The organism is Bdellovibrio sp. GT3 (assembly GCF_037996765.1).
GTDB lineage: Bacteria > Bdellovibrionota > Bdellovibrionia > Bdellovibrionales > Bdellovibrionaceae > Bdellovibrio.
Map to the genome: position 1 here is coordinate 1 of NZ_JBBNAD010000001.1, position 57,671 is coordinate 57,671.

Here is a 57,671-nt window from a genome sequence, read left to right on the forward strand (position 1 = left end):
ACGGCAAGATTTTTCTGTCATTGTAGTCACCCAAACCGAGAGTCCCGAGACCATTCGCTCCCGTACACTTAACGGAGTTGTCATTGAAAATTGCACATGTTGTAAACGGGCCAGTGTAAATAGATTTTGCACCTTGAAAACCTGATACGGTCACTGGAGTTGCACGATCTGTGGTGTCTCCTAAACCCAATTGACCATAATTATTTCGACCGCCACATTTAACGCTATTATCAGACATAATTGCGCACATGTGAGCACCTAGTGCGATATCTTTTGCACCTTGGAAGACAGTTACTTCAGTGGGAACTGAAAATGCTGAAGATGTTCCGCTACCAAAATACCCTGTTCCAAAACACTTAACTTTGTCCTCTAAGGTGATCACGCATGTGCCAGAACCACCAGTATTTCGTAGAAGCTTGGCTTTTAGAATGGCAACTTCGCAGGTTGAACCAGTCTTTTCATAAGCGGTATCGCAAACTAGAGCAGCTGCAATTTTATTTTGACCAGCTTGAGTACCAGTATCGAAGTGCTCACCCAACGCGACGCCAACAGTGGCTTTGCCGCCTACAGCACCCGTAATGGCAATGTCAATTGAGCCAGCTGGTGACTGATAAGAGCGCTTGGGAGCAGAAGATGCGGGTGGGCATAGAGCATTGGATACAGAATTTCCGGTTGTTGTTTCAATACAACTTAGGATGGCGGTCGCCGCTACTTCTACAGTCCCGTCTCCGATGGCTAGAGAGGGTGTAGTATAGCTATACGTTCCTTGGTAGTTAGAGATCGCATCATTGCTTGGCGAAGAGAAACCGCCACCACCAGATCCCGAAAGACATCCAGTCAATATCTGTGTACTAGTTGCAATCAGCAATAGCGAAAACTTATTGGTCATCATCTTATACTCCATTCCCGAATCAACGTGAGTTGGGTAATGTCCTGAGTATTTTTCGACAACCAAGTAAACTATGTTTAGGATATTCCGGAATCCCGGATTGGAGCGTATCACTTAGGAGAGTTACGAAGTTGAACCTTTTTGATGCTTACGCGCACTAATCCTTCAAACATTTCAGTTTCTTCAAACAACTCAGCAATAGAGCTGACTTCTCGATTAACCTGAACCTCTCCTAACAGTAGCCTAGAGAAGTCTACTCCAAGGGACTGAGAAAGACGGAAAACTGCATGAAGATCTCGGGGAGAGTTTCCCGCAGTCCAGTCCGAAACGACGGATACACTGACCCCTGCCATTTGCGCTACCATCTTAAAGGTAAGTTTTCTTTCCTTCATGATCCCGGATAGTATTTTTCCAAAGGGCACTTCCTTGCGCCCACGTGGTTTAATCGTCTTTTTCATAGTTCGCCATTATGGGACTCAACTTGAGTCAGTTTAAGCTTATTCCGTCTTGTCGTAACTGTCCGGATTGTCGTATTAGACGATTGAAATCGTCTTCACTTTAGGGTGTCGAGATGCGATTACCTCTTCACATTCCCGGTTCAGAAACTCCAAGTTGGGACCGTAAAAATTTAGAACCTTGAAGCAGATATCCGCGATGTCTGCGCCTGTAAGTTCGTGCTTTGCAAGCTCCGTAATATCGTCTGTGCGTAAGGTTGGTGCATAGTCTTTCCATAGCTTTTCCCTGACAATAAAGGATGGTGAAGTGAACTCGAGGTGAAATAAGAACCGTCTTTTAAATGCCGGGTCCAATAGATCATACCTATTGGTTGCAGCAATCACGATACCGGGATACGCATCGAACCTTGTGAGCAGTTCGTTTGCCAAACTTAACTCATGTGTCCGTTTTGCGAAGTCCCGAGAAATGAAAAGGCTTTCGGCTTCGTCCACAAAAATCATCTCCGGTCTGTTTTCGTTGTACTTAAAATGTTCGCGGACATTTTTCTCGCTCTGACCAACATACATGCCGAGAATGTCTGATGGCGTGATTACCTTAAGGCTCATGTTGAGGTCTTCAGCAAATGCGTTGGCTAGGGCTGTTTTCCCGAGGCCAGGAGGCCCTGAGAATAGTAGCTTAATTCCTTTGGGAAATTGCTTTGGGTTTTGCTGAAACTTCAGTAAACCATAGTTAATAGGTTTGAGTCGTTCTTGAAAGTCCTGCTCAAAATTTAAGCGAGGAGATTTGATGTCTTTCTTCCGAAGCTTCTTAACGTCTTCAGGAGGAAGGAAGTAAGAGACTCTTTGGATAAAACTTTCTTTCAAGTTCTCAAATGTTTTAAACTCCGATTGGACGGATGCCAGATGAAAAATACTGTCGTAATACCCAGGAGCGAGATCAAATTTACTCAGTTCCCAGACTTCTCTATCCGAAAGTTCAAAGGCGTATTTTCTAGCCAACTTGGCTATGATCGATGATTTTTGATTGCAGCTCAGTTCTTGAATATCCAATGCATAGGTCATGCGTCTATCCAAACCGTAAGGTAATTCGTAGTTACTTGTGAATATTGCAATACCTTGGAATTCCTGGAATAGAATTCGCGCCCATCCAGCAGTTTTTTCTTCCTCTAGTGAGGACCAAAATAGTTGGTCAGCCTCGTCAAAGAACAGAATATAGTCTTGAGACTTGGCTTGTTCGCAGTAAAACTTCATGTATGTTTCTATCGTATTTTCATTGTACTTCAGTGAAATCCTCAGAAGCTTCTTGCCAAGGTACCTAGCGATACCGTGAGCCAACGTCGTTTTCCCAACGCCAGATGGTCCTTTGAAGAGAAATGTAAGGGACTTTGACTTATCTTCTCGTAAATGCGAGTCACATAGCTTGATAATGTCCTCACGAGTTTTACTTTCTAAAACCAACTCATCGATGGAATGCTCTGGAGTAATTTCATCAGATGCTCTACTTCCTCCACTCTTTACCTTGTTAAAGGTTCGGCTTGTATAGTCTGAGGTCAACAAATTCATATCATCCCAATTACCTCCCACTTGAGAGAGGTTGACAGTGATCACTCTTCTAGAAAAAAGATAAGAAGAACTAGAAAGCTCTCGCTCTAACTCATCCGTTGAGTACAAAGACGATAGACGTTCTTTTAGTTTATATATTAAGTGTGCGTCGCGTTGGCGGGCACCCCTTCTTAGTGTGGCCTTAGGGAATCCGAATCCACTAAGACTAAGATGCAAAATATAGATATCCCAATGTAGTTGATTCTGTAAAAGACCTTCAGGGTCAACACGAATCCGAATTTTTGAATAGTGGGGTTCTAGTTTGTCTTGAATAACTTTTAGAGTCGTATGGCAAAGGAAAACTGTTTTTTGAATCAACAGATTAACTAGATCAACATCTTCCTTGTCAAAGAAGTTGTCCTTCTCCAGGCAATCAGTCGAACGCAGAAAAGGTAGATTGCTACTTCCTGCAAATGCTGTCAGATATTTGAAGTTTCCGCCTTGCTTGATCTGTGTTAAAGCGGCTGTTAAAAGTATACGTAGGTGCTCCAGTCCTATCAAATGATGAATGTCATCCGTTTGCATAGATGGAATGCTTAAGAGCTCCTTCGCGGTTAGAAAATGTTTGAAGTCGCTATTTGATGCATTCGCGACGTCTTCAATATCATCAAAGCCGATATCGTCCCAGTACTCGTGATCATTTCTCATTTTGTAACTCCGTTGTGAACGTTTCGATTTTCATTGTTAGATTCTCTTTGAGCCCCTGGGAAAGCATGATTGCCTTTCCCAATGATTTTCTGCTGGAGTTTGTTGCTTTGATGATTTCATTTATTGTGTCGATTTCTGACCTTACCGCTTCGATAAATTCAGCGACTTCCTCGTGCTTTCCAACAGAAACAGTTTGTGGAATAAGCAGCCTGGCTACCGAGATTGCGATAGGCAGGTGTTCCAGCGTGCAGGTGATGTGCTTCTTACCTACGTGAAAATTTTTGAAATAGTCGGGAAGACAGGTTTGGTTACGAACTACGAAAATTCCTGCCGAAGCCCCACGGTTTTGAAGGCTTTCAACCATGATTTCTTCAATTTTTGCAGGGGAGATCTTTCCCGTCAGATCTTTAGCCTCAATCGCAATGAGTCCGCGCGATAGTTCGTCTCTATAGATGAAATCACCCTTTTTACCTCCTGTTAAGCCAGGGACAAGTCCTACGGATTCTACTTCTCCGTTGCGAAGAGACGCGAGATTTGACAGAACTGCGAGAGTTTCTTCCTCAAAAGTTCCCCCTTTCAAAGTGGTCATTCCAGCTATTGCCGCAGCAGCGTCCTTTGCAGTTTCGGTCTGTTGTACTTTGTTTTTGAACTCTAAGATATTTAGAGTGATATCTTCTTTAAAGTCGCGAAGGAGCTCTTCATTGGAACCGATAAGGTTCGTTGATAAGCCTTCGATCCATTCTTTGGTTAAACGTTCCCAATAATCAAAATCTCCACGATTTTGACCTACCTTTATGGAAACCCATCCCACTTCGATTAGACTAGACAGTGCTGCGTCACGCTCTGCGTAATCTAAAGTTGCAAAGTGTGATGTGATTTCAGAGCTGTAGCTGGACTTTAAAGTGAACTTTTCGGCTTGGAGTTCGCCATTGGTTGCGTGAATCATAAACGCTCCGCAACTTTTTGGATCGTTCTTAGTACCATGGATTTGTCGGGTGAACCGATAATGGTGTGCATTTCGTATTCACCACAATAGAAGTTAAAGGTCGGAACCTTTTCAATTCCGAAGCTCTCGACCACTTCTCTGGTAACGATTACGACCTGATCGCAGACGTCTTCAAGCCAAGGGTTCTGGTTCCAATAGTTGTTACATAAATCTGAAGTATCTAAAAAGCAGATTACCTTTTGAGGATTACCTTCAAGTAAGCTGCAGAAAATGTCGACCGGGTCTTTCAGGTACGCGGCAATAGGGTGCTCTTTCGAGCAGAACTGTACAACTTTCATAATACCTCCGTTGATCGGACGTAATGAAAATCTCGTGCCGGATTTTTCTTGATTGCGCGACGAGCACCGGATAGTTTGCGCATGTCGGGTGGAGTGCCCGAAATGCCTCATCACTAACTATTTGAATTCACTGGAGTTTAAATTGTGTCGATATTGATGGGTGGGGCACCATTTCCAACAGTACTCGAACCCACACGGGTCGGGTTCTTGGAGGAGAATGGTAGCACGGCAGCACCTTCATTATTTTCTCTTAAAATTGAGTTTTCTGATCTGGGCGATGGGTTTCCGTCGGTTCCTGTGGCCTTGAGTGGCTCTTTTGTTGGGGCGTAGATGCCCATTTTGATCTTCGTTGGGTGGATTTCGATGAATTTCACCAGGTTTGTGAAGATCGGTCTTTGTTTTTCTTTCGGGGCCTTCTCTAGGTTCTTTAAAACATTTTCTATTTTAGCTTTAAGGCCATCTTGGTCAACTTCCTGACCACGTAAATCCATCTCTTTTGTTTTTAGATTTTCTTTCGCTAACTTTAACTCGTTCATTCTCTGAGTCATTTGCTTGATCTGCTCATAAAATGCTTCAGCTGGAACTTCCGTAGGAAGTTCTGCGATTCTTTGCACAAGGTTCGTGATCCGTTTGGAGGTCGTTTGGATTTCAAGTTCCAACTTCTTTGCCTGCATTTGCACTTCTGGAAGCTCACTCGTGGTCTTTGACTGATATATTTCAATCCACTTGGAGATAAGACTTGGGTCATTGAGCAAGGCTCTTAATGACCTTGTGACAATCTCCTCAAGCCTTGGCGCTCTGACGTTTTTCACTTGGCACTGATGCGCGTGATCTTTCGCCAAAGGATTCTTTAGCTGGGGATGTCCGTAGTAAAAGTGCTTTTCTATTCTTCCTGTTCCAGATTTACCACCTAGAGACTTTCCACACTCACCACATTGAACAAGTTCGGTGAGAGGAAATGGATATTTCTTCCAGGTCTCCGGCTTGTATCGGTTTTTGTTTTTACTAAGGCGCTCTTGGACTTTGTTAAATATCTCTTCGCTGACAATAGCAGGCCATACCGCTTTAATGAACTCTGCCGATCCATCCTTGTGCTTTACTTCTCGAAGTCCCAAATATGCTTTGTTGGTGAGTAGTGAATTTAGCGTATCAACCGAGAAGACTTTGCCGCCCTTTTCAATACCATTCTTATTCGTGAATTTTTTATTGAAGGCACCAGCTTCGATCAAAGCTACCTGGGTTTTACGAAGTGATTCTTTCTCAAGGAATAAATTAAAGACTTTCTGAACTATACAAGCCTCTTCTTTGTTAATGACTAACTCACCTTTGTTCTTGGGATTACGATCGTAGCCTAAAGGAATTGTTCCACCATTAAAAAGTCCTCGTTTAGACCTCGATAGCCAATTAGCCGCTATCCGTTCAGACGTTTGCATTCTTTCGTACTGGGCATAGTTAATAAGATTAAAGACCATCATCTCGCCGCTTGCGGTGGTCGTATCAAAGTTTTCTCTAAGGGTTACAAAGCTTGCTTTGTGGTGTTTGAGAAGATCCCAGACTTCGCAGAAATCTTTAATGCTTCTATTGAGACGAGAGAGTTCAGTGGCGATGATAAGATCAATTCGGCCAAGTTTCACGTCATTAAGTAAACGTAAAAACTCCGGACGGCCGTTCATGTTCTTGGCCGACTTTCCTTCATCACAATAAATATCAACCAGGGTGCCCCAGTTGGGTTCTCTTTTGTTTTGAAACTCAATGTATTCTAGTAAGCGATTTCTTTGTGAGACAAGTGAGCCATCTTGGATTCTGGCTTGTTCTTCCGTGGACACACGGAGATAGATTCCGATTCTTTTCATTAGCTAGCCTCCTTCATTTCTGAAGCTGTGCTTTGGTCACTCGCTTGATCCTGCTGCTGTTTTAAGGCACGGTCAATTTCGAGTAAGGCTTTTACCAGTTGCACAACTTTGGTTTCGTATTCAGTTCGTTTTAAATGCACCTCGATCATTTCAAGTTCGTAGTTTTCTATTCCTACTACTCGCATCAATTATTGTTATCCTTCATAATTACACCTCCAGTTTTTTTGATTGATTGTTTTTTGCCGTTTTCCTCCTGTCTTTTGTTCCCCTCTCTCATACTTCATTTTTTTATAAATTTCCTATTAATATTTCTTATCCTGTCCATCCCATTTTCCCGTTTCGTGACCACTTTCGCTCGTAGAGGGGGAGTGGTCACGAACGCTTGCGAGGGAAAATGGGATGGACAGGACTCCGGGTTCTTCAAATATTTTGAATGTTTACGGAGGCTTTTTCTTCTTCAAATCGAATTAAATAACCGCGGAAGCTTTCCGCATATTTTCCGTAGCCTTTGGAATTTACCAAAATAGTTCATTGAAATGCGCGGACTCCGTGTCGCCTAAAATCCGCGATCGAAGGAACTTTTTGGCTCAGATATTTTTCATTCATGTCGCATTGAATTGGGAATTAATCGTGTAAAAAAAGGTTTCAAATTTTTTGAAAGATTTTACTTTGGAGTTCTGAAAAGAAAAACCCGCTGATTTTCATTGAAGTCAGCGGGTTTCGATAATTACTTTTGCAAGTTCAACAGTGCCTGGCTTATTTCCAATTTATTCGGAACGGGCCTGTAATGCTGGGAAAAATCAGATCGCCTGACGGAGAAAGTTGGTTAATCATATAAGCTCCATTGCCGAAATTATCTTGCCCGAAGATTGTGCGGTGGACAGTTTCTCCCGTCATCCAATCCATTCCTGTCACTTCCCAGCCATCCTTCTTGCTGTAACCATTTACCAAGACAATATTAGAAGGAATGCTGACCGAAGGAACAGTGGTGAGTGACGAGACGTCGTTGCGCGCCCAAACCGAGCGCCATTTGTGTTCTTTCGGATCCCACTCGAATCGTTCCACTCCGTGTGCGGACCTAACCACAGGGCCCAATGCAATTGCATTCACGAGCGCGTCTTCCGGCATTTTTTCGTCACCGATATTATTCACGACGAAAGCACCATAGCCTTTTGAAACCACGGATTGCTCGCTCTGAATAAAGCGAGGAGGTTGTGCGAATCCTGCCTTCACCTCAATCTGATCGGCGATACGACGGGATTTGGTACCTTTCTTCTGCTTAAATTTTTTTGGAATTTCATCCCTCCAAAAAGCAACAAGCTTCATTCGATCCGACCCGTCGGTAATCACGACAAGTTTGTCGGCATCGTTCCCGAAGCCAACAAGAGTGGGAGTCGATCCTGTCCCTTGTTGAAGGCCCGATGCACCGTTGTGTGAATCTGTATCGTAAGGGGAAATCCATGCACCATTTTTGTCAGTGGCAAGTTGAGCGCCGTTCCAGACCAACTTGTGCATATTTTTATTGGTGGCAACATAGATACCGCCCTTTTCATCGACCGCGCCTCCATTGCGAACTTCTTCTCCCTTTCCCAATTTAACCCGGATCGGTTTGCTTTTAAGTTCGCGATCAATCACGGCCACCGCGTTTCGGCCGATAGCCACAAGCCAGCCATCATAGGTCAGTTGTAAAGCAAAGAGTCTTTCTCCTTCACCCAGTACATCCGTCACCTTTATGGAGTTTCGGATCTTGATGCCTTGCTCTGGCTTTGCAGGATTGATCAAGCTAAAGGCATAAATGTCTGTGCCGCCATAGGTAGAAAAAAGAGTGTTGTCATTGTCCACAAGACCATAGATGCCGCCCTCAATCCAATCTCGACCATGGTCAATGCCATAGATCTTGTGCACAACATTTTCTACCGCATCTATCGAAGTAAATTGCTGATCCAAAGCTTTTTCATGAACCTCGAGAGGAATGACGTGGGCTTTTTGGACCGGAAGCCGTGCCAACTCTTTCCAAGCTCCATTCCTGACATCAATGTAAACGACTCCTGCAGGTCCTGAAGTCCACATGTAATCTGCAGATGGGGATGCTAAAACCGCACCTGTTACCGGACCTCCGATCACGTGCGGCGTTTTTCGAAGATCCACTTTGAACGTACCGCGCGCTATGGGAAACGGCATCGAATCTGTTTGCGCCGGATCAAAATGAGTAGAGGCACCGTAATCAGCAGCAAGAAAGGTGTTTCGCGTGGGGCGGCTTACTTCGTTGGCAAAGACCATTTGACCGATTAAAGTGCTGAAAAGCCCAAGTATGACGGAATATCTCACGAAGCCTCCAAATATGATTCTAAATTTACCGATGTATGGAAACGGAATAACATCACTAAAAGTATAATTTGGAATCAATAATACGAAATAAGTATTTCAACACTTTCAGATGAACTCTAAGTAGAGGACAGCGGTTCTAATTTTTATTATTAAGTTCAGGAGAAGGCCGTTTAAAACACTTTTGCCGCACAAAGGCCTCGGAAGCCCCAATCACAGCTGCAGCCTTTGCATGCGTTCCATATTTATTAACAACTCGCAGCAGATCATCTAATAAGAGAGCCTTGGGCTCCGCGACTTCCTCAAACTCTATCTCAATCAAAGCCTGAAAACGCAGCCAAGCCGGTTCGTCTACTCCGGGGACTCGCGCACCAAATCTTTCCTTGAGAAAGAGATAAAATAAGCTGACTGAATAAGTCGGCTTTTTTTATGCCCAAAATCTGCCGCCAGGCCACGCGTTTCATCTCAAAATTCGATAGATAGCTTCGAATCATTATACTATTCAGAATCATCGCATTGCGGCATATTCCGTCCTGTTTCAACGTATCTAAACTTTTAAACCGGAGTGGTTATGAAAAATTTGTTCTTGTTCCTAGCGATGACATTGGGTTCTTTAAATGCTTTCTCTGCGGCTCGTGAATTCCGTATCAACGGATATTCGGCAGACGGTGGTTATGCTATCGGCTGGGGGATTCCTGGCAAGATGATCGACTTTGAAGAAGTTGAAAAGGACGAAGACAAAGTCAGCGAGCTTTGGGGGCAGATGTCTTTGATGCGCAATTATTTGGTGGATGTTCAAACAAATCAGATTTTGGCGACGATCCACACTGATCCGGATGAGTTTGTAGCAATCAGCTTGGGTGGCATGAGCAATAACCACTACAGCATGAAAACAAAAAATCTGGGTTCTTTCTATGCGAAGGATTCTATTGAGATAGTGGCGGTTTTCGAATCTTTCAAATGGAATACAAATCTTTCATCCGTTTTCGTTATTAACAAGAATACTCATCAGCCGGTTGTGGTAAACAGAATCAATAATCTTGAGGAGCGCATGCTGGCTGCGGCTAAAGCTACTTTGACTCCGGCGCAGGTTGAACAATTTGATAAAGGTGCACTTTACTTCAGTATGGAAGAGATGGGTTACGATGTGCAATTAAATAGAGTTTATAAAATCGTTTGGGAGTCAGCTATTCCTAAAAGTATCGATGACCCCTTGGTGACTGTAACAGCTCGTTTGAAATTGGATGTTACGGCGGATCGAGATGTTAAGTTTGAAGTGGATCAGGTTCAGTATACTGAAGAAAACTAAAAGATTAGGTGCTCGGGGGTGTCGAAATTTTGTACACTCCTGTAATTTGGAAAATACACATTTGTTAGCGGTCTGGGGCTCTGCACACTATGGTAATTTCTCTTTCGAAAATTATCAGGAGATAAAATCAATGAAAAAACTAATTTTGTTTTGTGCTTTGATGGGAATGTCTGCGGCTGCTTCCGCGAAAACTGTGAATTACGTTTCTTGCAGTGGACCTGACTGGAAAGTTGCTTCTCAATTGGATCTTGGTTCTAACAAGATCACTCAAAAAACAACGGATGGTCGCAAAAGTGTTATGGCTTCTGTGAAGCCTATCGTTGAGATCAGCATTGATGATATCGCGTTTCTTAATAGCGAAGGTGCGATTGCTGCTACAGATATCCAGTCTGGATATAAAGCGGTAATTGCCCCGGGTGCTGATGGTGGCCGCGTTTCGACGGTTTACTTCCTTGATTTGAAATCCGGGGGGCAGGCTTTGGCCTATGGAGCTATGGTTATTGCCGGTCCTTGCGCGAAGTAATAAATTTGCGATTTTTAATTGAAAAAAAAGCCGACTTTTCAGTCGGCTTTTTTTTTAGCCGCACAGGTTCCTTGTGGTGATTTGTTATTTAACTTTGCCGATGGAGTGACAAAATCGTGAATTAAAAATGGTTTTAACGTGATTTGGGGGGCGGGTTTACTTAACATTTAAGCTGAATGTACATTGAACTAGACCATGTTTGCTCACAGTGTGAGCGCTCAAAAGGGGCTCGATCATGCGTAATCAACGATCTATGTGGCTAATTGTTTTTGTATTTGGATTTCAGCTTTTAATTTGCCAGGCATTTGCCCAAAGTTTTGAACGTGACGAGGGCATTACCAAAGAAAGCCTGATCCGATCGATCAAGAAAAGCACCTCATTGGATGACCAGCAAATTGAAGCACTGATCAACACGCTGACTCTTCAGTATAAACTTCGTCCTGAACAAAGAATTCCGATCAAAGGTTACCTGTATGCCGCAGGCATGAACGGTGCAATGCTTTTGGATCATGATGTCTGGTATTTTGATGCGAACCTGATTGATCCCGCAACTCAAGAGATTGTGAAAATTCCAGAGCTGTTTTTGTGCGACTTTCATAATGGCGGGATTAAGTTTGAAGTCGCTTACAAATGGATGTTTACGTTTATTCCCAGCGGAGTGAATGTCGATGAATTGCATGGTGCTGTTTATGGACGAGGCGTGGGATTGGTGGCGGATGCATTCTTTGGTGCTGAAGGCTCCTGGATGCCAGCTAAGAACAGAGCGAATGACCTTTTGCATGTGGCATTGAAAATCGGTTTTGGCGGCGGCGTTGTTTTTCCAAAAATGGAATTCAAACTTCGTCAGATAAATGGTGTGACGGGAAGTGCGCAATAGGTGCACTTTTACTGGACCTAAGCAGTGCTGTCAGGGGTGACTCCTGCATCATGTTGCTGCATCGACCTTAATTCTTTTGTTGGGCTACATCTTCTTATTTAACCTTTTTGGGTAAAGAGGATGAAGCATGAATCTAAAGCCGTATATCGCATCTGTGGTGATCGCAACCAACGTGACATCCACAGCTTTTGCACAAGAAGCCGAAACAACATCAACACTTTTGCCATCTGTTATCGTGAGCACAACCTCCGACAGTGAAAAGTATATCGATACTCCAGTCAGAGTTGATTCCATTTCCGCTGAAGAGATCGAAAAAGACCACAATCGCTTTCTGGGCGATACTCTGCAAAAGGTTCCTGGTGTGGTGATTCGCGAGGTGGATCCCTTGGTTCCGGCGTTGGGTATTCGCATGCCAGCGAACTTCAATGCTCCCTACTACCTGGCGACTATCGATCAAATTCCTATGTCTTCCGCCATCAGTATCAATCACGCAACGGCGGCAAATCTTCCAATTTCCACAGCAACAGGGGGGCTTGAGGTTCTTCGTGGTGCCACGAGTGTGTTGTACGGAGCGGATGCGATCTCTGCAGTTATTGATTTAAAAACTCCTGAATTTGGCAATCGCAAGTCGATTGGGCTTGAAGGTGGTCAGCGTGGTTTTGGGAAAGTTCTTTTGACCGGAACGGGCAAGGTTTCTGAGAATCAAGAGTACTATGCCGTGGGTAATTACACTCATGATGATGGCTGGAGAGATATGCAAAGAATGGATCGTGGCGAAACGATCCTGAAGCATCGTAAGAATCTTTCTGAAACCAGTAAGCTGACAACGACCATTGTTGCCAATAAAAACGAAGGTCAGGGTGCAGGTTATTTGGATTACGACACCTATCAAAATGACCCGACAAACTCTGGGATCACGGCAACTGATGATACGAATTCTGATAGTTCCTATATACGTTTGACTTCAGAATGGCGTAAAAGCATCGATGCGAAAAACGAAGTTATCGTCACTCCGTATGTCCGTCACACTGACAGCGATTACATGGCATACTGGTATGCGGATACTTTACCGACAATCACAGCTAAAGATTCCACAGTGGGAGCGAACTTCATTTACAGTCATATTTGGACTGATTCGGAAACCAAGGCCGGTCTGGCCTTGGAGGCCACGAAGTATAATTATAAAGAAGTGCAGGAGTTACCAACGTACACGGGTGGCTTTCCGCCTTCCGAGAGCCCTCGCGGTACGCACTATGATTATGATGTGAACTACCTGAATATCTCTCCGTTCATCGCTCATACTTGGAGCATCAATGAAAAATGGCGTTGGGATTTGGGTCTTCGTGCCGACTTTTCCAATTATGACTATAAAAACAATACTTCCGACGGAGACTGTGACTCCCCAAACAATACCAACGGTTTGTGCGGAGCTTACCTTCGCGTGGGTGATCGCACAGATAAATTTGATGGCATCACCCCTAAAACGGGCGTGAACTACCTGCTATCAAATAATCAGGCGGTGTTCTTTAATGTGGGTATGGGTTACAAAATTCCGAATGCGGCAACTCTTTACAACCTGACAGATGGCCAAACGTCTCCGAACTTGAGTGGAGAAAAGTCATACACATCCGAGCTCGGGTATAAATCCGACAATGGCGTGCTGGGTATGGAGCTTTCAGTTTATAATATTGATATCCAGGATCGTGTCGTAAGAACTTATGGTTCAACCGTTTCCACTTACGAAAATGCCGGCAAATCCCGCTCAACAGGTATTGAGTTGGGTGCAGCCTGGAAAGCAACGCAAGAGTTGAAACTGCAAGTGGCAACTAACTATAATGAAAGCCGTTTTATAGACTATAAATCCGGTGGCACTGATTACAGTGGTAACAAAGAAGCCAAAGCACCGAGCGAAATCTATGACGTGGTTTTGACTTATCGTCCGACGGCACTTCGTGGTTTCGAAACTTCCTTGGAATGGAATCGCACTGGGTCTTATTGGGTGGAGGACGCAAATCAACACCTACAAGCCGGTCGCGATGTATTTAATTGGAGAGGTGAGTACCAGTATACGAAAGAGCTGAGCTTCAATGCTCGAGTCATGAATCTGACCAACACCAAGTATCCCATTGACGTTGCCAACTACGGTTCCCTGGTTTACAAACCAGCGACTCCTTTGACGGCATACATTGGCTTGGGTTACGCTCTTTAAATGAAAAAAGATCTGTATGCACGTATCTGGCGTTGGCATTTCTACGCAGGATTGTTCGTCATTCCGTTCGTGATTATCCTGGCAGTCACGGGCAGTATCTATCTGTTTAAGCCACAGTTAGACCCCGTGATTTATCCCAAGTTGTTAACGGTTTCTCCTCAGGAGAAATCGTTGCCTGCGGCAGAGCTTGTTAATGGTGTACGCAAAGAATTTCCTAATGCCGAAGTGTCTGCATATTTTCCTCCATCAAAATCAGATCAAAGTGTCGCTGTGGGTTTTGTTGAAGCGAATGTTAATAAAACGGCTTATTTGAATCCCTACTCGGGCGAGCTCCTTGGTTCTATGAACGACCAGGATCACTATCAGAACATCACCAAGAAAATTCATGGTGATTTGTTGATAGGGACCTGGGGGGACCGTCTGGTGGAGCTCGTGGCTTGCTGGTCGATCATTCTACTTATTTCGGGAATGTACCTTTGGTGGCCCAGAGGACGCAAGTTCGCCGGTGTCTGGTGGGTGAGGCTTAATGCGGGGAAACGCGTATTCTGGCGGGATTTTCATTCGGTCATCGCCATCTATAGTTTCGTTTTCATTCTTTTACTTCTGGTGACGGGGCTTCCTTGGACTGGATTCTGGGGAGAGAAATATGCCAAAGTTTGGAATCATTTTCCTCAGGCCACAGCAACCTCCAATGTACCCACGGCAGTATTGAATAATGCCAGTGTGCAGATGGTGCCATGGGCAGTCGAGACTGTGCCGATGCCGATTTCAAAAGTGGTTCAGTCAGAACAGGTAAGTCTGGATGAAGTTTTAAAATCTCTTCAAGGTCGTGATCTTCAAGGCAGCATTAAGGTGGCGTTTCCAAAAGAGCTTGATGGTGTCTTCACAATATCGCAGTTTGGCGCTGATCCACGCAAGTCCGTCACGCTTTATATTGATCAGTATAGCGGACAAGTATTGCAGGCAATTCCTTTTGCTGAGCACGGCACATTTGCCAAGGCAGTGGAGTTTGGAATCTCCCTACATCAAGGAGAACTATTTGGTTGGGTGAACCAACTGATTGCTTTTATGACCTGCCTTGCGTTGATTTTGATTTGCATCAGCGGACTCATGATGTGGTGGAAGCGTCGCCCCTCTGGCAAGTTTGGGGCCCCTCCGTCTCCGGAAAGTAAGAGTCCATATTGGTTCATCGGATTTTTTATCGTTATGAGTGTTTTGTTCCCTCTGGTGGGGGCGTCATTGGTTGCAGTTCTGGTCTTGGATCTGATCATTTCAAAGAAGTGAGTCGATCCGTAAAAAAAAGACTGGAGAGTCCGATCCCCAGTCTCTGTATTTTTTCAATTTTGATTGTCTGATAGATTTCGAATGTTTTGTACCTTTTCAATTCCCGGTGGCTTCCACGTGCCGTCAAGCACGGCTTGCTTTGGCCAGTACAGGCGCATAATCAAATTGAAATCCTGATCTGCGGGAGCCGGCAACCAGTTGGCTTCTTTATCTTTCCCAGGGCTGGATGCCTGCAGGTAAATATCCAGGGAGCCATCGCGATTAAGGCGAAGCTTGTCGCGGTCTCCGATGGCAAAGCGATTGATGGGATTTTTTACGAAGAACTGGTTGGAGTTATACATTGTTAACGACCAGAAGCCATTGACCGGTGGCAGGTTTCCTTTGGTGAAGCGGATAATGTAATTGTTTTTTCCATTCAATGGCGCTCCAGAGTTGTCGACGGAGGCCCAGGGATACATGGCATCTTGTTTTAGATTGGCGCCCAATCCTTTCTTTGCGATCACGGCACGGGCCATATAGTCATTGCCGTAAGTGCCGATAACTTTAGGAACGCCCCAGCCATTTATCATCGTAAAGTTATCCGGGCTGCGTGCTGACTCTGTGAGTTTTTCCTGGGCGGCAAAGTATCCAGAATTTAAAGCGCGCTTTTGGTCCTCAGTTAGTTTTTCGAAATTAAAGTCACTGCCCGGCGTGATTCCCAGATTTGCCAGTTGGCGCAGTACTTGGCCATCGCTGGCAGAAGGCGGGTTGTTTTTTAACTCATTGGCGAAATAAGTAAAGAAAGTTTGGGCGTCCATTCTTTCAACCTGATCCACCGGCGGAGTTCGGGTGTCCGCGTTGATGTTAAAGGGGACTGAATCAGGAGCGGAAGTGTTCTTGCCGAACTCATCAAGGGGTGTGATTCGCAACCCATTCTGAAAGGCGTGCACTTTGGTTATATCGGATTTTGAGGACTTGGTTCTGCCAATCATCCAAACAGAATTAGTCGGTGCCTTGATTTGGGTAACGTTAGTGGGCAACGTGCCCTGCCAGTTTGGTCCGGTGATAGCGTAGTTACCTTTTTTGTATCCGGTCGTGCGGCTTCCGGGTGAAGCAAAGACGTCAGTCCATGCGCTTAACAATGGCATCATATAGAATCTGTCGCCAGCATCCGGCACGCTTAGAACCATAGGTTGATTGGAAAGATCCAGCCATGCGGAACTATAGAGTGTGTCGGCATTCGGTGATACAACATCGGTGAACCTGTCATCCGGGAAAGCCCGTTTATTGGAAATCTGATTGAGTGGAGCTCGTGATTGTGAAGCTCTGGGAGTAGCAGTCATGACATCGCGGGAGATTCCCATCAGCACCAAGGGGTAGGCATAGAAGTATGCCTGCTCGGTGGAACCTTGGATATCTTGCGGGGTGTTTTTTGCGGTGTCTTTCGAGCTAGCACAGTTGGCAAGCATTCCAGCACATACGGCGAATGCCAGCAGCTTTGAAGCGACCTTCATGAAAATCCTCCTTGATACTTTACTGATCCAAATCAGATTGCGAAGTATTCGGACGATAGACAATGAGGCTTTTGACAGTGCTCTCGACCAAGGATCAGTCGATTTTGATGCCTTCGTTTTTTGCTTTGATGATTTTGTGGATTACCTGCATCCAATCGGAATTTGACAGTGGGGAATACCCGCGGTCGATTTGCCAACCATAGCCCCAGCGATAGCTGGTATGAAATACGGGATGGCCCCCCATACGTACAGCATAGTAGTAGGTTTCCGCCACATTCGGGTAACCCTTGTTCTCGATGCACACTTTCAATTGATGATCGGCATTCAATCGTTCATCTGCCGTACCACCACGCCAATAGGCGACGTCGTGTTTTACGCAACAATCCAGAAACGCTTCGGCATCTTCAATCCAAATACCATCTGGGCTGCGGCTGCAACCATCCGTTGTAAAGTCGCTAAGCTGATTCGCCACAGACTGATGGGCGAATCCCAAAATAAGCATAAATGATAATACGATTGCTGTTTTCATCTTGATCCGGGGCTTATTGGCAGCGCTCGTTAATCGCATTCATGATCTGAGTGAGTTTTCGTGTTGGGTTTCTGACGTCCCATTGCCATACGAAGTCACGGCAGTCCTGCCATTTCGGAAATACCATAGGACCGAAGTTTTCAGATCCATCGTCTTTCTTCAGTCGATCATAAACAATGCTCTCGATACCTTTGTAGGTGCTCAGGGGAAGGATCTGTCTGGAAATCAAATCCAGTGTCACTTCCACGCTGGTAACAAAGCCGATTTGTCCTGGCATAGTCGGGTTTTTGGATTCACCCAGTCGGGAATAAGCCTCACGAATATATGTCAAAGACGGAATTTGCGGGAACTCACGAACCATTTGGTCGTAGACGATTGTGTCGAATTGACCGTTGTCGCCAAAGTAAATCACCATGTCCGGATGTTCGTACTTTAACAAAGCACGGATCACCTTTTGTTTCAGTTCAGGATCCTGTTTGATCCCACTGTTCATGTGCAGCTTGGTAATAGGGAACCCGTTCTCCTCCAGAAAGTCGGAGTGCTGCTCTTGCATCAAAATTTTTGGCGCCAGGCTGACATAGTGAAATTCAATGTCGGGGATTTGGTTTTGCAAGGCCTGATAGATTTCTGCCATTCCGACAAAGCGGCTGTCATCATCAAGGGCGGAGCCCGCAGAGCGGGACTTTGAAAGAATATTGGAGACCTTGATAGTGTCGTCGATATCCGAAATAACAAGAGTTTTTGCCTCTGCAAGAGACGTCATCAGCAGTAGGGAAAGCAATAGCATTTTGTTCATCGATCCTCCAACAGTGACCAACAATTCGACAACCCTGCAAATAACACCTTTTGGATGTTTAAGAGCCAGGCTTTAATTGAGCACATTTAACTGTGGGATACTTAAGCAATCGACGTGCCGACTAGAAAACAGAAAGTTCCTTTTGAACGCGCAGTTCATTGGAGACCTTTTGCAGGTCTTCAGGAACCGTAATCAGAGCGCCTCGTGGAATCTCTTGTTGGATTTTAAACTTGTGCATCCACGCCAGGAATTCACGGTCAGGACCACGGCAAATCATCTGACGATCTTTGCCTTTTTCCTTCAATGTATCACCGACAACGCGGGCTGCGTGAATGGGTGATGGTTTTGTTTTTCGCATCAAAAGATAGCTGGTGGTCAGGGTGCGATTCTTCATGGGGAGTTGCTCTTCCATGGATAGAAACCACTTGGGCGCGGCAAAGTGAATGCGATCATGACACCAGTCAGTTTTTGACTGGGTCAACTGAGGGCACAAACCTTCGTGAGTGCAAGGGGCCCACACGTGAAAGCCTTTTTCCAAAAGCTTTGCACGAAGCTGCATCAGCTTTCGGCCATCCTGCTGAGTGGAAGGCTCGGCAATCATCAACGCCTCACACTGGTAGGCCCAGTCAGGAAGTTCGGCAAGTTCGGTCAATGAGTACGAGAACAGAGCCAATATCTTTTTGGGATTTTTAATCTTGGAGGCATTGATCGTGCGGATCCACTCTTCCGATTTAAAGAAGGGGAAGTACTTTTCGATCAGGCGCTGTGGTTCGGTTGCACGCTCAATCAGTGTGTATTTCAAGTTCTGAGTTTCCGACAGACTTAAAGAGGCGGTCGCAAGACCCGCACCGAAATCCAGGACTTCTTCAAGGTCTGCGAAAAACCCACGTTTTTCACCTTCCAGGATCACCGCACGCAAGCGAGCAGCGTTCAACGGAAGGTAATAGCAAAGATAGGCGATCTGCGCCCAGGACTCATGCCATGGCGTTTGGCCATCAGGTTCATTGATAAAGAAATCAGACAGTGCCAGCACGCGCTTGGACAGCTCCTTGGAATCATTCAAGGTGAGTTTATAATCGGCTAAAGCGTTGGCGATAGCTGTTTCAATATTTTCAGGAATTGTGAACTGTCTTTGCATGGATGCGGGGATTCTACAGACTATTGAGCGCTTTTAGCAAATCTTCGACTTGGATTTCTTCCATAGCATGGTCAAATGGGGGATTTTCGTTCTTGGAGACGAAAATTTTTACATTCTCTCCGCGGGCCGCCCAGCGACGAGGATGTTGAACGCGGATGGGGGAGTATAAACCCAGAACCGGAGCTCCCAGCGAAGCTGCCATATGCGCAACACCTGTGCTTGGCACAATCACGGCCTTGGAGTTTTTAAGAACAGTGAAAAGCTCGGCGGGCTTCAGTTTGTTTTGCAGATTAATGACCTGAGGATCATTCTTAAAGCGGGCTTTGATGGCGGTTAAAAATGGTTCATCCGCTGGCGTACCGGTCAGTGCGACCTTCGTGAATGGAGTGATTTGTTCAATCAATGAAATATAACGATCCGTCGGCCAGTTTAGAGCAGAGCCGGCCATTCCGGGGTGGACCACAACATAATTTTTCTCGGTCAGTTCATGCTTGTTTAAAAGCTCTGAATTTACAGGTGCAGAGAGCTTCAGAACCGGAGTGGGCTCTTTGGACTTTTCATCCAAAGCAAAGCGCAACAAGTCCATGTTGTAATCAGCTTCGTGCTGTACAGCCTGACTGCGGCGTTGGCGCAAACCTTTATTCAAAAACAAAAAGCTGTGCCACTGGGATTGTACCCCAGCACGGACTTTCACACCTTCAGCCCACAACGCAAACGAAACCCACCACGGGGCTTGAAAGCTGACTGCGACATCGGGTTTGAATTCACGAATAAAAGTACGAAGAGATTGCAGTGAAGCTTTCCAGTTATCTTTGGAAAGCTCGATATAGGAACGTTTGGGATCGGCATTGTCGGGAATAAATCCCAAGCCTTTGGCGATCACCCACTTCACTTCTTTATCCGCCATGAATCCCGCCTGATCCACACACATTGTGGAGATCAGGTCACCGATTTTATCAAGGCGGATAAGAAGGACTTTTTTCATCTATCGGTATTCTTCGATGGATGGGCAAGAGCAGATCAGGTTGCGGTCGCCGTAGGCGTTGTCCACGCGGCCGACCACTGGCCAGAACTTGTTCGTGCGAAGCCACTCTACTGGGTAAACCGCTTCTTCGCGAGAGTACGGATGATTCCATTCAGGTTTCATCATCATCTGCGCTGTGTGCGGAGAATTTTTAAGAGCGTTGTTTTCCTTGTCCATTTTACCAGTCTCAACCGCAGTGATTTCTTTGCGGATGGAAAGCATGGCATCGATGAAGCGATCCACCTCTTGTTTCGGTTCAGATTCTGTCGGCTCAATCATCAATGTGCCCGCTACCGGGAAGGACATTGTTGGAGCATGGAAGCCGTAGTCGATCAGACGTTTTGCAACGTCAGTCACGTCGATACCGGAAGCTGTTTTGATATCGCGAACGTCGATAATACATTCATGGGCCACATAACCGCTTTTACCTTTGTAAAGAACCGGGTAGGCCTTTTCCAATTTCTTAGCGATGTAGTTTGCAGACAAGATTGATACCAAAGTCGCCTTACGCAGACCTTCAGCGCCCATCATTGTGATGTACGCCCAAGAGATCGGAAGAATCGAAGCCGAGCCCCAAGGAGCTGACGTCGTTGAAGTGATACCGTTTGCAGGACCCGCTTCAGGAATTACCGAGTGCTTGGGCAAGAACTCTTTCAAGTGAGCACCGACACCGATTGGACCCACGCCAGGTCCGCCACCACCGTGAGGGATGGCGAATGTTTTGTGTAAGTTCATGTGAGATACGTCAGCACCGAAAGTACCTGGGCGGCACATGCCAACCAGGGCGTTCATGTTTGCGCCGTCCATGTACACTTGGCCGCCGTTTGCGTGAACGATATCGCAGATTTCTTTGATACCTTCTTCGTAAACACCGTGCGTGGATGGGTAAGTGATCATCAGCGCAGACAAATTGTCTTTGTGTTGTTCCGCCTTAGCCTTCAAGTCAGAGATTTCAACGTTACCCAAGTCGTCGCAGTTCACAACAACCACTTGCATGCCGGCCAAAGCTGCTGATGCAGGGTTTGTTCCGTGCGCAGATGAAGGGATTAAGCAGATGTTTCTGTGACCTTGGCCACGGGATTGGTGGTATTTGCGAATTACCAATAGACCCGCGTATTCGCCTTGAGAACCTGCATTTGGTTGCAAGCTGACAGCGGCGAAGCCCGTGATATCGCAAAGTTTGTTTTCAAGGTCTTTGATCATTTCAATCAAACCAGAAGTTTGGGAAACCGGAGCAAACGGGTGAAGTTTGCTGATCTCTGGCCAGGAAACCGGAACCAGCTCTGTCGTTGCATTCAATTTCATTGTGCAAGAACCCAATGGAATCATTGAGTGAGTCAAAGTGATGTCTTTGTTTTGCAAGTGGTGGATGTAACGAAGAAGCTCAGTCTCACTGTGGTGTGAGTTGAACACCGGGTTTGTCATGAATGCAGATTTACGTGACAATTCCGCTGGGATTTCCAGCTTCAAAGTCGCATCGATAGTCTGGCAATCGAAAGCCGCTTTGTTGCCGCCATTGAATGCCATCCAAACTGTTTCAACGTCCGTCAATGTGACAGTCTCGTTCAGAGCGATGCCCAAAGTCTTGTCGTTGATTTTTCTGAAGTTCATGCCCAGCTCTTCAGCGTGCGCCAAAATGCTTGCAGCATTGTCAGAAGTAACAGTCACAGTATCGAAGAACGCATTCTTGGAAACGTTGTAACCAAGTTTCGACAAACCGTCAGCCATGATCGCAGTCAGGCGATTCACGCGCATCGCGATTTTCTTTAAACCCTGTGGCCCGTGGTAAACAGCGTACATGGATGCCATGTTCGCCAATAGAACCTGAGCCGTACAGATATTGGAAGTCGCTTTTTCACGACGGATATGTTGTTCACGAGTTTGCAAAGCCAGACGCAAAGCTTGTTTGCCTTGGGAGTCCACAGACACACCCACAAGACGGCCTGGCATCATGCGCTTATAAGTATCTTTGGTTGCCAGGAATGCCGCGTGAGGGCCACCGTAACCCAATGGTACACCGAAACGTTGAGAGTTACCGACAACGATGTCAGCACCCCACTCGCCCGGAGGAGTTAAAAGAGTCATTGCCAGAAGATCCACGGACGCCACAACGTGTGCACCTTGGTCTTTGTATTTTTTCGCAAGGTCAGCATAGTTCTCTACAGCACCTTCAGTGTCAGGGTACTGGAAGAACACACCGAACGCCGCTTTTGCAAAATCGTATGTCGCAGGATTCGTGACGATCATCTCCAAGCCCAATGGCTCAGCACGGGTGCCCAGAACTTCAATCACATGGGGATGCATTTTATCAGAAACGACAAATGCATTTGCTTTGGTTTTGCAAAGTGCGTGAGCCATGAACATGGCTTCAGCCGCCGCAGTTCCTTCATCCAAAAGGGATGAGTTGGAAATCTGCATGCCAGTCAGGTCTGCAACCATAGTCTGGAAGTTCAACAGTGCTTCCAAGCGACCTTGTGCAATCTCTGCCTGATAAGGAGTGTAGGCTGTGTACCAAACCGGATTTTCAAAGATGTTTCTTTGAATGATGGTCGGTGTGATCGAGTCATGGAAGCCCATGCCGATGTAGGACTTCATCACTTTGTTTTTTGAAACCATCGACTTCAAATGATTCAGCAAACCGAATTCAGAAATGCCGGGACCGACACCTTCGAATTTATGTTCAGTGCGAATTTGGGAAGGAATGATTTTGTTGGCAAGTTCATCCAAAGAAGCAAATCCAAGCTCTTTCAACATCTCTTGGACGTCGGAATCGCTTGGGCCGATATGGCGTGGAATAAACTCATTTCTAGGAGACAAATCGTCGATTTTCATAAACACCTCAATAACGCAAAAGAGCCTAGCACAGCCGCTCTTCCGGTTAAAGTGTTGGCTCGCGACAGAGCAAGGGCGCTAATGCAAGGCAATATGCCGATTATAGCCTAAACAGGCTTGATTCGCATTGTGAGGAAACCTTTTTGGGACTTGTGCCTGTATGACAGGCCTTTATCAGCGAGCGAAACTGTTCAAGTTGCTCGGTTTGTTCTTTAAATGAATTTAAACGGGTGGACAGACTGGGAAGATTGGCCAAAAGAGTGGTTTCCAGTCGCAGGGCCAGCCAGACTTTGCTTTTAGACTCGCGTCCTTCCTCTTTCAAAATGTCGTTCATAACTGAGCGCATTGAAGGTGGCAGAGTGCGGGAGACCAGGGACATTTGTTCCAGTTTAAAGCGGAAAAGGGGATCCTTAAACGCGCGGTTGCCGGTTTCCTTGTAATAGCTGACCAGATAGTCGGTTTTTCCGTTGATCAACTCGTCTTCATCAAGTCCCACAGGGTTGCAGATGGTGGAGCAAAGAGGGGGCATTTTTTTGCCCTGAATTTGAGCAAAAAGACCCTCGAAGGTACCAATTTCCGCAAGGTAGCCTTCGCTGATCTTTGCAACTTCATTCATGTTCGGATCAGTCGGCGCTTCTTTGTGAAAGTGTCTGATGCCAATGTAGGCTGCGGCACCCAGGCCCAAGAAACCTGTCAGGATGAAAGTGAAAATAAAAATGGCCGAGTACTTCAGGCCGAATCGCACATGCTTGTTCATTCCGGATTATTTTATCCGAACGAACCTCTGGTGGGCAATGCTCGCCGTCCCTTGGTCTAATTGCACTTTTGGTGTTTATAAAGTGTGGCTACTTCAGCTCCGGTCAGAGCTTTATTCCAGACGACGACTTCATCCATACTTCCGGTGAGGGAGTTGGAATTGGGATTTGATCCTGTGGAAGCAGGTTTACCGAATAAAATAAACGGGTAGCCGGAATCTAAATTGAAGCCGCCGGTACCATTGGCTCCTGTAGCGTAACCTCCATAGGAGGCTTGGTTGGTGCAAGTTCCTGTCAACCGGGGATCTGAACCTGTGTGAACCACTTCAGTGCCGTCCAAATAGTATTTGAGGCCTGTGTAGTTTGAAGTTCCATCCCAAGTCACCACGAGGTGATGCCAGGTTTTTGAAGCCCAATATGTTGAAGACAGAGGGCATGACTGACGTTCCATATTTGATGAACTGTGAACTTTACGAAAATCCAGTGAGCCGTCAGTGCGAAAAACGAAGAAGTAACCTCGCGATGAATTGTCATCGCTTTTGTAAAACAAACGCTGATTGTTTCCGGACGGGAACGCCATATTTACCCACATACTCACCGTGAGTGCCGGAAGGTCGGCAAGGTCTGTGGTGTTTGTTGTTTTGATGACGTCATTGGCGTTTCCATTGCCTGTGATCATTTGTTTTAAAGTCGTTATGGACGAGTTCGCGTAACTTAAATTCGATCCAGCCATTGTCGCAGTTAATGTGGGCCCGCCGGTGAAACCAGTGGGAAGAACCGAAGAGTTGGCCACTGCGCCGACGGTCCCATCCAGGTGCCAGATGGCAGCTACGGAATTATTTTGCGGTATCCACGCAGATCGATAAGCGGCGACACATCGACCACCGCCCGTGCCAGAATCCTGCATGGCTCCGGTTTGCAAACCCATTTGAGCCTGGGCTGCGATCGGTAAAAGAGTCAGCAGTAGCCACTTACTCATTATTGATACCCTGTAGCCCAAGTGATGACGCAATCAAAGTTACCACCATTTGCGATAGTCAGGATGTTATAAGTCGACCAAGTGCTCGCAACTGTCGGACCGTTCGGTGGCAGGAATTTTGAAGTATTACACCCCGTGAACGTATAGGTACGTGATGTTGCATCCTGAATAACCAGAGTATAGTTACCACCATTTTGCATATTAGAAAGTGTGATGGCCGTGCCGCCGACAGAGGCCAACGTATGCACGTTGCTCTTGGAAAGATCGACTGCAGCCGCAGCAACGGTGTTCGTCGTCGAAACAACGGCCGCCGTGGTGGTAATCACGCCAGTAGTATAAGAGATACCCATGCGCTCATCACCATTTGTCTGGAAGCTTAAGTGACCATCACTGTTAACGACTTGAATGCTGCCGGATTTTGATTGGTCAGCGGTTCTCATTTGCAGGGCAGGGCCTGCTCCCGCTGGTGTTCCAAAATAAACGTAACCGCGGTGTGTGTTTGTTCCGTCATGGACTTTGGCCATCAAAACCCCGCGCCCTGTGGCGCCGTTATAGTCAAAGCCACCAATACGTAAATTACCATCAGTGCTGATTGTGGATGTGGTATAGGTTCCAGCGGTGCCGCCGTTTACTTCAAATGGATAAGTTGGGTTTGTCTCGCCGACACCAATTTTACCATTGGACAAGATAGTCATGCGGGCAGAGTTATTAGTTCCAATTGTCAAAGAGTTCGCATCAGTCGTACCTACAGTCGCAGCGGCACCGAATGCATTACCGCCGTTAACAAACACGCCGGATGCGCCCGTAGTTGGCAAATCTGTTGAAGCAATCGTTCTGAATGAAGTTGCGCCGTCAGCTCCAGTTGGGGCTGCCAGGAATGTTTTCTGTGTTTGTGTTCCGAAGCTGGATGCGGTCACTGTCGGAGCGGCACAATCCCAACCGGTTACTGTCCATGTCGGAACATGGCCAACAGTCGAACAAGTTGCATTATAGAATTTGCCAGTGGAATCTTTCATCACGATTCCAGAAGTGACTGCGAGAACTCCAGTAAAGTCCATATCTGTCGCGATAATAGTTCCATTGGAAATCTTATCTGAAGTAATAGCACCGGTCGCCACCGTCGGATTCGGGTAAGTACCGGTCAGGTCTCCACCCGCAGTCGCACCACTTTGCATTGCGCCCGTGATACGAGAGTCATTACCTGCAGCAAAAGTGGTTGCTGTTGTGCCTTGCAAACTTGCGATGGTAATATCCGTTGGAGCAGCAGCAGAGCCGGTGTTATTACCTTTCAAGGTATTTGCTGCCATGTTCGCCATTTTTGCATTGGTCACGGCACTGTTTGCGATGGTAGCTGCAACTGAGCCTGTACCACTGGCTGTTACATCACCAGTTAAGGCGCTGATCGTACCGCCGCCAGCGGCGATGTTCGTACCATTCACTTTGAAATTGCCCGTAATATTTACGTCACCAACAACATCAAGCGTATAGCCGGGAGTCGGAGTGCCGATACCCACTCGGCCTTGGTCGTCCAATCGCATGCGCTCGTCCAAGGACGTTGTATTTCTTGTGACGGTAGAGAACATGAGAGCGGAGCCGTGAGCAGTGTTCGAGTAATTTTGAGTTGCGACTGCCCGCATTTGCGCGCCCAAACCAATACCCCAGGCAGCATTCTTACCACCCCAGAAGTTGAACTCACCCAGAGCATCGTTGTTTTGTACCGGCGTAGGACCTGAGGTTGTATCGCCACGGGAATTGATGACCGCAAATTGCGGAGCGCCACCTGTACCAGCAGTTCCCATATAGTTGGAAACTCTGAATTGAGGATAGCGATCCGCAGTAGATCCGGAATTGGTAACGCTGATGCCCGTGTCAGCATCAGTTTGACGAATATCCAGGTTGTACTCCGGATTATTCGAGCCGATTCCCACATAGCCGGACGAGTTGATACGCATTCTTTCTGCGGAATTTACTCGGAAAGACATGTATTGGTTTGCCGGAGTTGCGGCATCCACTTGGTATCTAATGGATCCTTGTTGCGCACTTGATGTATTACCGAAGTAGATCGTCGCTGGCTGAGCATTCATGGTGTACATATTAATACCTACACCACCAACAGCTTCTCTGTCGAAAGAAGCAACGGATTCAGTTGAAGGAGCATTGGATGATCCAGAGTCACCTTTTACCGCCAACACACCATTTCTGATATGAGCTTTATAGGCAGGTGCTCCACCGATCCCGACATTACCTGCAGTATCAACAGTGATACGATCAGTGCCGTTGGTTCGGATCGCCAATTGATAAGAGTCGTTTGTCCCGATTGTGGCAGTTTGTCCGAAGGAATTACCACCGTTGATAAAGGCTCCATTGGATCCTGTTACTGAAACTGTTTCACCGACCACACTCCATGCTGCTCCGGAGTCGGAATAGATTTTCTTCGTGTCAGTCGCGACATAAAGACGTCCTGAAACTCCTGCAGAAGGCAGACTTGAAAACAAACCTGAGCCAATGCTTGGAGCCCCACCGTCATTTCGAACTGCATTCGTAATGCCATAGCCAGAAATTGTTGTTGGTTTTCCAGTCACGATTTTTGACCAATCAAGATCTGGAATGTCTGTATCTGCCAAGGAAGCAGTACCCGAAGTCACACGACCTTGGGCGTCCGTGGTCACTTTAAAGTAAGTACCCGCCGTTCCTGTGTTCTTCAACGTCAGCGCGCCCGTATTGGCAATCGTTGCGTCACCACTCATTGTGACAGCCGTTGCAGCATTGGATCCGTTACCAATCCACATTGTGCCATTATTCAATGTTGGCAAAACTGCAGTTGGAGCAGCACAAGACCAGCCTGTGACAGACCAAGTGGCCACGTGACCGGAAGTTCCACAACCAAAATTTGCAAATTTGCCGGTGGAATCCTTGATAACCAGGTTTGCGGTGCCTGCATTGACACCAGTAAAATCCATATCCGCGCCAACAATTGTGCCGTCAGCGATTTTAGAACTGTTCACTGCATCAGCAGCAATTGTTGCAGCTGCGGAGCCAGGACCAGAAGCTGTGACATCACCAGTAAGTGCTGTCACATAGTTGCCCGCTGCTTGCTTCGCAGCGAATGAATCGTAATCAGTCTTGCTTAATAGACCTGCTGTAACCCCGGCATCAGCAGCCATTGGGATTTGCAGAGTGTGAGCATTCGAAGCCGAAGACCAGGCTGGAGCTGTTCCCGTGTTTGTAACCGGAGTTGCGAAAGTTTGTGTTGAACCGTTTTGACCATTCAACGAAGTCAAACCCGCACCAGAAACACCCAGTGCTGTCGCCGCAGAACCATTCCAGTATTTAACCTGATTGGTATCAGCGTTATACCATGTGCGACCTTCATCAGATGCAGTCAAACCGGCCACCAATGTTGCTTCAGTCGCATTTGTGTAGTTACCAAGGCCCAAAGCACCCGTCATTGAGTCGCCAGCTTTGTTTACAGGAGTGTACGTCAATGCCGCAGTGATATCCCCAGCTGCCAGATTTGCACCCGTCGTGATACGACCTTTTGCATCGATTGTCACTTTGGTATATGTGCCAGCTGTTGCAACAGTCGCAAGAGTCAGAGCTCCTGCATTTGAAATAGTAGCGTCTCCGCTCATAACAACTGGAGTTGCGACGTTGGAACCATTACCAAGCCAAATGTAACCGTCATTCAATGTGATGACGAAGTTCGTAGGGTCCTGACAGACAAAACCGGAAGCAGTCCACATCGGAACATGGCCCGCCGTTGAACAAGTGGAGTTTATGAATTTGCCGGAAGCATCTTTCATCACGATGCCGGTTGTGGCACCGTTGACTCCCGTGAAATCCATGTTCGAACCAATGATAGTGCCAGCAGCGATTTTTGAAGAGGTGATTGCGCCCGCAGCAACTGTTGGATTCGGATATGTACCAGTCAGATCACCACCAGCAGTGGCACCGGATTGAAGTGCGCCCGTAATACGCGAGTCATTACCAGCAGCAAACTGATTGGCCCCTGTACCTTGAAGCGACGCAATTGTTACGTCACTTGGTGCCGCAGCAGATCCAGTGTTATTGCCCTTCAAAGTATAGGAAGGCATGTTAGCCATTTTAGCATTGGTCACAGCGCTATTTGCGATTGTAGTCGCCGTGGAGCCTGGGCCAGTCCCAGTCACATCACCAGTCAATGCAGTGATCGCAGCACCTGTGGAACCAACCGCTATAGCAGCAGAGCCGTTCCAGTATTTGAGTTCATTGGATGTGGAGTTGTACCAGATTTTACCGGCATCAGCGCCAACTAAGCTTGGATCTGATGAGTTGTTGGAGACATGCAGACTGCGGTTTGCCGCCATCGTCATGTAACCGATATTTGTGATGTTGTTGTTGGCCATATCGATGGCGCCAGCCATCGTACCGCCAGCCAACGGAAGTTTTGATGCGTCCGTAGTTGATGGAGCCTGACATCCCCAGCCCACCACAGTCCAAGTTGCAACATGACCCACTGTCGAGCAGGCAAACTCTGCAAATTTTCCGGTCGCATCTTTGATAACGATATTTGAAGTTGCGACATTCGTTCCGGTGAAATCCATGTCGGCTGAAGTGACTGTACCATTGGCGATTTTTGCACCAGTGATGGCATCATTTGCCACAGTCGGATTTGGATATGTGCCACTTAGGTCACCACCCGCAGAGCCGCCCGGTGCAATTCCAGAAATCGTCGTCGGCGTAACTGCAGTGATGCGACCATGAGCATCGACGGCAACAACCGGTACTTGTGTCGCAGAACCATAAGTTCCTGCAGTCACACCAGAGTTACCAAGAGAAACGGTGACAGTTCCAGAAGTACCACCACCAGTAAGTCCACTTCCAGCAGTTACGCCAGTGATTGACCCAGTGGATGTTGGTACGCAGGCAAACGCCGTTCCCGTCCAACGAAGTGCTTCGTTGGCATTGCAAATTAACAGTGCATCCTTTAGTAGGAAGTCGTTGATGCCTTTGTCTGCAAGTGTTTGTGCACTGTAAGATGTCATCGCAAAAGGAACTGAACGGATCGTATTTGATGGAGTGATTTCCTGCCAGCCCGTTGCATCCTGAAAAGAAACTTTAAGGAGGCGCTCTGAAGTTGAAGTGGCATTCCAAGTGCCGCCCCCATGACATGCATGGGAAATACCATTAATGAAAGAATCAGAAAGTTTGTTGGCTCCGCCTACCGCGTATATAACTGTGCCGTCGCCAATTGCGATATCGAAAATACCGTTGGAGTTTTGCATGTTCACATGTTGGCGTTCTTCATAATACAAAACGCATGTGCCATCAGTGGAAGTGATTTGAAAACGGAATGTAACATCGTTGTAGTTTAAAGGATTTCCCAGTGAATCAACGATGCGCCCTTGATAGGTGAGTTTTTGCGGGGAGGCGAGCGCAGTGAACACTAAAGTAATCACCCCCCAAAACAATCCTACTGCTAAGATTTTTTTACCGATTTGCATGGTACGTCCCTGTTAAAAACTCGTTAAAAAAACGTTCTGGGGTACTTATCGGTATGTGAATTCAATTAGTTAAGGTTTGTTACTTGAATGAAATCAAAAAATGGTTCGTATTTTCAAGAATGGCATTCTGGAACTGTGGGATGGATTTAATAAGATTTGGTGAAAAAAAAAGAAGCCCTTGGGAAACGTCTCGACCAAGGGCTGTATCAAAATGAAATGCAATTATTTGCGAGTAGCCTTCTTAGTAGCCTTACGAACTGTTTTTTTAGTCGTTTTGGCAGGGCGTTTTGCAGCAGTTTTTTTAGCTGTTTTTGCGGCACCTTTTTTTGCAGTCATTGTTTTTTTGAACAACGCTTTTTCCAGTTTTGCCTTTTGCACGATCGCTTTTTTCTTGGCTACCTGGATGTTTTTTTCCAGCGCATCAGCGGATTTTTTAATTTTGCTGATTGTGCTGCTGACTTCTTTTTCCAGCTTTTCTTCAGAAGCAGAAAGAACTTTTACGATCTCCTGATACTTCTGCCAAGCTTGCTCGACCTTTTGTTCTTTGGTTTTGTCGAATTTGCCTTTAAGGTCACCTTCGCGCTTTTTGATTTCTTCACTCAAAGTCTGGAAGTTTTCAAGAAGGCTTTGTACGTTCTTGTTCTTTGAAAGATTGTTCAACATTTTTTGGAAAGTTGCAGATGACATGATCGTCTCCTTTCAAGAGCTCGGAAATCACTTTACACCCGTGACTCCCGAATTAAAAGTCTCTAACTGTTATTTTGACGTAAAACTGAAAGTATCCATCCAAACTTCACGATTGATAGAAAACCGGCCTGGGAACTTTTCAAGAGCTTTTTCTCTAAGTTCCATGGCTTTTTCAGAAATATAGGTTTTGATGTGTTCTTCGTCCTTAACTTTGTAGATTACACGCAGTTCTTTGGCAGAAGACTCCATAGCGCCACCTTTGCGAAGGCAAAGATCCGCACTGATAAAGCCCGGTACATTTAGCATTTCTGCAATGTGTTCATTTTTCAACCATTCAACGTACCCATCATAAGCTTCCCATTGAACTGTTGTTTGTACGATATAAGTAACCATCTAAAATCTCCTAAAGAGTAAATTTAAAATCTTTGATTAATAAGCCCGGCAATTTTTTGCCACCCCACGCACGGGAGTTGTAGGTGTCGATAGTGGGATCAATATCCTGGAAGTTTGTCACTGCCAGCAAGTTTTCACCCAAAGCTTCATACAGGCTTTCATCCCAGCGCATATCAGCGATCGGCGCCACGATCTCGCCATTTTCCACCCAGAAGCACGCATAACGAGTCATGCCTGTAATACGTGCCGTAGGACGGTCTGACCAGTTCAAATAGTGCAGATTGGAAAGATAAACACCGGTGCCCAGTTCCTTCAGAATGTTTTCTTTGGCCAAAGTGCCCGGCATGATTTCCAAAGCGCGGGGACCTTCACTTGGGCCTGCTAAGTTTCCGTCTACGCCGTACTCTTTCGCAGTTCCGGAAGAGATCAGGAATGTTTTCAGTTGGCCTTGATTGATCAAATCCACTTTTTCAGCAGACACTTCACCCAGCGAGTTAAACGGCGGAGTTAAGCCTGTCGAAAAATTCTCGCGCATTGAAAACAACGGAGAGAGGGACTTTTCATTATCCGCCAGTTTTTGCAGTGGGCTGCTACCTTGCTTGTAAGCGCTGTAGCTCATAGCGCCCCAAGAGAACATGGAAGCCATCTCGGCTACTGCTCCCGGAGCCAAATAGACTTTGTAAGGGCCCGGCGGCAAAACTTTTTTAGGGCGATCCATTAGTTTCAGCTGATTTTTATTTTGCGCCAAATTCGCAGCGTACTCGTCCTGATTCCAAGTCGTACCGGCGTAGATGCCTTTGACGGCTTTCTCACCCATGTACAAGGAGTAATCGATAAAGAATGAGTCAGTTGCGAAGAAGTGATTCTGCCCCGCAGAGTTGCGATTGGCAGATACGCGAGGTCCTGCGCAGTAAAGACCCGCAAGGTCGCTGCCAGCTGCAGGGCTGATCAACTTTTCAAACATCTCTTCGTGAGTCAGAAGACTGCCTTTGATGTAGTTGCTGCTGGTGCCGTTGTTGCGCATGGGAACTTGCTTTGGATCTTCAGGCAAAAGACCGCACTCTGTGCGGGCCATCTCAAGAATTTCCAAAGCGCGTGCGGTGTCTGATGCCGACTCGCCCGTAATATCGAAAGTGATTTTCGAGGTGCGAGTGTTTTTTTGAAATTGCATGCTGATCGTACGTTGTTCAACGTGTGTGTTTTGGCGAACCTTGTTGTTATTGATACGAATAAAGACCGAGTCTTCCGCGTTCAAATTTAGGTTTGCCTCTTCGCCAGATTGAAGTTTGGCGAAAACGGTATCAGCAATCGAGTTGAATGTTTTTTGCGTGGATTCGATGAAGTTCATATTACGCCCCAAACACTTCCATACCGCCGAACAGGCAGTATGGTGTTGTGTGACCCACACGGATCACTTGATTCGGTTCACCCTTGCCGCAGAAAGGGGAGCCGTAAGTCTCGCGGTTTTCACTGACTGCTTTTAGTGAGTTCCAGAACTTCACAGTGGTGCCGCGGTAGTTTGGATTTTTCAAAGTTTTAGTCAGTTTGCCGTTTTCAATCAATTGCGCGTATTCGCAACCGAACTGGAATTTATTGCGGTAGTCATCGATCGACCAGGATTTGTTTGCGTGCATGAAAACACCGCGCTCCACTGATGCGATCATTTCAGAAAGCTTGGATGTGCCCGGCTCAAGATTAATATTCGCCATGCGATCAATCGGGGCGCGATTCCAACTGGAAGAGCGAGAGTTCGCAACACCTGGCAAGCCCAAACGAGCTTGAGACTCCAAAGAGCCCAGGCCGCGCAACAGAACGCCATCTTTGATCAGGAATTCTTTCGTGGCTTTGCTGCCGGCATCGTCAAAGGCATAAGACGCCATTGCATCCGGAATTGTTGGATCGAAAGTCACGTTCATCAATTTTGAACCGTATTGAAGTTTGCCAAAGTCGTCAGGTTTTACGAAGCTCCAGCCGGCATAGTTTCTTTCGTCACCCAGGATGCGATCGTATTCCAGGGGATGACCGATGGATTCATGAACCTGCAAAGTCATTTGATCCGGGGCAATCAGCAAATCCAAAGTTTCAGAAGGGCAGTTTTCAGCGGAAAGCAATTCCACCGCTTCTTGGCCGATAACTTTTGCACGCTCCAAAATAGAAGCACGATCAAAAACCTCAGCGCCGATTTGGTTACAACGGGCAAGACCGCCGTTTTCAGAACGCTGTTGAACTTCGCCAGCATCCATTGCCGTGGCATTGAAGTCTGTGCTGACGATTGAAAACTTTTGGTGAACGTCAGAACCATGAGTACTGACCACAGAGAATTCGGAATCGATAATCATTGCCATCGCAATGCGGTTGATAACTTTATCAGAAACTTTCATGGAGCGTGTCGCATCGATGAAAAGGTCGGTTATTTCTTTGGCAGAGTAGGAATCCATTGGGCGAACCACTGGCGAAGAATATTTGCCCTGGGCCACGGGTCTTTGCAAAACAGAAAAGTCATGGACCTTGAAGGAAGAAGCCTGACGAGCCATCAATTTTGCTTTTTCAAATGCACGCTTAACGCCGTCAGAAGTCAGATCACTGGTTCCAGCGTAGCCAAAGTGTCCGTTTACCAGAACCTCAACCATCAAACCATTTTCAAAAGTGATATCACTGCCTTCAAATTGTTCATTGCGGATCACGCGCCAAGTGGTCTTTTCAGAAACCAAACGAAGTTGAGCCCAATCAACGGAGCCTTTTAAGTTATTTAGCGCCTTGTGCAAATCAAGCATTATCGCCCCTTTTTCCTGAGTAGAATTCGCTACTTCCAATAGCGGAAGAGAGCGAAAAACTCAATCTTTTAGGGCCCGAGAAAGCAGATTAGAACCTCAGCTGGCTTTTAGGGGTTTTGGTGCTCGCAAAATATTCAAAGTCTCGCCGTTTTTGGTCTCTGGTGCATCGTGACTCCGGATTTGCCTTCGGCCATGGGGTCCAGAACTGTGTTTTGCGAAACAAATTTCAATATGTCTTCACACAAACTTCAAATCTCGGTGTCAAACTGACCAAATATGATTGGCAAGGAGTTTGCTTTACTCAATGGGTATCAGATGCCCGGAGCCAATTAGGGTGAGGGGAGAAGGGAGAAACCATGAGAATTCTTTTAGCGTTCGCAACAACTTTGCTTTTGACGATGATGGCCAGCTGGGCACCGGCGGCGGTGATGGCTGAAAAATCAAACTGCGCCTTGAGCAGCGAAGGAATTTATCAGGGTTTCTGGGTTAAACACCGGATCACGGCAGGGGACGAAGTCCTTTATGGAGCTGACAACCTTGAAGCCATCACTTCTGAGCTTGGCAGCCTTCGTTCTCAGGGTCTTTGCCAGTAGGTGACGCACTCTTGCTACCCAAAGTAAGGCCGTACCTTTAATCTGCAAAGACTTTGGATAGAAATACTTTTTTAAACCAACATTGGAAGTCTTATCCCGCGATGCCCGCTGATGCGAAGGCGGCGGGAAGAATTTATCGAATTGAACGGGAAGAGGATGGTCTTGAGATCACCTTGATTCGCGATCAGGAAGAACAAATCATTTCTTTTGAAAAAGCGCCTCCGCAATCAGAGTTTTTGATTGAAGGGGATATCGTTGCGATTGTTTCTGCGACGGAAGTGATTCTGTTGGCGCCTAATAAATCAGCTTTGCCAAAGCGCACTTATAACAAAGACATTTTGGAAAAATGGAATCGGTACGTGGAAGAGGTTCGTCACTTTTTCCGCCGTAAAGGATTCATCGAAGTGAAAACTCCTTCGTTGGTGGTCTGTCCTGGAACAGAGCCGGCACTGGATGTTTTTGCGACCGAACTTAAAGTCGGCTCCCGTAAAGAGAAACTCTATTTGCCAACAAGTCCGGAACTTCATTTAAAAAAGACCCTGGCTTTGGGGGCAGAAAAGATATTTGAAATTGCTCCGTGTTTCAGAAACGGTGAGGTGACTGAACGTCATCAGCCGGAGTTTTCGATGCTGGAGTGGTACCGTGCTTACGACAATCTGGTCACCATCAAGCAAGATGTGATTGATCTGGTTCAGCACCTGGTGAAGGTGTTGAAATTCCAACCTCCTCGGCAGATTTTAAGTTATTCGGTGGCAGAGCTGTTCAAAATCCATTGCGGTTTTGATCTGACTCCGGAAACCACCAAAGCTGAACTTAAAGACCTAGCTCACAAATTAAATGTCGATGTACATAGTGCAGAAAGCATCGACGATTTTTTCTTCCTGATTTTCATGGCTAAAATTGAATCCCAACTGCATGGCGAGGACCTGATCTTTGTCGAAAAGTATCCTCCATACCAGGCTGCTTTGGCTCGTTTGACTTCGGATGGTTGGGGAGATCGCTTTGAGGCGTATTGGCAGGGACTAGAACTTTGCAATGCGTTTCATGAACTCAATGATCCAACGGTACAGCGCCAACGATCCGAGGAAGATCTGCAAAAAAAACTGGAATCCCACAAAGAAATGATCCCCTTGGATCAGGAGTTCTTTGCGTGTTTGGATGCGGGTTTACCACCAAGTGGTGGTATTGCTTTAGGTGTCGAACGCCTTTTCATGGCTTTGCACGGAATCAGAAAAATTTCGGAAATAACTGTGTTTCCAAAATAGATTTCGGGAATAAAAAAAGGGACCTTCTGGTCCCTTTTCTTTACTTGGCAGAGTGAAAACTACTCTTTGCCGCCGTTGATGTCTTCTTTTAGTTCTTTGCCCACTTTGAAGAATGGCAATTTCTTTTCATCAACATTGATGATTTCGCCAGTGCGAGGATTGCGACCTTTATAGGCACCATATTGGCGATTTACGAATGAACCAAAACCACGAATTTCGATACGGTCATCACGCATCAACGCCTCAACCATTGAGTCGAAGATTGTATTCACCACGGTCTCTGCTTTTACGCGAGTGATGCCTGCTTTTTCAGAGATCAAATTAATCAAATCCGCTTTAGTCATCGTCCAGATCCTCTAGAACATAAAGTATTGATAACACTCCCGATTATACAGAGTGTGTGGGGGCTGACTACCACTTTTCAATGATTTAACTCATTGCTTCTTATACATTCCGGTGTTGAGAAGGATTTTACGGTAGGCATCAATGACGGACTGGACCATTTTGCCGGTATCGAACAGATCTGTGACGCGCTGACGCGCTCTTTCGCCGATTTCGTCCGCAGGCATGGTGCCCGAAAAGATCTCCACCAGCAGGTTTGCGATGGAATCGACGTCCGCCGGGCGAAGTAAGAACCCATCTCGGCCATCTTCGATAATATTGGCAATGGGGGAAACTTCGGAACCCATAACCACTTTTTTCTGAGCCATGGCTTCCAGGGTGGAAGGTTCAAAACCGGTACTGCGTGAACCCATATTGATGAAAACGTCGCCCAAAACAATGTAATCCTCAAGTTCCGCCGCTGGAATCGCACCGGCCAGAATCACTCGATTGCCCAGGGCTAAATTTAAAACCTGGTATTCAATGTCTTTAAATTTCGGACCGTTTCCAACCACGATCAGGTAGCTGTTGGGTTTTTTGATCGCGACTTTTTCAAAGGCTTGAAGCAAAGGAATCATCTCCGCGGTATCGGTCATGTCATTGATGGTGACCGCGACGTGCGAGTTTTCCGGGAGGTTTAACTTTGCCCGTAGCTCCAGAGATTTTTCCTTGGGGGTCAAATCCCCCAAATCAATACCATAAGGAACCGTGTAAGTGTGATAGTCAGGGTACAGATAGTATCTTTCGAGAATGATCTTTTGCTGAGGATTGGTTACGAAAATCCCATCCGCTGTGGAAAGAAGCTGACGATCCCCACCATAATAAGTCGTTAAAAACTTATAAGCTGTCGCGAAGCCCGTGGTCAAAATGCTTGGCAGAGTTTCCTGTTTCATCGCAAGGATCGCAAACAACTGCGACATTTGAGTCGCTTCCACGTCATAGGCCATTGCGATTTTCAGATCGTCTTTACGATTGCCAATGCGATAGCCTGATTTGTCGATGCTATGAACGATATGAAAGGGAGTCTCGCGATGAAGCTGCATGAACTTTTGGCGCACGGCCATTTGAAAGCGCAAATGTGCCAGATTTTTTTCGCCTTCATTCAGATAAAAGACGCGAACGCCATCCCGGGTGATTTCTGGTTTTTTCAACGGAGAGTTCGCAGAAATAACCGTGACCTTATGTCCCTCGCGCGCAAGACCACGAGCGATGGGCCATAGGAATCCATGATCAGTTGCCCGACTTAAAATCGGAAAGCGATGTGAGGTCAGGCAAATGTTAAGGGTTTCTGGCAAAGCAGATTTTTTTGCGAACATGAATTTAGGTTAAAAGACTATCTCGCGGAAGCCAAGGCCCGATTGTAAAGTCGGTTTAATTCATTCATGGACGAGTCCACAATATGACTGCTCTGGGCCCAATCCTCTGTTAAGGCTTCCGGAAGATTGAAACTGGAGCGAGTTAACAGCTTGTCCAATTCCTTGCGAAGGCTTTGGGTGTTCAGTACCCAACAGTTCACTGTGTTTTTCCAGATATCCGCGTGCAGGCTGGTTTGTTTGGAATCCAAGATCAAAGTCGATTGAGCCTGAATGGCGCGCAAGTAGTACTCGGTCATTTCTGGTGGAGTGAACTGTTGTCCTGCCATAACAAAGGCCGCACTTTTTGCCAGAAGAATCTTGGAAAGTTGCGGGGAAATGCTACCGGTCACGATCCAACGGTCGCCGCACGCATTCTTTTCCATCCAATTTGCAAACTGCTTTCTTTCTCGCAATGACCAGTGAGTGTAGGTGCCCCACAGAATCACTTTGTGCTTGCGAGCCAACATCAGCAGATGCTGAAAGCGTTCTGAGTCCGGCTTAAAACTGCCCTCGCGAAACGGCATAATAAAGAAGTCTTGAGAGTTTAGATTCGCCAGCAATTGAGCTTCGGACTCTTCCAATTCTTCCAGTTGCTCGGGTTGGTTTTTGAAGTTCAAAGCGGGTGGCAGTATTCCGCGCCCCTGTTGGCGTGAGCGAACGTTCAAGCCGCGCAATTGCGCCAGGGATTCGACCGTGGGAAAGGTGATCACATCACTTTCCTCAACCAGGTAACGAACCGGATTGGTTTTTTTCAGGCCTCGTTTGATATGCAATAGAGTCGTCGTCAAAACGCAGTTGGGATGTGATTTCGCGTAAGTCGACAAAATCACCTGTGCTGCATTCATGCGATCGTCTTCCAAAACCAAATGCAAAATATGAGGCTGCATCCCGAAAAGACCCGGGATGATTTTAAGACCTTCCAAAAGGGACCACTTTTTAAAGTAGCCCATGAATTCAATGCCGTTGGTATTTTCAGGGGGTATTTCGCCGTGACTGGTCAGTACGGTGACTTCATGCTGTTGGGATCGCAGAGACTGCGCCAAGTGCCAAGTCGTACCGTTTGAGTTTTTACTGACAAGTATTATTTTGGCCATTCAATTCCCAAGGCTTTGTAAATCCGGTCAAGGATCTTACGATTGGCTTCAGGGATATTGCGGTGTTTTAGTTCTTCCGGATGTATCCACTCAAGCATCATATGATGTTTAGCGCGAGGTTCGCCCTTCCAATATAGGATTTCATAAAACAATATGAGAATCCCTACATCTCCGTAGGAATGAGTGCAGGCCAGCTTCAATTCACCGACTTCAGCCTGAATTCCAAGCTCCTCGTCGAGTTCGCGGGCCAAGGCCTGTTCAGGTGTCTCACCACTTTCGATTTTTCCACCGGGAAATTCCCATTGTCCTGCAAGGGAGTTGTTTTCAGGGCGTTGACCGACCAAGATTTTTCCATCTTTGCGCAAAAATCCCGCAACGACTGGAATCCAATGACCCTTGCGGATTTTTGGTTTTCTTGGTTTTAACTCAACACTATCTGCCGACATCTTTCCTTCTAGCTGCTACATCGTGGAAAAAACGAGGTCCATGAAACACGAGTGCAGAGTAAATTTGAACAAGATCTGCGCCCATTTGCAATCTTTCAAAGACATCATCCGGGGTTAAGATGCCCCCAGCGCTTACTATCAGCATTCCTTGACGCTTTTTGCCTAAAGTTTGAACAGTAATTTGCAATGCGCGTTGAGAAAGATCCTTTAAGGGAGCCCCAGAGAGGCCGCCTTCATTCGGAAAATGGCATCCAGCGGGACGGGAAAGAGTCGTGTTGGTTAACACGAAACCATCAACTCCCAGTTCCTGGCAGTTTGCAACGGCTTCTGCCAATCCGTCTTCAGGCATATCGGGACTTAGTTTGACCAGGACCGGAGTGGGTTCAAAGTGTGAAACACGGTCGATGATTGGCTTTAACAGTGCTCCCAGATTTTCTTTCTTTTGCAGTTCGCGCAGACCCTGAGTGTTGGGGCTTGAGATATTCACGACAAAAGCGTCGGCCCAAGGACGAAGCTTGTCCACCAGTTCCAGGTAATCATTCACAGCGTGTTCGTTTGGTGTCTGGCGGTTCTTTCCGATATTCACAAACACCGGTGTTCTGAAGTTTGGGGCATAGGAAGCAAGATTATAGAAAACTTCATCGGCACCGTGGCTGGGAAAACCCATTTTGTTCCACATTGCCGTGAGCTTCATATCGCGATCCATGATTTTACCGGGGTTGGCCTTTTGAGGTTGCGGCGTCACAGTTCCAACTTCCACAAAACCGCAGCCCAGTCTCCACCAGTCGCTCAGGTGTTCAGCATCTTTATCCACTCCTCCGGCAATTCCCAAGGGATTTGCAAAGGTCATGTCTCTCCAGGTGAAGGAGTTCCATCGCGGGGTTTTGCCGCCGTAGAGATAAGAGAGAGCGGGCAGGGCGTAGCCGTTGATATCGTGTGCAAGTTTGGGTGGAAGCAGTAGCCAAGGGCGCATGATAAAGTCTCCGGAAAAAAAGCAAAAAAAAAGGTGGGTCGTAAAACCCACCTCTTCGAATTAACGAGGGTACAAACCTCTGAGAAGCATCGCTTTCTCAAGACGTTGAACTGAAACCGCCATCGCGGCAGATCTCATGTCGACGTTTTTCTCTTGAGCCATTGAGTAACCTTTGTCGAAAGCCTTAGTGATCAGGACTTTCAATTTGGAGTTAACTTCTTCTTCGTCCCAGAACAATGCCATCGTGTCTTGAACCCATTCAAAGTAAGATACGATTACACCACCGCCGTTGGCGATAACGTCTGGAGCGATGAACACGCCACGTTTAGAAAGAATTTTAGTTGCTGCATTCGTGATAGGACCGTTCGCACCTTCAACGATGATTTTCGCTTGGATTTTTTCAGCGTTGTGAGTGTCGATTTGGTTTTCAAGAGCGCACGGGAACAAAGCATCACATTTAACTTCCAGCAAGTCATCGTTGCTGATTGGTGTTGCTTTTGGATAGCCCTTCAAGAACTTGTGAGCTTTGATGTACTCAAGTACTTCAGGGATATCAAGACCGTCACCGTTGAAGATACCACCGGAAACGTCAGAAACTGCCACGATGCGAGCGCCGCGGTCGTAAGCGAATTTCGCTGCGAAAGAACCCACGTTACCGAAACCTTGGATCGCGATAGTGGAGCCTCTCATGTTCATTTTGCAAACTTCGAATGCTTTTTCAGCTACGTAAACAACACCCAAACCTGTAGCGTGGTTACGACCCAAAGATCCACCGATTTCAACTGGTTTACCAGTTACAACACCCGGTTGCGCAAAGCCACCTTGCTCTTGAGAGTAAGTGTCCATGAACCAAGCCATTGTTTGTGGATCAGTGCCCACGTCTGGAGCTGGGATGTCTTTAGTTGGTCCAACGAATGGGCCAATTTCAGAAGCATAACGACGAGTCAGATTTTGTTTTTCAGTGCGTGACAATTTAGTTGGATCAACAGTGATACCACCTTTTGCGCCACCCAATGGAAGACCTAGTACTGAGTTTTTGAAAGTCATCAAAGCCGCAAGACCAACAACTTCTTGAAGATCCACGTTTTGATGGTAACGGATACCACCTTTGTAAGGACCCAAAGTTGGAGAGTACTGAACGCGGTAGCCTGTGAATACTTTCACAGAGTAGTCGTCCATACGAACTGGTACAGATACAGTGATGCAACGACGTGGGCGTTTTAGGCGCTCAAGAACGTTAGGATCACAGTTAATAATTTTTGCGGATTCATCTAGAGTCTGGATAGCGTTGCGGAACAAAGGCCCGTCATACAAGGGCTCAATCTTGTGGTCCATGATAATGTGTCTCCTTAAAAATACACCGTCGCAGTTTAATGAAGTAAATACTCAGTGTCACCCGGGAAAAATAGCTGATGACTCGGTGGTTCTTTTTACCCACAATTAGACCTATGTCTCGTTGTCTATTTGTTTTCATCATCGCAGCTATTCCAGTTTTCACTTTTGCACAGAAATCCGCGTCGCCACAGCAGGCGTTTATTGAGCAGTTTCAAAGTCCGCGCATTTGGTTTCCATCAAGTGACAATCCTATTCTTGCCGACGCGCCGGGGCGTTATCCAGCGGTTTTGAACTTTCTATTCGAAGGTATCCTAGGCTGGACGCCAACTGGTGCCGGACAGGGACTGACAGACAAGTGCGACACGACTCTTTGGTCATCGCGTTTACAAGATCCAAGAGTTTCCGTTTCCGCTCAAATGCAGGGCGGTCTGATGCAAAAGTACATCCAGGATTGCGGGGCTGAGCTGCAGACAGAAGATCTAGGGGAGATGGTGAATGTCCGTCGTTATCTAACGATGCGTTATGAGCCGCAGGATCACCCGTTTCTTCGTCGAGTCGTAATTAATCTCCCAGGAAACGTAAAACTGAAAGGATTGTTGGCTTTAAAAGGGGACACCAAACGTCGTCCGTTGGTTATTTTCAGATCCGGAATATTTTCAAGTATTGAGGATTTCAGGCCCGAGCGTGGCTGGATGATGATGCTGTTTGAACAGTCTCCCTTCAACGTGCTGCTATTGGAAAATCTGACCAGTGCCGACTTCATTGCCAACAACAGCCAGTTTTCTTTCGGTGGATATGATGAGGGGATTCAAAACATTCTGATTGCGCAGCTTTTGCGAAATCCGTTGGAGCCAATCTCCCGATTGGTCGACAGCGTGCATGTGATGGGCATGAGTTTGGGTGGTCCCGGAGTTTTGTTTTCCTCGTTGTTGAATAAGTATAATTCGCCGGCCAGTGCGCCACTTATCCAAAGTTTCCTTGCGATGTGCCCGGTGGTGAACTTGAAACCGACCATGGAAAGCCTGACAGGAAGCGGTGTTCGTTCGGCGTTTATTGATCTGTGGGGGCGCCGTCGTTTGTCCGGTATTGAAGACAAACTTCCTGGTGTGGTTCAGTACGAGAGTTTCAAATACCTGCAGAAAGCCGTTTCCGAAGTGGTGCGAACTTACCATGGTGGATTGTCTTACATGTCTTCAGTGAAGCTTCCCCCGGGCATGAAGGACGGGGAAAATTTCTGGGCGTTGAATGATTTCTGGCCGTACTACAAGGATGTCAAAGAGCCCGTTGTTATCTGGGCCACGGATAACGACATGATGGTGCCGTATTCAATTAATGCGCAAATGCTGGCTAATAAATCCATGAAGGTGGACAGTCGCAATATTCGCGTCGTTGAGTTTCCGGAAGGTTATCATTGTACTTTGCCGGTGGCATACGACTGGAAAATGTCGACGTCGCTTTTGCAGTCCTACGTTTTGTCACACGCGCCGAATTTCAAAATGCGTGAAAACAAGTTGAATGTGGAAATGTCCGATGATGAGTGGAATGGCTTTTTTACCGGGACGACGAAAGTGACTTACGAGGTCGATGAACCCGGAAAGAAAAAGAACTTCGTGAATCTGGAAATTCTTTTGCAAAACTCCAAAGGCAAGGAAAAGTCCCTGAGCATGAGTTTACCCCTGTCGGAATTTGACTTCCGCTTTATGAACGCAGAATTATCGTCCTCGGAAAAAGACATGATCGTCCGTTGGGTGAATCAAAACCTTCAGGTCAAAATGGTGGATATTTCTGGTAAGCCGAATCTTCAGATCAGCTGGTCTGTTGCCAAATAGTTCTGTTTTTTTGCAGTCTTGATCTCGGGACTGTTTCTTTGTGCGCCCATATGCGGTTTTCTTGTTGAATGGATAATGGGCGCAGAAAATTTCTTAAATCTGGAGTTCTGGGGAGCTTGCTGGGCGCGCTTTCCACGTCTACCGCGCAAGCAGAACCGCAGGTAAAAGAAGTGCCTGTCCATGTGAACTATCGCAGACTCGCCAGTCCAGTTTCAGATTTGCGCGAGCGCTATGAGGTGGTGGTGATTGGCTCCGGCTATGGTGGCGCCATCAGTGCCGCAAGGCTTGCCGGTCACCGGGCGGTGGCGGTTCTTGAGAGGGGACCCGAACGACCTCCAGGAAGCTTTATGGAAAAATTCCGCGATATTCGTCAGGATGTATTGTGTGATGAAAATCCTTTTGGACTTTTTGAAATACATGCCAATCGGGAAATGGACGTTGTTAATGGAAATGGACTGGGCGGGACTTCGCTGATCAATGCTGGGGCGTTGGTGGAGCCGGATAGCGAAACGATTCGCAGTCCAGAGTGGCCGAAGGCTCTCGTGCAGGAAGTGAACTCCGGACGGTTTCAAAAGTATTATTCCCGCGTGCGGGCGATGTTGCAGGGTCAATCCTTCGATCCCGACTCCATGGAGAGTTCCAAAGTAAATGCACATGTCATTGCCTCTCACAAGATGGGTGCGGCTATTCAGTTTCCTCCTATAGCAGTTAATCTTTCCGGTCAGCAAAGACAGCAAACGGGCATCACTCAACCCAAATGCATCGGCTGTGGGAACTGTTGTTCTGGTTGCAACACCGGAGCGAAGAATACTTTGAATATGAACTATCTGCCGCTGGCAAAAAATCGTGGTGCGGAGCTGTTCACACAGATTGAAGTTCAGCGAATTGAGAAAAGGGCAGACCGAGACTATCTGATTCATTGTGAGCATACTTCCAGTGAAGGACGACGGAGCCACAAAGTCATACGTGCCGAATGCGTGATTGTGGCTGCGGGCACGATGGGGAGTACGAAATTGCTATTGAACTCGAGAAGTCGGGGATTGAGTTTGTCCTCTATGCTGGGGCGACGTTTTTCCGGCAATGGTGATGTTTTGGGTCTTTCATTCAATACGGCCTTTCGCACCAATGCGATTGGGTATGCCTCTGCCAGTCAGGTAAGAGTTAACATGAAACCGGGTGCTGTTATCTATTCAATTGCTGACTATCGCAAACGCAAGAATCTGTTTGATCGCTTTATTATCGAGGAAGGAACATTTCCCGGAGCCCTGACAGTACCTTTGCGTCTGGCTATGGGAATTGCAAAGTTTCGCCTTTCCTGGGCGCGTTTCGTGCGTGTCAGTCGTGATGTTACGTTATCCAAGGACATTGAAAAGGGTGCACTCAATTATTCAATGGTCTATTTGGGAATGGGACATGATCGCGCCAATGGAAAGTTGCAACTGGATCGCAAGGGGAGGATCAGATTGCGTTGGCCTGAGGTCAAGCATGATCCGATTTATCATACCATCGACCGCGCGATGAAGGCGCAGTCGCGGGCCTTGGGTGGAAACTTCGTGATGAATCCGCGCTCGTTAATAATCAGTGGAAAAAATCTGATGACGGTGCATCCCCTGGGGGGATGTGTGATGGCGGATTCGGTGGCAAGCGGCGTGGTAAATCACCTGGGGCAGGTCTATCAGTCTGATGGGAGTCTGCACGAAGGGCTTTATGTTTTGGATGGTTCGATTGTTCCGACGGCGCTCGGGGTGAATCCGCTGTTAACGATTTCAGCCCTTGCTGAGCGCGCGGTGGAGAAGATTCTTCTCTGATGCGGGGTCTTGCTTACTTCTGTTCATTTAAAAGGGATTTGTTTTTTTCAATCCATGGCAAGAACCGTGGCAAGTGTGTCGCAATCACAAGGCCGCTGCAGGTGCTCATGATGTCGGGACCTACCGTAGTTGAAATAATACCCACTTGTTGGAATTCACCATTCACTCCATAGAACACCGGGCCGCCGGAGTCGCCCTCGCAGGCACCTTTGATTTGTCCATTGGACATGATCATGGTTCCAATTTGACCTTTGTAGTCGATTTGAATTTCGCGGTTTTCTTTAGCGGTAAATCTCAAATAAGTTTGATCGATGCGCGATTCGCTTGTTTTGCCGAAGCCGGCTAAAATAGCGAACGGTGCCGCTTCTGATTTCCCGTCATAAAATTTAACCGGGGTGTATTCTTCCGGCACTGCGCGCTCCAGTTTCAAAAGCGCGATATCGGAAAATACCTTTGCGTCTGGTTTGTCATAGTCTTCATGGATTACCCATTTGGTGACTGGGATATTGAACTTCTCTCGTTCGTATCCTGAATCAGGGGACATGTTGATGTTCGGGATAACATAGTAATTTTTAATAACAGTTTCAAAGCAATGGGCAGCTGTTAATACGATATCTTTGTCGATCATCGTTCCAGAGCAATAGCCGCGGCCGCCGGTTTGAGTGGTACCCAGGATTAGAACAACTTTGTTAGCGAGAACGTCACCCGCAGCAACTTCAGTTCCTCCTACGATGGCTTGGGAATAAGGAGTCGCAAGAGTTGCCATCACGGCCAAGAGTGCTGCTAAAGCAGGCAGTGACGCGCTAGGCGGCGCTTTTGTAAACACTTTGGTCACTTGCTTCAATAGGTTGCGTCTCATGGTCGATCCTCCATCCGTCATAAGCAGGCATCCAATTTTTATGCCGATTTGGGCCACGAAGGGAGTTCTGATATTTACAGCTGTGCTTTGAAAAACGAGGATTTTTCGGCGAGTTTGTTCATGTACTCCAAGACATCTTCTTGTGCTTCGCTGGATAGCTTTTTGAAGGGCACGATGTGCTCGTCAGGAACATAACGGAAGGTGAAGTTGATTCTTCTGGTTTCGAAGTTTTTAATCTCGTTCAACGGAAAATTTAGATCCGACTTGTCTTCGACACGTTGAACGCGGTGGAAAAGTTGTTTTTTAAATTTTTCGCCACCAAAGATCTGCAATGAGCAATCATCCAACCACTGTTGCAATACCACGTCGGACTTTGATTCTGTGCCTTTACTTGATACGAATTGGAATAAAGCGCGCTCACCAAAAGAAATGGAAGCCACCGGACCTGGTTCGAAATCCTTATGCTCTCCCACGCGGGCGCAATCGATTTTTTTACCGTCTTCCTGGATTTGGTTGCCATAGTAATTAATCAAGCAGGTGTTCAAAGTCCAACCGCGAGGGATATCGCGTGGATCGAATTTCTCTTTCACTAAGCTTTCAATTTTATTTACCAGATTTTCCAGGACCGCAGGATAACGTTCACCCGTTACGCAGCGGTTATAGATTCCCTTTGGGGGGTGGTAATAGTTCAAGCACGCAAACTGCCAATTGCCCAACCAATAAACCGGGCGCAACAATGGTCTTTGTTTTTGGTTCTCAGGCGGCGGGTTGTTCTTGGAATAGCGCATCTCCCAGATGGGATAAAGCGTGTTCAAGTACTTCAGGATCTCGTCTTTTTCGCGGGCCGTGATGTAGTTCTGCTCGTAAATCAAATTAGACGTGGATTTGCGCTCTTCGCCATTGCGAAGACCGGGTTTGTTCCCACGGGAATTGTTTTTAAAAGCAGGACCCTTGCCCTGAGATTTGCCTTTGGATTTGAACATAGGGCAGGTATTTAACATAAAGGGGCTTTTGATGCCAATAGCCGTGGTGCGAAAGGGATGACAGCCTCCACGCAATCCGTTAAAAATGGCTCTGGGAGTGAAAAAATGACAGCACCTGTACAAGCCAAACTTGGACCTCAAGAAAAAGAACTTCTGATCAAACAGATCCCGGCCCTTAAAGGCAGAAAAATCCTCATTATCGGGGATGTGGGATTGGATGAGTACGTGATGGGGCAGGTGCGTCGTATCAGTCCGGAAGCTCCCGTTCCGGTTTTGGACGTGGAAGAAGAAGACATGCGTTTGGGCTTGGCTGCCAACGTTGCACAAAACGTGGCAAGCCTGGGTGGTACTCCGATGATGGTTTCCGTTGTTGGGGACGACACGGGTGCTGACATGTTGAAAGAGCTTTCCGCAAAAAGCGGCGTCAGCTGGGAATACATGATCGTTGATAAGGCTCGTCCAACAACGCGTAAAACCCGTGTGATGGCAAAGCAACAGCAGATCGTGCGTGTTGACCGCGAACTAAGAAAATATCTGTCTGAGGAAACTGAAACGCGATTGCTGGCGATGGTTGAAAAACATGTCGGTCAAGCGGACTGTGTGATCATCGAGGACTATGCAAAAGGTGTGGTTTCTAAAAATGTCGTCGAGAAAGTTTCTGCGATTTGCAAAAAAGCCGGCAAAAAACTGATGGTCGATCCACATCGCAACAATCAAGGTTCATTCTATCTGGGTGTTGATTTGATCAAGCCAAACTACGACGAAGCGGTTGTGTTGACGGGTATGGATTTCGACGATTTGAAAGGCAATCCGAACAAGGTTGTTGAAGTCGGCCGTGCTCTGCAAAAAATCACAGGGGCGAAAGAAGTGGTTCTGACTCGTGGAAAAGACGGTATGACGATTTTCTCGGGCGAGCAAATCACTGAAGTTCCGACTTACGCGCAAAAAGTATTCGACGTGACGGGTGCTGGTGATACTGTCATTGCTGCTCTTTCATTGGGTATGGTCAGTGGTCTTTCATTGGTTCATAGCTGCATGCTAGCCAACAACGCCGCAGGTGTTGTGGTCGGTAAAGTCGGTTGCGTTCCATGTGAAATCCCAGAGCTGATCGAATACATCAACGAAGTCCACTAACCAGCATGGAAAAGGCGTACAAAGTTAATTCAAAACTTTTGCCCGAGGGATTTCCGCGTCAGTTTGATGCACACATTTACTTCACAAATGATGATATGGAGTTCGCAAAAGAACTGCGCGAGAAGGCTCTTGTCTCATTCAAAGATCAAGAGGTCTTCACAGGACAGCTGATTCCTGAACCAATTGGTCCCCATCCAACGCCCATGTTTGAGATTAATTTCCCCAGAGAGAAATTCACCGATGTGGTACTATGGTTAATGCACGAGCGCGGCGAATTGTCGGTCCTGGTGCACGAACTCGCTGGTGATGACTTGTACGATCACACGCAGGCGGCGATGTGGTTGGGCAAACCTGTGGAATTAAAGCTAGAGGCATTCAAAGACTAAGCCTTATGGATGGGAGCCTTGGTTGATCACTCCTGATTCAAATCTGTATAAAAATATTGTGACCACCTGGAAAGCTCCGGGGGAGCTGTGGCTTGCGAAGCTGCCAGAGCACCTTCTTAAAATCGAAAAGCTTTGGGGGCTGGAGCCAATTCAGCCGCTGGACAACCTTTCATTTCATTTTGTAGGTACTGCGAAACGAAAGTCTGATGGGTTGGAAGTTGTTATAAAAACTGGCTGCGATATTGAGTCTTTGGACCGCGAACGTCAGTGGTTGCGGCACTTTTCCGGTGTGGCGGCGCAGGTACTTGAAACAGATAAAAATCTTGGCGCCACAATGATGGAGAGGCTGACGCCAGGTGAAACTTTAAAGCACAACAAAGACCTGGATGATGATCAGAAAACAATCGTCATTGCGGGAATTATTCATGAGCTGAATTCGCGCTCGATCATCAGTGGTGCATTCAAGCATATCTCAGAACTTGCCAAGGATCTGGATGTTTTGGAGGGAGCTGTGGACTCACGCATGCTCTCCAAGGCCCGCGGAATTATCAGCGAACTGACATTTGACCGCAGTCAGGATCGTCTGCTGCATGGGGATCTTCATCACGACAATATTCTGAAACATAAGAGTTCGTGGAAGGTCATTGATCCTCACGGCTACATTGGAGATCCGACATTCGAGATGGCTGTGATGATGTACAATCCTTTGGATGCGTATCCTACAAATCGGCCCCTTAGAAAAACTTTGGATCGTCGTATGTCTATTCTCAATGACTACCTCAACTTCGACATGCAGCGAATGAAGTCGTGGGCCTTTGCTGCGGCAATGATTTCAACAGCTTGGGATTATGGGGATACGAAAAAGCTTTTTGGCATTCCATTTTTGGTTGCCCAGGAATTGCGATCCTGATGTGATGAACCCTCTAACTGAGGGAGCATCCTATGAAATTCATCGCAGCGGTTTTTCTATTTCTAATTGCCGGCACACAAGTGTATGCAGCAGATCCCTTTGATTCGTTTATGGGAAATTATGTGATCGAGGGTAAGCCTCGTATCAAAGAAGTAAACAACAACTATTGTCTTCTTTATAGCTTTAGTGGTCTTAAAGGGATCACTGTAAAACCCGGTGAAGCCAAGTTTGAGTCGCACATGGTTCATTTTATTTCCACGCACAAATCAGTCAGACATTCGGTCATGAATTATGAAACTCGCAATGATCGCGATTCTGCGGGCTCCTTTGCCGTAACTTATGGTGGAGAAGGCTGGGCTTCGAACGTTCGCGGAACCTGGTCCGTTGGGAACAAACAAGGGGTTCGAATTCGCTTAAAGCAAACAGAGCGTGGTGCTGTGGTGTCCTTGGATGATGAAACACTTCGGTCGGGAAGACTTGCGAAAGCCTGCTATTACGAGGCTGATCTGGTTAAGGTGGCCGAATAAACCGCCAGGCTCTGGACAATTAAGCATTTTTTGCAAGAAAGGCTCTTTTATAGGGCCTTTTTTATTGGCTAAAGCGCTGAAATATAAGGAATTACTACAAGTTCCCCAAGGGCTGTGTTACAAAATCGGCCGCTGAGTACTTCCGCGAAGCGGAAGTGTAAACCAGCTAATCCTATGTAACGGGACCACAAAAGTCCCAGCTGTAACAAGCATGGCTGTAATAAGCCGAGGAGCCCTAAGATGGAATTGAACGAAGCGACTACAAGCGCCACTCTTGCACCAATCAACTACACTGACGACAACGTCGCAAAACCCCTGGAAAACAAAGCTGCAAACTTCTACTCCATGACTTTGGAGGATTTGAAAGCTTACCTAAAAGGTAAAGGCAAAGAGCAATTCCGTGCTCAGCAAATCTTTAAATGGGTTTACGAGCAACGTGTGACGGATCCAGAACAAATGACGAATTTGTCCAAGGACTTCCGCGCAGAACTTCCAAAACTTCTTTCTTTCGAACTTCCAAAAACTTTGACTCACTTGAAGTCCGTGGATGGAACTCAAAAATTCCTATTCGACATGGGCGACAACCAAAGTGTTGAGTCTGTGGTGATTCCATCTGAGGGCCGTCTGACTTTGTGTATTTCCTCTGAAGTGGGTTGCAACATCGGTTGCAAGTTCTGCTTCACCGGTAAGCAAAAATTGAAACGTAGATTGCGTACTGAAGATATCGTGGGTCAGTTCATGCAAGTTCATGATTCTTTGGCCGAAGGTCAGCGCATCACGAACATCGTGTTCATGGGTATGGGCGAGCCATTGGATAATCCAGAAGCAGTATTTAAAACGATCGACGTGATCCATTCCCCATGGGGTATTAATCTTTCCCGTAAGAAAATCACTGTTTCCACTTCCGGTATCGTTCCTGAGATGTGGCGTATTGCTGATTCCAAAGTTCGTTTGGCAGTAAGCTTGAATGCTCCGACGGATGAAATCCGCTCGCAAGTGATGCCAATCAATAAGAAGTGGAACACGACTATGTTGTTGGATGCTTGTAAGCAGTATACCGACAAAACGGGCGACAAGGTGACGTTCGAGTACGTGATGCTAAAAGGTGTGACGGATTCTATCGAGAACGCGCGCCAGGTGGCGAAACTGACTCGTGGTGTGCCGTGCAAAATCAATATCATTCCATTCAATGAACATCCAGGTGCGCCGTACGAGCGTCCTTCTGATGCAACCATCGAGGCGTTCCACACGGAACTGAATCGCTTGGGTTGCCATGTTCTTCTTCGCCGCTCTATGGGGCGCGATATCTTTGCGGCTTGCGGTCAGTTGAACAGCACGCACAAAGACGAAAACGCGACAATGGATATCTCCAATTCTGATTTGGCCGGTATGCCTAAATCAAAACGTCAGTTGTTGGCGGAACATAAAGCTGAGCACGCTGCTAAAAATGCGGCATTTGCTGCGATGAGCTTTGAAAACGAAACAGAACTTAACTAGTCTCAAGCCGCGCTTTGAAGATATCAAAGCGCAAATCACCCGGAGAAATTCAAAATGTCTGAAATTTTAGTAGTAGGAAGTCTTGCATACGATTCAATTCAAACTCCATCGGGCCGTGCTGATCGCGCCTTGGGTGGCTCTGCGAATTACTTCTCTTTGGCAGCATCTTTGTTTTCCAAAGTTCGCGTGGTCGGTGTTGTGGGTGAAGACTATGACCAAAAAGACTATGATCTTTTGAACAACCGTGGTGTTGATTTGACCGGTCTTTCCAAAGTTCCAGGCAAAACATTCCATTGGGCGGGTTCCTACGAAGGTGACATGAATGAAGCGAAAACTCTGAACACAGAGTTGAACGTTTTTGAACACTTCAATCCACAATTGCCAGAGCACTATAAAGATTCTTCCTTCGTATTTTTGGCAAACATCGCACCTGAACTTCAGTTGCAGGTTTTGTCTCAGGTTAAACAACCTAAATTTGTAGGTCTTGATACAATGAACCTTTGGATCAACATCAAGAAAGACGCTTTGCTTGAAGTTGTTAAAAAAGTGAATCTTGTGTTGATCAACGAAGGTGAGGCGAAAATGCTTACTGGCGCTTCCAATGCGATTTCTGCTGCGCCAATGATCACAGCAATGGGTCCTTCAGCGGTAGTTATCAAACGTGGCGAGTACGGTTTCGCTATGTACACGAAAGAAGCGGGTTACTTCATTCTGCCTGCAATGCCGATCCCAACAGTGATCGATCCAACAGGTGCGGGAGATACATTTGCCGGCGGTTTCTTCGGTTACATCGCCGCTCAAAAAGAAGCTCCAACATTGAACACTTTGAAACAAGCCTGCATCATGGGCTCCATGATGGCGTCTCACACAATCCAGGATTTCTCGGTGAAGGCACTTTCCAAAGTGACTTTGGCAGATCTTGAAAAACGTCTGGCAGAATACAAAAAAGTCATCACCGTATAAGGTGCCAGGTCCTACTTACGGACGCATTGCAAAAGAAAAGGCAGATCACTAAGATCTGCCTTTTTTATTTTGTATAGTCTTTGCCTTTTACGGGAGGGGTTAGACTAGTTCGATCTCAACAGGAACATTGCCGCGAGTGGCGTTGGAGTAAGGGCACACTTTGTGGGCCGTCTCCAGAAGTTGCTGGGCGATGTTTCGCTCAACACCTTCTATCTTCGCACGCAATTTGACTGCCAAAGCAAAGCCACCAGCATTGTTCGGACCGATGCCGACGTCTGCCGTGACAGTAGACGTGATTTTCGTCTTCTGTTGCATGGCCACAAAATTCAGCGCGCTATCAAAGCAGGCTGCGTATCCGGCTGCAAAAAGTTGTTCCGGATTGGTGAAGGCTCCACCTGATCCGCCCATTTCTTTGGGAATACGTACTTCAAGATTCAGGACTCCGTCAGAGCTTTCTACCCTTCCGTTGCGTCCGCCAGTTGCGGTTGCAACTGCTGTATAGAGCTTACTCATGAATGACCTCCTTCTAAGGCTTTTCTCATTTGCTCGTTTAACTTATTCAAATTTTTGTAAATAGCCTGCAGCTCTGTCTGTTTGCATTCGACATTGCAAAGCAGTTTCTCAGGGACCGAAGCGAAGTGCTTTTCCAGCTTGCGACCCTCGGCGGTCAGGTGAACTTCGACCGTGCGCTCGTCCTTGGCAGAGCGTTTGCGGGTGACCCAGCCACGAGTCTCCATGCGCTTAATCAGGGGAGTGACAGTTCCCGTATCCAACATCAAAAGGTCTGCAATCTCGGTCACTTTGCGCGGAGCTTTTTCCCACAGAACCATAAATACCAAGTACTGCGGATACGTCAGATCAAAAGCTTTAAAGTGTTCTGCATAAAGCTGTGTGATCAGTCGGGAAGCCGCGTAGATCGGAAAGCAAAGCTGGTTTTTCAAAAGCAGTTTTTGGTTCATGCCCTGATTCTACGCTGATTTATATTGTGTGCAATTAAATTGCATACAATATAAAAATAATACATGCGGGGTCCTGCGCCAAGAGGTACGGCCTTACCTGCGAGGTAAGGCCGTACCTCTGGCGTTTCTTTTTGAGACGGATTTGCGAGGTTCTGCTCGCGGGGAAGGTGGGGCCAAAGTGGGCTTGGTGGTTATGAGGTAAGTCCGTACCTTTTGGGGCTGGACCTTGTGCCAGATAGGTGGAATCCCGTGGGAGTTCCTTAAGAGAAGTTGAGGAATTTCCGATAATTCCACTAGTATGTCGAAACGAAAAAAGAAATCTTCAGCAGCGGAAAATCTGATTGAGTCACTGATGGACGATGTCCGTGGTATTCAAGAGGATGGTTCGTTCCATAAAGATGAGAAGCCGGTGGCCGATGAGCCGACGGATTATCATCAGGCGTCTTCTGCAAGTGCAGATGGTGATGAAGATATGTGGTCAGGCCTTGAAAAGGACGTCGGTGCCGATATCGATGAATCTGAATTCAATGGTGGCATGGCTGAATATACCAGTGCTGAACAAGGCGACGACTATGAAAATAAAGTTGTCGAAGAGTTTTCTTCCGGTGATGAAATGCTGGACGGGGAAAAACCCGTAGGTTTCGATATTCCTCCTCGCCCTAAATATGAGACTCCTTCAATGGAGGCTTATGACGGTCCTTCCAGCGAAGGGGACTATCAGGCGATCGATAGCATTGACGATATCGCCAGCGTCGAGAGTGATGATGATCATGTCGTGGAAATGCCTGAGTACCAGGATGATTTCACCAGTCCGGTGGATTCTCTGGCGGCATCCATGGGCGAGGACTCCAAAGAAGACAAAACAGTTTCCATTCAGGATTCAGCGGCCTCCAGTTCGCACACAAATGCAACCAATACAGACGCGGATCGCACATTGGCGGTTTCAGGATTTGCCAATGCCAGATTAGGTGCGCGTAAGTCACCGAATGTTGATGTGAAAGTCAGCGTCGGTAATTTCCGTGGCAGCAATCGTGCGGGTTCTGCGAATGTGATGACATCCGTGGATGCAAGTCTTGCGCAGGCAGAGAATCTGAAGTTGGCGCAACAGCGTATTCTGGAGCTGGAAAAAGAAGTTGAATTCCTGCGCAGCGAGAATGAGGAGCTGGCTTCGGCCGGTGAAATCATTCGCACTCGTACTGACGAGCTGGGTGTGCGCATTGTCGCGATTGAGAAGGAAAAAGCGGAAGACCGTGAATCCTTCCAAAGCGAAATCCTGATTCTGAAGGGTAATCTTCAGTATAAGGAAAACGAAGTTGCCAAAGCTCGCGTGAAAGTCGATGAGCTGGAAACTCGACTTAAATCTGATTTCAAAAAGATCCGTGTTCGCGAACGCGAACTGGAAAATCGTCTAGAGCTTTTGCGTGCTGAAAAAGCGGCATTAGTTCGGTCCAAAGATGAGTATATTCTAGACCAGAAAAGAAAGATTGATCAGCTTTCCCAGGAACTCGATAATTATCGTAATAAGTGTCTTGAGTTGAACAAGACTATCGAGGGGAATCAGGACCAATTCAAACGTACGGAGCGTGCTCTGCGTTTGGCTCTTTCTAATTTGGAAGTCAAAGAAGAAGGCGGCCCGGTTCCACTCAAAAAAGCTGAGTAGGAATTCATGGACCCCACATCACCAGTAGAAACCAGGACAGAATCCAGCGATGGCAGCCAGACGGTTGTCAAACCTGCACCTGTAAAGAAAATCAAGGTGGTTATCAGCGATTTGCATTTGGGCAAAGGACGTCTTTTGCCTGAAGGTGGTATCAATTCCCTGGAAGAATTCTATTACGGCGAAAAACTGGTGGAGTTTATTCACTACTACTCCACGGGTGTTTATCGTGACTACGAGGTGGAGTTGATCATCAATGGTGACTTCTTCAACTTCCTGCAGTGTGATTACAAAGGTCACTTTCTTTCCGTTATTACTGAAGCGGTCACCCTGGATATTTTAAAGGATGTGGTCAAAGGCCATGAAAATGTCTTTAAGGCCATGGCAGAGTTTGCAGCGAAGCCTGGCAAATCCATTACCTATATTGTGGGCAACCATGATCAGGGGATGTTGTGGCCCGCTTGTCGCGCCTATGTAAACCAGGTGATTGGTGCGCCGGTGCGCTTTAAAAACATCGTTTATTTCTTTGATGGTGTACATATCGAGCACGGCCACATGCACGAAGCTGCAAACCGTATGGACCCCAAAAAGTTTTTCCTGAAAAAGAATCTGGTAGAGCCTATTTTGAATCTTCCGTTCGGCTCCCATTTCTTTTTGGAAGTCGTTCTAAAGATCAAGCAAACGTATCCCCACGTGGACAAGATTCGCCCTTTCGGGAAAATGGTGCGCTGGGCGTTGCTGAATGAGACCATGACGATGGTTAAGGCCTTCGCCATGGCCTATAAATACTTCTTTAAAAGTGCCTTCGTTAAAGATCCTCGCCGTAATTGGCCATTGAAACGTATTATCCAGGTCATCCTGGAAAGTGCGATTTTTCCGGATTTAAGTGAGTCGGCGCGTAAAATCCTGGGGGACGACAGGGTTCATACGGTGGTTTTTGGACACACCCATGTGTACCAGTACCGCCAGTGGTCTGAACACAAAGAATATTTTAACACAGGAACATGGACTGAGATCACTTCTTTAGATATCGTGTCTCTTGGAAAAATCACGAAATTGACCTATTGCCTGATTGAATATCCAGAAGACGGCGGACGCCCACGTGGACGTCTGAAAGAGTGGAACGGATATCACCGTATCGAGGAAGACGTCGCGATTTCGTAGTTTTTCCAAACAACCGCTGTTGGAAAGAGAAATCACGATGTTGGAAATCACACAGGCCAAATTCACAAATCCCGATAATCTTATTCAGGAATGCCAGTCATCTTTGAAATTGTTTTTGCAAAGAAAAGAGATCGGCTTTCCGCAATTGGTTGAGCGAATCAACCTGTGGCAACAGTCCCATAAAATGGGCGCAGAGTTTTCTGCAAAATTCAAAAAAATGGTGATCGTGGGGTTGGGGGGAAGCTCCCTGGGCACACGTGTAATTCGCGAAGTCTTTAATGCCAACAACATGTTCTTCGTTGATAACGTTGATGCCTTGGTATTTGAAACCTTGATCGACGAGTTGGGTGATCTGAAAGACGTAGCCTGGGCTTTCATTTCCAAAAGCGGAACAACCATTGAATCCTTGTGTGCATTGGAGCTTTTGGATCAAGTTTATAAAGATGAAGGTTTGCACCTTCCCTCAAATTCGATTGTTATCTCTGAAAGCAAAGCCAGCTCTTTAACAGAATGGGCTCGCAAGCACAAAGTTCCAGAATGCGAAATTCCAGTGGATGTCGGTGGTCGCTTTTCGGTTCTTTCACCAGTGGGAATGTTTCCTGCTGCGTACCTTGGATTGGATCTTGAAAAGTTCCGCGTGGGTGCAAAACGTGCTTTGTTGGATACTGCGACGATCACGCAAACAATGGCGCAGGTTATTCAGTCTTACAATCGTGAAGAGTGGATCACTCTTCTGTGGTCCTACAATTCCCGCATGAAAGACTTCGGCGGCTGGTTTGCACAGTTGTGGGCGGAGTCTTTGGGTAAACCAGTGACTCGCGCAGGAACTCCAGCGCCAAGAGTATCAACTCCGATTGCAGCGATTGGTGCCTCCGACCAGCACTCCATCCTGCAACAGGTGATGGAAGGCACAAAAGACAAGTTCGTGATCTTCCAGCGCGTGGATGAAGCTGAAGGCGGCTCTATGCGTATCAAAAATGCGCAATTCAAAGAAACAATGGATCTGCAAGGTCGCACGATGGGTGAGCTGTTGAAGGCAGAAGCTTTGGCAACCCAAGAAGCCCTGGTTGCCAACGGTGTTTCAACAATGACTTTGAAAACAAAAGCCTTGGATGAAGAAACATTGGGTTACCTGTTCATGTTCTGGCAGTTGGTTGTGGCAGGATTGGGCGAATACCTGAAGATTGATGCTTTCAATCAGCCAGGTGTAGAGGCCGGTAAGATTTTGGCAAAGGCCAAGCTTAAGAAGTAATTTTTAAATTCATTTAGAGGAAAAAGGGAACTCCGCAACAACTCAAAGCGGAGTTCCCTTTTTTATTTCACTGCAATTGATCCGGCGAAGAATGCGGATACAGGTGGTGTTCGCTGTTTTGCAGGACCTCGATGTGTCTTTGCATTTCCAAATATATCAA

50 protein-coding genes (1 of these 50 running past the window's edge) are annotated in these 57,671 nt (G+C 46.7%); 18 read left to right on the plus strand and 32 right to left on the minus strand.

The window, feature by feature from the left end:
- The 8 genes from AAAA73_RS00005 to AAAA73_RS00040 form a co-directional block, all read right to left on the minus strand.
- A partial coding sequence (locus AAAA73_RS00005) for an RCC1 domain-containing protein (RefSeq protein ID WP_340596081.1) occupies positions 1-892 on the minus strand: 892 nt, incomplete at its 3' end.
- Between the two features lie 107 nt (positions 893-999).
- Positions 1,000-1,347, minus strand: a complete 348-nt coding sequence (locus AAAA73_RS00010) for a helix-turn-helix domain-containing protein (protein WP_340596082.1) — start codon at positions 1,345-1,347, stop codon at positions 1,000-1,002.
- A 75-nt stretch (positions 1,348-1,422) separates the two neighbouring features.
- Entirely contained in the window at positions 1,423-3,594 is a 2,172-nt protein-coding gene (locus tag AAAA73_RS00015) for an AAA family ATPase (RefSeq protein ID WP_340596083.1), read from the minus strand.
- Positions 3,584-4,540, minus strand: coding sequence for a hypothetical protein (locus tag AAAA73_RS00020; RefSeq protein WP_340596084.1), 957 nt, complete (start codon positions 4,538-4,540; stop codon positions 3,584-3,586). The genes AAAA73_RS00015 and AAAA73_RS00020 overlap by 11 nt, the downstream gene beginning before the upstream one ends.
- Positions 4,537-4,878: a hypothetical protein gene (locus AAAA73_RS00025; protein ID WP_340596085.1), complete on the minus strand. Its 342-nt coding sequence runs from the start codon at positions 4,876-4,878 to the stop codon at positions 4,537-4,539. The genes AAAA73_RS00020 and AAAA73_RS00025 overlap by 4 nt, the downstream gene beginning before the upstream one ends.
- Before the next feature lie 137 nt (positions 4,879-5,015).
- Complete coding sequence (locus AAAA73_RS00030; protein ID WP_340596086.1) at positions 5,016-6,731, minus strand: recombinase family protein; 1,716 nt, start codon at positions 6,729-6,731, stop codon at positions 5,016-5,018.
- On the minus strand, positions 6,731-6,916 hold the full coding sequence (locus AAAA73_RS00035; RefSeq protein ID WP_340596087.1) for a hypothetical protein: 186 nt from the start codon (positions 6,914-6,916) through the stop codon (positions 6,731-6,733). Before AAAA73_RS00035 ends, AAAA73_RS00030 begins: the two co-directional genes overlap by 1 nt.
- 571 nt (positions 6,917-7,487) lie before the next feature.
- Positions 7,488-9,059, minus strand: a complete 1,572-nt coding sequence (locus AAAA73_RS00040) for a hypothetical protein (protein ID WP_340596088.1) — start codon at positions 9,057-9,059, stop codon at positions 7,488-7,490.
- Positions 9,060-9,627: 568 nt separating this feature from the next.
- On the opposite strand from AAAA73_RS00040, the gene AAAA73_RS00045 reads away from it, so the two are divergent.
- The 5 genes from AAAA73_RS00045 to AAAA73_RS00065 all read left to right on the plus strand — a co-directional run bounded on the left by AAAA73_RS00045 (position 9,628) and on the right by AAAA73_RS00065 (position 15,258).
- Complete coding sequence (locus AAAA73_RS00045) at positions 9,628-10,365, plus strand: hypothetical protein (protein WP_340596089.1); 738 nt, start codon at positions 9,628-9,630, stop codon at positions 10,363-10,365.
- Positions 10,366-10,495: 130 nt separating this feature from the next.
- Positions 10,496-10,888 carry a hypothetical protein gene (locus AAAA73_RS00050; protein WP_340596090.1) on the plus strand — a complete coding sequence of 131 codons (393 nt, stop codon included), beginning with the start codon at positions 10,496-10,498 and terminating at the stop codon, positions 10,886-10,888.
- A 235-nt stretch (positions 10,889-11,123) separates the two neighbouring features.
- On the plus strand, positions 11,124-11,765 hold the full coding sequence (locus AAAA73_RS00055) for a hypothetical protein (protein ID WP_340596091.1): 642 nt from the start codon (positions 11,124-11,126) through the stop codon (positions 11,763-11,765).
- 127 nt (positions 11,766-11,892) lie between these two features.
- Positions 11,893-13,974 (plus strand): TonB-dependent receptor, encoded by a 2,082-nt coding sequence (locus tag AAAA73_RS00060; RefSeq protein ID WP_340596092.1) that lies wholly within the window; start codon positions 11,893-11,895, stop codon positions 13,972-13,974.
- Positions 13,975-15,258: a PepSY-associated TM helix domain-containing protein gene (locus AAAA73_RS00065; protein ID WP_340596093.1), complete on the plus strand. Its 1,284-nt coding sequence runs from the start codon at positions 13,975-13,977 to the stop codon at positions 15,256-15,258.
- A 53-nt stretch (positions 15,259-15,311) separates the two neighbouring features.
- Here the strand turns inward: AAAA73_RS00065 and AAAA73_RS00070 are convergent, their stop codons facing one another.
- From AAAA73_RS00070 to AAAA73_RS00130, 13 genes are all read right to left on the minus strand, one after another.
- Positions 15,312-16,751, minus strand: coding sequence for a DUF1254 domain-containing protein (locus AAAA73_RS00070; protein ID WP_340596094.1), 1,440 nt, complete (start codon positions 16,749-16,751; stop codon positions 15,312-15,314).
- A gap of 94 nt (positions 16,752-16,845) precedes the next feature.
- Positions 16,846-17,253, minus strand: coding sequence for a helicase (locus AAAA73_RS00075; RefSeq protein WP_340596095.1), 408 nt, complete (start codon positions 17,251-17,253; stop codon positions 16,846-16,848).
- Positions 17,254-17,293: 40 nt separating this feature from the next.
- Positions 17,294-18,076: a phosphatase domain-containing protein gene (locus tag AAAA73_RS00080; RefSeq protein ID WP_340596096.1), complete on the minus strand. Its 783-nt coding sequence runs from the start codon at positions 18,074-18,076 to the stop codon at positions 17,294-17,296.
- 121 nt (positions 18,077-18,197) lie between these two features.
- Complete coding sequence (locus AAAA73_RS00085; RefSeq protein ID WP_340596097.1) at positions 18,198-19,214, minus strand: small ribosomal subunit Rsm22 family protein; 1,017 nt, start codon at positions 19,212-19,214, stop codon at positions 18,198-18,200.
- A 13-nt stretch (positions 19,215-19,227) separates the two neighbouring features.
- A complete protein-coding gene (locus AAAA73_RS00090) occupies positions 19,228-20,199 on the minus strand; it encodes a glycosyltransferase family 9 protein (RefSeq protein WP_340596098.1) in 972 nt (323 codons plus the stop codon).
- Positions 20,200-23,070 (minus strand): aminomethyl-transferring glycine dehydrogenase, encoded by a 2,871-nt coding sequence (gcvP, locus tag AAAA73_RS00095; RefSeq protein ID WP_340596099.1) that lies wholly within the window; start codon positions 23,068-23,070, stop codon positions 20,200-20,202.
- 100 nt (positions 23,071-23,170) lie between these two features.
- A complete protein-coding gene (locus AAAA73_RS00100) occupies positions 23,171-23,827 on the minus strand; it encodes a hypothetical protein (protein WP_340596100.1) in 657 nt (218 codons plus the stop codon).
- Positions 23,828-23,883: 56 nt separating this feature from the next.
- Complete coding sequence (locus AAAA73_RS00105; RefSeq protein WP_340596101.1) at positions 23,884-24,804, minus strand: LamG domain-containing protein; 921 nt, start codon at positions 24,802-24,804, stop codon at positions 23,884-23,886.
- Entirely contained in the window at positions 24,804-30,242 is a 5,439-nt protein-coding gene (locus tag AAAA73_RS00110; protein WP_340596102.1) for a beta strand repeat-containing protein, read from the minus strand. Before AAAA73_RS00110 ends, AAAA73_RS00105 begins: the two co-directional genes overlap by 1 nt.
- 267 nt (positions 30,243-30,509) lie before the next feature.
- Positions 30,510-30,974 (minus strand): actin-binding protein, encoded by a 465-nt coding sequence (locus AAAA73_RS00115; RefSeq protein WP_340596103.1) that lies wholly within the window; start codon positions 30,972-30,974, stop codon positions 30,510-30,512.
- A 69-nt stretch (positions 30,975-31,043) separates the two neighbouring features.
- On the minus strand, positions 31,044-31,367 hold the full coding sequence (locus AAAA73_RS00120) for a DUF4286 family protein (protein WP_340596104.1): 324 nt from the start codon (positions 31,365-31,367) through the stop codon (positions 31,044-31,046).
- Positions 31,368-31,377: 10 nt separating this feature from the next.
- The gene (locus tag AAAA73_RS00125; protein ID WP_340596105.1) at positions 31,378-32,715 is read right to left on the minus strand and encodes a TldD/PmbA family protein; all 1,338 of its coding nucleotides are present in this window, start codon (positions 32,713-32,715) and stop codon (positions 31,378-31,380) included.
- Position 32,716: 1 nt separating this feature from the next.
- On the minus strand, positions 32,717-34,141 hold the full coding sequence (locus AAAA73_RS00130) for a TldD/PmbA family protein (RefSeq protein WP_340596106.1): 1,425 nt from the start codon (positions 34,139-34,141) through the stop codon (positions 32,717-32,719).
- Positions 34,142-34,497: 356 nt separating this feature from the next.
- Between AAAA73_RS00130 and AAAA73_RS00135 the strand changes: the two genes are divergently transcribed.
- The gene (locus AAAA73_RS00135) at positions 34,498-34,734 is read left to right on the plus strand and encodes a hypothetical protein (RefSeq protein WP_340596107.1); all 237 of its coding nucleotides are present in this window, start codon (positions 34,498-34,500) and stop codon (positions 34,732-34,734) included.
- A gap of 53 nt (positions 34,735-34,787) precedes the next feature.
- The gene (gene epmA / locus AAAA73_RS00140; RefSeq protein ID WP_340596108.1) at positions 34,788-35,999 is read left to right on the plus strand and encodes an EF-P lysine aminoacylase EpmA; all 1,212 of its coding nucleotides are present in this window, start codon (positions 34,788-34,790) and stop codon (positions 35,997-35,999) included.
- A gap of 59 nt (positions 36,000-36,058) precedes the next feature.
- On the opposite strand, the gene AAAA73_RS00145 is transcribed toward epmA, so the two are convergent.
- From AAAA73_RS00145 to AAAA73_RS00170, 6 genes are all read right to left on the minus strand, one after another.
- A complete protein-coding gene (locus AAAA73_RS00145; protein WP_340596109.1) occupies positions 36,059-36,343 on the minus strand; it encodes an HU family DNA-binding protein in 285 nt (94 codons plus the stop codon).
- 90 nt (positions 36,344-36,433) lie between these two features.
- Positions 36,434-37,696, minus strand: coding sequence for a glycosyltransferase family 4 protein (locus AAAA73_RS00150; protein ID WP_340596111.1), 1,263 nt, complete (start codon positions 37,694-37,696; stop codon positions 36,434-36,436).
- Between the two features lie 17 nt (positions 37,697-37,713).
- Positions 37,714-38,829 carry a hypothetical protein gene (locus AAAA73_RS00155; RefSeq protein WP_340596112.1) on the minus strand — a complete coding sequence of 372 codons (1,116 nt, stop codon included), beginning with the start codon at positions 38,827-38,829 and terminating at the stop codon, positions 37,714-37,716.
- Positions 38,817-39,275 (minus strand): 8-oxo-dGTP diphosphatase MutT, encoded by a 459-nt coding sequence (gene mutT / locus AAAA73_RS00160; RefSeq protein ID WP_340596113.1) that lies wholly within the window; start codon positions 39,273-39,275, stop codon positions 38,817-38,819. The genes AAAA73_RS00155 and mutT overlap by 13 nt, the downstream gene beginning before the upstream one ends.
- Entirely contained in the window at positions 39,262-40,248 is a 987-nt protein-coding gene (locus AAAA73_RS00165; protein WP_340596114.1) for a quinone-dependent dihydroorotate dehydrogenase, read from the minus strand. Before AAAA73_RS00165 ends, mutT begins: the two co-directional genes overlap by 14 nt.
- Positions 40,249-40,308: 60 nt before the next feature.
- Positions 40,309-41,583 carry a Glu/Leu/Phe/Val family dehydrogenase gene (locus AAAA73_RS00170; protein ID WP_340596115.1) on the minus strand — a complete coding sequence of 425 codons (1,275 nt, stop codon included), beginning with the start codon at positions 41,581-41,583 and terminating at the stop codon, positions 40,309-40,311.
- A gap of 113 nt (positions 41,584-41,696) precedes the next feature.
- On the opposite strand from AAAA73_RS00170, the gene AAAA73_RS00175 reads away from it, so the two are divergent.
- Positions 41,697-43,412, plus strand: a complete 1,716-nt coding sequence (locus tag AAAA73_RS00175) for a hypothetical protein (RefSeq protein ID WP_340596116.1) — start codon at positions 41,697-41,699, stop codon at positions 43,410-43,412.
- Between the two features lie 68 nt (positions 43,413-43,480).
- Positions 43,481-45,220: a GMC family oxidoreductase gene (locus AAAA73_RS00180; RefSeq protein ID WP_340596117.1), complete on the plus strand. Its 1,740-nt coding sequence runs from the start codon at positions 43,481-43,483 to the stop codon at positions 45,218-45,220.
- A gap of 13 nt (positions 45,221-45,233) precedes the next feature.
- Here the strand turns inward: AAAA73_RS00180 and AAAA73_RS00185 are convergent, their stop codons facing one another.
- Together AAAA73_RS00185 and AAAA73_RS00190 are read right to left on the minus strand one after the other, a co-directional pair.
- Positions 45,234-46,079, minus strand: a complete 846-nt coding sequence (locus AAAA73_RS00185; RefSeq protein WP_340596118.1) for a S1 family peptidase — start codon at positions 46,077-46,079, stop codon at positions 45,234-45,236.
- Positions 46,080-46,153: 74 nt separating this feature from the next.
- Positions 46,154-47,062, minus strand: a complete 909-nt coding sequence (locus AAAA73_RS00190; RefSeq protein WP_340596119.1) for an alpha-ketoglutarate-dependent dioxygenase AlkB — start codon at positions 47,060-47,062, stop codon at positions 46,154-46,156.
- A gap of 105 nt (positions 47,063-47,167) precedes the next feature.
- Here AAAA73_RS00190 and rfaE1 point away from each other — a divergent pair, with 105 nt between their 5' ends.
- The 6 genes from rfaE1 to AAAA73_RS00220 all read left to right on the plus strand — a co-directional run bounded on the left by rfaE1 (position 47,168) and on the right by AAAA73_RS00220 (position 52,479).
- Positions 47,168-48,196, plus strand: coding sequence for a D-glycero-beta-D-manno-heptose-7-phosphate kinase (gene rfaE1, locus AAAA73_RS00195; protein ID WP_340596120.1), 1,029 nt, complete (start codon positions 47,168-47,170; stop codon positions 48,194-48,196).
- 5 nt (positions 48,197-48,201) lie between these two features.
- A complete protein-coding gene (locus AAAA73_RS00200) occupies positions 48,202-48,582 on the plus strand; it encodes a DOPA 4,5-dioxygenase family protein (protein ID WP_340596121.1) in 381 nt (126 codons plus the stop codon).
- A 22-nt stretch (positions 48,583-48,604) separates the two neighbouring features.
- Positions 48,605-49,492: an aminoglycoside phosphotransferase family protein gene (locus tag AAAA73_RS00205; protein WP_340596122.1), complete on the plus strand. Its 888-nt coding sequence runs from the start codon at positions 48,605-48,607 to the stop codon at positions 49,490-49,492.
- Between the two features lie 32 nt (positions 49,493-49,524).
- Entirely contained in the window at positions 49,525-50,019 is a 495-nt protein-coding gene (locus tag AAAA73_RS00210) for a hypothetical protein (protein ID WP_340596123.1), read from the plus strand.
- A 240-nt stretch (positions 50,020-50,259) separates the two neighbouring features.
- Complete coding sequence (rlmN, locus tag AAAA73_RS00215) at positions 50,260-51,516, plus strand: 23S rRNA (adenine(2503)-C(2))-methyltransferase RlmN (protein WP_340596124.1); 1,257 nt, start codon at positions 50,260-50,262, stop codon at positions 51,514-51,516.
- 54 nt (positions 51,517-51,570) lie between these two features.
- Positions 51,571-52,479, plus strand: coding sequence for a PfkB family carbohydrate kinase (locus AAAA73_RS00220; RefSeq protein WP_340596125.1), 909 nt, complete (start codon positions 51,571-51,573; stop codon positions 52,477-52,479).
- Between the two features lie 99 nt (positions 52,480-52,578).
- Here AAAA73_RS00220 and AAAA73_RS00225 read toward each other — a convergent pair whose 3' ends face one another.
- Positions 52,579-52,992 carry an organic hydroperoxide resistance protein gene (locus tag AAAA73_RS00225; RefSeq protein ID WP_340596126.1) on the minus strand — a complete coding sequence of 138 codons (414 nt, stop codon included), beginning with the start codon at positions 52,990-52,992 and terminating at the stop codon, positions 52,579-52,581.
- Positions 52,989-53,438 (minus strand): MarR family winged helix-turn-helix transcriptional regulator, encoded by a 450-nt coding sequence (locus AAAA73_RS00230; RefSeq protein WP_340596128.1) that lies wholly within the window; start codon positions 53,436-53,438, stop codon positions 52,989-52,991. The genes AAAA73_RS00225 and AAAA73_RS00230 overlap by 4 nt, the downstream gene beginning before the upstream one ends.
- 298 nt (positions 53,439-53,736) lie before the next feature.
- Between AAAA73_RS00230 and AAAA73_RS00235 the strand changes: the two genes are divergently transcribed.
- The 3 genes from AAAA73_RS00235 to AAAA73_RS00245 are packed head-to-tail and all read left to right on the plus strand — an operon-like array spanning position 53,737 to position 57,511.
- Positions 53,737-55,098, plus strand: coding sequence for a hypothetical protein (locus tag AAAA73_RS00235; RefSeq protein WP_340596129.1), 1,362 nt, complete (start codon positions 53,737-53,739; stop codon positions 55,096-55,098).
- A gap of 6 nt (positions 55,099-55,104) precedes the next feature.
- Complete coding sequence (locus AAAA73_RS00240; protein WP_340596130.1) at positions 55,105-56,259, plus strand: hypothetical protein; 1,155 nt, start codon at positions 55,105-55,107, stop codon at positions 56,257-56,259.
- A 37-nt stretch (positions 56,260-56,296) separates the two neighbouring features.
- Positions 56,297-57,511: a glucose-6-phosphate isomerase gene (locus AAAA73_RS00245; protein WP_340596131.1), complete on the plus strand. Its 1,215-nt coding sequence runs from the start codon at positions 56,297-56,299 to the stop codon at positions 57,509-57,511.
- Positions 57,512-57,578: 67 nt separating this feature from the next.
- Here AAAA73_RS00245 and AAAA73_RS00250 read toward each other — a convergent pair whose 3' ends face one another.
- Positions 57,579-57,671, minus strand: the 3' end of a protein-coding gene (locus AAAA73_RS00250; RefSeq protein ID WP_340596132.1) for a hemerythrin domain-containing protein. It continues 429 nt past the right edge of the window; only the last 93 of its 522 coding nucleotides appear in the window; its start codon lies off the right edge, out of view — the gene reads right to left on this strand; the stop codon is at positions 57,579-57,581.

What these genes read in the sequence shown, in the direction of transcription:
- AAAA73_RS00010 (WP_340596082.1), bottom strand. Translation starts at nt 1,347, where the DNA reads ATGAAAAAGACGATTAAACCACGTGGGCGCAAGGAAGTGCCCTTTGGA.
- AAAA73_RS00015 (WP_340596083.1), bottom strand. Translation starts at nt 3,594, where the DNA reads ATGAGAAATGATCACGAGTACTGGGACGATATCGGCTTTGATGATATT.
- AAAA73_RS00020 (WP_340596084.1), bottom strand. Translation starts at nt 4,540, where the DNA reads ATGATTCACGCAACCAATGGCGAACTCCAAGCCGAAAAGTTCACTTTA.
- AAAA73_RS00025 (WP_340596085.1), bottom strand. Translation starts at nt 4,878, where the DNA reads ATGAAAGTTGTACAGTTCTGCTCGAAAGAGCACCCTATTGCCGCGTAC.
- AAAA73_RS00030 (WP_340596086.1), bottom strand. Translation starts at nt 6,731, where the DNA reads ATGAAAAGAATCGGAATCTATCTCCGTGTGTCCACGGAAGAACAAGCC.
- AAAA73_RS00035 (WP_340596087.1), bottom strand. Translation starts at nt 6,916, where the DNA reads ATGCGAGTAGTAGGAATAGAAAACTACGAACTTGAAATGATCGAGGTG.
- AAAA73_RS00045 (WP_340596089.1), top strand. Translation starts at nt 9,628, where the DNA reads ATGAAAAATTTGTTCTTGTTCCTAGCGATGACATTGGGTTCTTTAAAT.
- AAAA73_RS00050 (WP_340596090.1), top strand. Translation starts at nt 10,496, where the DNA reads ATGAAAAAACTAATTTTGTTTTGTGCTTTGATGGGAATGTCTGCGGCT.
- AAAA73_RS00055 (WP_340596091.1), top strand. Translation starts at nt 11,124, where the DNA reads ATGCGTAATCAACGATCTATGTGGCTAATTGTTTTTGTATTTGGATTT.
- AAAA73_RS00060 (WP_340596092.1), top strand. Translation starts at nt 11,893, where the DNA reads ATGAATCTAAAGCCGTATATCGCATCTGTGGTGATCGCAACCAACGTG.
- AAAA73_RS00065 (WP_340596093.1), top strand. Translation starts at nt 13,975, where the DNA reads ATGAAAAAAGATCTGTATGCACGTATCTGGCGTTGGCATTTCTACGCA.
- AAAA73_RS00070 (WP_340596094.1), bottom strand. Translation starts at nt 16,751, where the DNA reads ATGAAGGTCGCTTCAAAGCTGCTGGCATTCGCCGTATGTGCTGGAATG.
- AAAA73_RS00075 (WP_340596095.1), bottom strand. Translation starts at nt 17,253, where the DNA reads ATGCTTATTTTGGGATTCGCCCATCAGTCTGTGGCGAATCAGCTTAGC.
- AAAA73_RS00080 (WP_340596096.1), bottom strand. Translation starts at nt 18,076, where the DNA reads ATGAACAAAATGCTATTGCTTTCCCTACTGCTGATGACGTCTCTTGCA.
- AAAA73_RS00085 (WP_340596097.1), bottom strand. Translation starts at nt 19,214, where the DNA reads ATGCAAAGACAGTTCACAATTCCTGAAAATATTGAAACAGCTATCGCC.
- AAAA73_RS00090 (WP_340596098.1), bottom strand. Translation starts at nt 20,199, where the DNA reads ATGAAAAAAGTCCTTCTTATCCGCCTTGATAAAATCGGTGACCTGATC.
- gcvP (WP_340596099.1), bottom strand. Translation starts at nt 23,070, where the DNA reads ATGAAAATCGACGATTTGTCTCCTAGAAATGAGTTTATTCCACGCCAT.
- AAAA73_RS00100 (WP_340596100.1), bottom strand. Translation starts at nt 23,827, where the DNA reads ATGAACAAGCATGTGCGATTCGGCCTGAAGTACTCGGCCATTTTTATT.
- AAAA73_RS00105 (WP_340596101.1), bottom strand. Translation starts at nt 24,804, where the DNA reads ATGAGTAAGTGGCTACTGCTGACTCTTTTACCGATCGCAGCCCAGGCT.
- AAAA73_RS00115 (WP_340596103.1), bottom strand. Translation starts at nt 30,974, where the DNA reads ATGTCATCTGCAACTTTCCAAAAAATGTTGAACAATCTTTCAAAGAAC.
- AAAA73_RS00120 (WP_340596104.1), bottom strand. Translation starts at nt 31,367, where the DNA reads ATGGTTACTTATATCGTACAAACAACAGTTCAATGGGAAGCTTATGAT.
- AAAA73_RS00125 (WP_340596105.1), bottom strand. Translation starts at nt 32,715, where the DNA reads ATGAACTTCATCGAATCCACGCAAAAAACATTCAACTCGATTGCTGAT.
- AAAA73_RS00130 (WP_340596106.1), bottom strand. Translation starts at nt 34,141, where the DNA reads ATGCTTGATTTGCACAAGGCGCTAAATAACTTAAAAGGCTCCGTTGAT.
- AAAA73_RS00135 (WP_340596107.1), top strand. Translation starts at nt 34,498, where the DNA reads ATGAGAATTCTTTTAGCGTTCGCAACAACTTTGCTTTTGACGATGATG.
- AAAA73_RS00145 (WP_340596109.1), bottom strand. Translation starts at nt 36,343, where the DNA reads ATGACTAAAGCGGATTTGATTAATTTGATCTCTGAAAAAGCAGGCATC.
- AAAA73_RS00150 (WP_340596111.1), bottom strand. Translation starts at nt 37,696, where the DNA reads ATGTTCGCAAAAAAATCTGCTTTGCCAGAAACCCTTAACATTTGCCTG.
- AAAA73_RS00155 (WP_340596112.1), bottom strand. Translation starts at nt 38,829, where the DNA reads ATGGCCAAAATAATACTTGTCAGTAAAAACTCAAACGGTACGACTTGG.
- mutT (WP_340596113.1), bottom strand. Translation starts at nt 39,275, where the DNA reads ATGTCGGCAGATAGTGTTGAGTTAAAACCAAGAAAACCAAAAATCCGC.
- AAAA73_RS00165 (WP_340596114.1), bottom strand. Translation starts at nt 40,248, where the DNA reads ATGCGCCCTTGGCTACTGCTTCCACCCAAACTTGCACACGATATCAAC.
- AAAA73_RS00170 (WP_340596115.1), bottom strand. Translation starts at nt 41,583, where the DNA reads ATGGACCACAAGATTGAGCCCTTGTATGACGGGCCTTTGTTCCGCAAC.
- AAAA73_RS00175 (WP_340596116.1), top strand. Translation starts at nt 41,697, where the DNA reads ATGTCTCGTTGTCTATTTGTTTTCATCATCGCAGCTATTCCAGTTTTC.
- AAAA73_RS00180 (WP_340596117.1), top strand. Translation starts at nt 43,481, where the DNA reads ATGGATAATGGGCGCAGAAAATTTCTTAAATCTGGAGTTCTGGGGAGC.
- AAAA73_RS00185 (WP_340596118.1), bottom strand. Translation starts at nt 46,079, where the DNA reads ATGAGACGCAACCTATTGAAGCAAGTGACCAAAGTGTTTACAAAAGCG.
- AAAA73_RS00190 (WP_340596119.1), bottom strand. Translation starts at nt 47,062, where the DNA reads ATGTTCAAATCCAAAGGCAAATCTCAGGGCAAGGGTCCTGCTTTTAAA.
- rfaE1 (WP_340596120.1), top strand. Translation starts at nt 47,168, where the DNA reads ATGACAGCACCTGTACAAGCCAAACTTGGACCTCAAGAAAAAGAACTT.
- AAAA73_RS00200 (WP_340596121.1), top strand. Translation starts at nt 48,202, where the DNA reads ATGGAAAAGGCGTACAAAGTTAATTCAAAACTTTTGCCCGAGGGATTT.
- AAAA73_RS00210 (WP_340596123.1), top strand. Translation starts at nt 49,525, where the DNA reads ATGAAATTCATCGCAGCGGTTTTTCTATTTCTAATTGCCGGCACACAA.
- rlmN (WP_340596124.1), top strand. Translation starts at nt 50,260, where the DNA reads ATGGAATTGAACGAAGCGACTACAAGCGCCACTCTTGCACCAATCAAC.
- AAAA73_RS00220 (WP_340596125.1), top strand. Translation starts at nt 51,571, where the DNA reads ATGTCTGAAATTTTAGTAGTAGGAAGTCTTGCATACGATTCAATTCAA.
- AAAA73_RS00225 (WP_340596126.1), bottom strand. Translation starts at nt 52,992, where the DNA reads ATGAGTAAGCTCTATACAGCAGTTGCAACCGCAACTGGCGGACGCAAC.
- AAAA73_RS00230 (WP_340596128.1), bottom strand. Translation starts at nt 53,438, where the DNA reads ATGAACCAAAAACTGCTTTTGAAAAACCAGCTTTGCTTTCCGATCTAC.
- AAAA73_RS00235 (WP_340596129.1), top strand. Translation starts at nt 53,737, where the DNA reads ATGTCGAAACGAAAAAAGAAATCTTCAGCAGCGGAAAATCTGATTGAG.
- AAAA73_RS00240 (WP_340596130.1), top strand. Translation starts at nt 55,105, where the DNA reads ATGGACCCCACATCACCAGTAGAAACCAGGACAGAATCCAGCGATGGC.
- AAAA73_RS00245 (WP_340596131.1), top strand. Translation starts at nt 56,297, where the DNA reads ATGTTGGAAATCACACAGGCCAAATTCACAAATCCCGATAATCTTATT.